Origin of the sequence: Ferrimonas pelagia (assembly GCF_039543565.1) — a bacterium.
Lineage (GTDB): Bacteria > Pseudomonadota > Gammaproteobacteria > Enterobacterales > Shewanellaceae > Ferrimonas > Ferrimonas pelagia.
Window position 1 is genome coordinate 1 of record NZ_BAABJZ010000095.1, and the last position, 57,340, is coordinate 57,340.

Annotated in this window: 54 protein-coding genes (1 of these 54 cut by a window edge); 33 read left to right on the forward strand and 21 right to left on the reverse strand. The window is 57.1% G+C overall.

What is annotated here, in order from left to right; translation table 11 throughout:
- The first annotated feature begins 533 nt into the window (after positions 1 to 533).
- On the forward strand, positions 534 to 1,073 hold the full coding sequence (locus tag ABEA08_RS15810; RefSeq protein WP_345336332.1) for a gamma carbonic anhydrase family protein: 540 nt from the start codon (positions 534 to 536) through the stop codon (positions 1,071 to 1,073).
- Positions 1,074 to 1,077: 4 nt separating this feature from the next.
- Here ABEA08_RS15810 and ABEA08_RS15815 read toward each other — a convergent pair whose 3' ends face one another.
- The gene (locus ABEA08_RS15815) at positions 1,078 to 1,353 is read right to left on the reverse strand and encodes a DUF1488 family protein (protein ID WP_345336333.1); all 276 of its coding nucleotides are present in this window, start codon (positions 1,351 to 1,353) and stop codon (positions 1,078 to 1,080) included.
- A complete protein-coding gene (gene aroE / locus ABEA08_RS15820) occupies positions 1,350 to 2,174 on the reverse strand; it encodes a shikimate dehydrogenase (protein WP_345336334.1) in 825 nt (274 codons plus the stop codon). Before aroE ends, ABEA08_RS15815 begins: the two co-directional genes overlap by 4 nt.
- 25 nt (positions 2,175 to 2,199) lie before the next feature.
- On the opposite strand from aroE, the gene ABEA08_RS15825 reads away from it, so the two are divergent.
- Positions 2,200 to 2,652 carry a group II truncated hemoglobin gene (locus ABEA08_RS15825; protein ID WP_345336336.1) on the forward strand — a complete coding sequence of 151 codons (453 nt, stop codon included), beginning with the start codon at positions 2,200 to 2,202 and terminating at the stop codon, positions 2,650 to 2,652.
- On the opposite strand, the gene hemF is transcribed toward ABEA08_RS15825, so the two are convergent.
- From hemF to ABEA08_RS15860, 7 genes are all read right to left on the reverse strand, one after another.
- Positions 2,649 to 3,563 (reverse strand): oxygen-dependent coproporphyrinogen oxidase, encoded by a 915-nt coding sequence (hemF, locus tag ABEA08_RS15830; RefSeq protein WP_345336337.1) that lies wholly within the window; start codon positions 3,561 to 3,563, stop codon positions 2,649 to 2,651. The two genes, ABEA08_RS15825 and hemF, sit on opposite strands and share 4 nt — an antisense overlap.
- A 27-nt stretch (positions 3,564 to 3,590) precedes the next feature.
- Positions 3,591 to 4,154 (reverse strand): L-threonylcarbamoyladenylate synthase type 1 TsaC, encoded by a 564-nt coding sequence (gene tsaC, locus ABEA08_RS15835; RefSeq protein WP_345336338.1) that lies wholly within the window; start codon positions 4,152 to 4,154, stop codon positions 3,591 to 3,593.
- A 3-nt stretch (positions 4,155 to 4,157) separates the two neighbouring features.
- Positions 4,158 to 4,664, reverse strand: coding sequence for a 5-(carboxyamino)imidazole ribonucleotide mutase (gene purE / locus ABEA08_RS15840; RefSeq protein WP_345336339.1), 507 nt, complete (start codon positions 4,662 to 4,664; stop codon positions 4,158 to 4,160).
- A 51-nt stretch (positions 4,665 to 4,715) separates the two neighbouring features.
- Complete coding sequence (locus tag ABEA08_RS15845) at positions 4,716 to 5,282, reverse strand: DNA topoisomerase family protein (RefSeq protein WP_345336340.1); 567 nt, start codon at positions 5,280 to 5,282, stop codon at positions 4,716 to 4,718.
- 194 nt (positions 5,283 to 5,476) lie between these two features.
- Positions 5,477 to 5,950 (reverse strand): DUF494 family protein, encoded by a 474-nt coding sequence (locus ABEA08_RS15850; RefSeq protein ID WP_345336341.1) that lies wholly within the window; start codon positions 5,948 to 5,950, stop codon positions 5,477 to 5,479.
- 2 nt (positions 5,951 to 5,952) lie between these two features.
- Positions 5,953 to 7,035, reverse strand: coding sequence for a DNA-processing protein DprA (gene dprA, locus ABEA08_RS15855; RefSeq protein WP_345336342.1), 1,083 nt, complete (start codon positions 7,033 to 7,035; stop codon positions 5,953 to 5,955).
- Positions 7,028 to 8,134 carry a LysM peptidoglycan-binding domain-containing protein gene (locus tag ABEA08_RS15860; RefSeq protein ID WP_345336343.1) on the reverse strand — a complete coding sequence of 369 codons (1,107 nt, stop codon included), beginning with the start codon at positions 8,132 to 8,134 and terminating at the stop codon, positions 7,028 to 7,030. The genes dprA and ABEA08_RS15860 overlap by 8 nt, the downstream gene beginning before the upstream one ends.
- 134 nt (positions 8,135 to 8,268) lie before the next feature.
- Here ABEA08_RS15860 and def point away from each other — a divergent pair, with 134 nt between their 5' ends.
- From def to trkA, 4 genes are read left to right on the forward strand one after another with little or no spacing between them, the layout of a single operon-like run.
- Positions 8,269 to 8,781, forward strand: coding sequence for a peptide deformylase (def, locus tag ABEA08_RS15865; RefSeq protein ID WP_345336344.1), 513 nt, complete (start codon positions 8,269 to 8,271; stop codon positions 8,779 to 8,781).
- 9 nt (positions 8,782 to 8,790) lie between these two features.
- Positions 8,791 to 9,735 carry a methionyl-tRNA formyltransferase gene (fmt, locus tag ABEA08_RS15870; protein WP_345336345.1) on the forward strand — a complete coding sequence of 315 codons (945 nt, stop codon included), beginning with the start codon at positions 8,791 to 8,793 and terminating at the stop codon, positions 9,733 to 9,735.
- Positions 9,732 to 11,087 (forward strand): 16S rRNA (cytosine(967)-C(5))-methyltransferase RsmB, encoded by a 1,356-nt coding sequence (gene rsmB, locus ABEA08_RS15875; protein WP_345336346.1) that lies wholly within the window; start codon positions 9,732 to 9,734, stop codon positions 11,085 to 11,087. Before fmt ends, rsmB begins: the two co-directional genes overlap by 4 nt.
- Before the next feature lie 5 nt (positions 11,088 to 11,092).
- Positions 11,093 to 12,493, forward strand: a complete 1,401-nt coding sequence (gene trkA, locus ABEA08_RS15880) for a Trk system potassium transporter TrkA (protein WP_345336347.1) — start codon at positions 11,093 to 11,095, stop codon at positions 12,491 to 12,493.
- Between the two features lie 48 nt (positions 12,494 to 12,541).
- Here trkA and hemG (ABEA08_RS15885) read toward each other — a convergent pair whose 3' ends face one another.
- On the reverse strand, positions 12,542 to 13,084 hold the full coding sequence (gene hemG / locus ABEA08_RS15885) for a menaquinone-dependent protoporphyrinogen IX dehydrogenase (RefSeq protein WP_345336348.1): 543 nt from the start codon (positions 13,082 to 13,084) through the stop codon (positions 12,542 to 12,544).
- 190 nt (positions 13,085 to 13,274) lie between these two features.
- Here hemG (ABEA08_RS15885) and ABEA08_RS15890 point away from each other — a divergent pair, with 190 nt between their 5' ends.
- Complete coding sequence (locus tag ABEA08_RS15890) at positions 13,275 to 13,598, forward strand: ArsR/SmtB family transcription factor (RefSeq protein ID WP_345336349.1); 324 nt, start codon at positions 13,275 to 13,277, stop codon at positions 13,596 to 13,598.
- Here the strand turns inward: ABEA08_RS15890 and hemG (ABEA08_RS15895) are convergent.
- From hemG (ABEA08_RS15895) to pepQ, 4 genes are all read right to left on the reverse strand, one after another.
- On the reverse strand, positions 13,565 to 14,104 hold the full coding sequence (gene hemG / locus ABEA08_RS15895) for a menaquinone-dependent protoporphyrinogen IX dehydrogenase (RefSeq protein WP_345336350.1): 540 nt from the start codon (positions 14,102 to 14,104) through the stop codon (positions 13,565 to 13,567). The two genes, ABEA08_RS15890 and hemG (ABEA08_RS15895), sit on opposite strands and share 34 nt — an antisense overlap.
- Positions 14,105 to 14,116: 12 nt before the next feature.
- Complete coding sequence (locus ABEA08_RS15900; RefSeq protein WP_345336351.1) at positions 14,117 to 15,574, reverse strand: TrkH family potassium uptake protein; 1,458 nt, start codon at positions 15,572 to 15,574, stop codon at positions 14,117 to 14,119.
- A 69-nt stretch (positions 15,575 to 15,643) separates the two neighbouring features.
- A complete protein-coding gene (locus tag ABEA08_RS15905; RefSeq protein WP_345336352.1) occupies positions 15,644 to 16,258 on the reverse strand; it encodes a YigZ family protein in 615 nt (204 codons plus the stop codon).
- A 93-nt stretch (positions 16,259 to 16,351) separates the two neighbouring features.
- Positions 16,352 to 17,662 (reverse strand): Xaa-Pro dipeptidase, encoded by a 1,311-nt coding sequence (gene pepQ, locus ABEA08_RS15910; RefSeq protein ID WP_345336353.1) that lies wholly within the window; start codon positions 17,660 to 17,662, stop codon positions 16,352 to 16,354.
- Positions 17,663 to 17,846: 184 nt separating this feature from the next.
- Between pepQ and fadB the strand changes: the two genes are divergently transcribed.
- Both fadB and fadA read left to right on the forward strand, forming a co-directional pair.
- The gene (fadB, locus tag ABEA08_RS15915) at positions 17,847 to 19,997 is read left to right on the forward strand and encodes a fatty acid oxidation complex subunit alpha FadB (RefSeq protein WP_345336354.1); all 2,151 of its coding nucleotides are present in this window, start codon (positions 17,847 to 17,849) and stop codon (positions 19,995 to 19,997) included.
- Between the two features lie 12 nt (positions 19,998 to 20,009).
- The gene (fadA, locus tag ABEA08_RS15920) at positions 20,010 to 21,173 is read left to right on the forward strand and encodes an acetyl-CoA C-acyltransferase FadA (protein ID WP_345336355.1); all 1,164 of its coding nucleotides are present in this window, start codon (positions 20,010 to 20,012) and stop codon (positions 21,171 to 21,173) included.
- Between the two features lie 73 nt (positions 21,174 to 21,246).
- On the opposite strand, the gene ABEA08_RS15925 is transcribed toward fadA, so the two are convergent.
- Positions 21,247 to 23,127 (reverse strand): methyl-accepting chemotaxis protein, encoded by a 1,881-nt coding sequence (locus tag ABEA08_RS15925; protein WP_345336356.1) that lies wholly within the window; start codon positions 23,125 to 23,127, stop codon positions 21,247 to 21,249.
- 189 nt (positions 23,128 to 23,316) lie between these two features.
- Here ABEA08_RS15925 and tusA point away from each other — a divergent pair, with 189 nt between their 5' ends.
- On the forward strand, positions 23,317 to 23,562 hold the full coding sequence (tusA, locus tag ABEA08_RS15930) for a sulfurtransferase TusA (protein ID WP_345336357.1): 246 nt from the start codon (positions 23,317 to 23,319) through the stop codon (positions 23,560 to 23,562).
- Between the two features lie 116 nt (positions 23,563 to 23,678).
- On the forward strand, positions 23,679 to 26,882 hold the full coding sequence (locus ABEA08_RS15935) for an amidohydrolase family protein (protein WP_345336358.1): 3,204 nt from the start codon (positions 23,679 to 23,681) through the stop codon (positions 26,880 to 26,882).
- A 56-nt stretch (positions 26,883 to 26,938) separates the two neighbouring features.
- Here ABEA08_RS15935 and ABEA08_RS15940 read toward each other — a convergent pair whose 3' ends face one another.
- Entirely contained in the window at positions 26,939 to 27,514 is a 576-nt protein-coding gene (locus ABEA08_RS15940) for a DNA-3-methyladenine glycosylase I (protein WP_345336359.1), read from the reverse strand.
- Positions 27,515 to 27,651: 137 nt separating this feature from the next.
- On the opposite strand from ABEA08_RS15940, the gene glyQ reads away from it, so the two are divergent.
- The 3 genes from glyQ (at position 27,652) to ABEA08_RS15955 (ending at position 32,292) form a co-directional block, all read left to right on the forward strand.
- Positions 27,652 to 28,563, forward strand: a complete 912-nt coding sequence (glyQ, locus tag ABEA08_RS15945) for a glycine--tRNA ligase subunit alpha (RefSeq protein ID WP_345336360.1) — start codon at positions 27,652 to 27,654, stop codon at positions 28,561 to 28,563.
- A gap of 7 nt (positions 28,564 to 28,570) precedes the next feature.
- Positions 28,571 to 30,664: a glycine--tRNA ligase subunit beta gene (gene glyS, locus ABEA08_RS15950; RefSeq protein WP_345336361.1), complete on the forward strand. Its 2,094-nt coding sequence runs from the start codon at positions 28,571 to 28,573 to the stop codon at positions 30,662 to 30,664.
- Between the two features lie 590 nt (positions 30,665 to 31,254).
- Positions 31,255 to 32,292, forward strand: a complete 1,038-nt coding sequence (locus ABEA08_RS15955) for a GMP reductase (protein WP_345336362.1) — start codon at positions 31,255 to 31,257, stop codon at positions 32,290 to 32,292.
- Between the two features lie 322 nt (positions 32,293 to 32,614).
- Here the strand turns inward: ABEA08_RS15955 and gyrB are convergent, their stop codons facing one another.
- The 4 genes from gyrB to dnaA are packed head-to-tail and all read right to left on the reverse strand — an operon-like array spanning position 32,615 to position 38,623.
- Positions 32,615 to 35,032: a DNA topoisomerase (ATP-hydrolyzing) subunit B gene (gene gyrB / locus ABEA08_RS15960; RefSeq protein WP_345336363.1), complete on the reverse strand. Its 2,418-nt coding sequence runs from the start codon at positions 35,030 to 35,032 to the stop codon at positions 32,615 to 32,617.
- 20 nt (positions 35,033 to 35,052) lie between these two features.
- The gene (recF, locus tag ABEA08_RS15965; RefSeq protein ID WP_345336364.1) at positions 35,053 to 36,114 is read right to left on the reverse strand and encodes a DNA replication/repair protein RecF; all 1,062 of its coding nucleotides are present in this window, start codon (positions 36,112 to 36,114) and stop codon (positions 35,053 to 35,055) included.
- Complete coding sequence (gene dnaN / locus ABEA08_RS15970) at positions 36,114 to 37,214, reverse strand: DNA polymerase III subunit beta (protein ID WP_345336365.1); 1,101 nt, start codon at positions 37,212 to 37,214, stop codon at positions 36,114 to 36,116. The genes recF and dnaN overlap by 1 nt, the downstream gene beginning before the upstream one ends.
- A 14-nt stretch (positions 37,215 to 37,228) precedes the next feature.
- On the reverse strand, positions 37,229 to 38,623 hold the full coding sequence (dnaA, locus tag ABEA08_RS15975) for a chromosomal replication initiator protein DnaA (RefSeq protein WP_345336366.1): 1,395 nt from the start codon (positions 38,621 to 38,623) through the stop codon (positions 37,229 to 37,231).
- 447 nt (positions 38,624 to 39,070) lie between these two features.
- Between dnaA and rpmH the strand changes: the two genes are divergently transcribed.
- From rpmH to glmU, 19 genes are all read left to right on the forward strand, one after another.
- Positions 39,071 to 39,205: a 50S ribosomal protein L34 gene (gene rpmH, locus ABEA08_RS15980; protein ID WP_013347301.1), complete on the forward strand. Its 135-nt coding sequence runs from the start codon at positions 39,071 to 39,073 to the stop codon at positions 39,203 to 39,205.
- A gap of 21 nt (positions 39,206 to 39,226) precedes the next feature.
- The gene (gene rnpA, locus ABEA08_RS15985) at positions 39,227 to 39,586 is read left to right on the forward strand and encodes a ribonuclease P protein component (RefSeq protein WP_345336399.1); all 360 of its coding nucleotides are present in this window, start codon (positions 39,227 to 39,229) and stop codon (positions 39,584 to 39,586) included.
- A complete protein-coding gene (gene yidD / locus ABEA08_RS15990; protein ID WP_345336367.1) occupies positions 39,550 to 39,801 on the forward strand; it encodes a membrane protein insertion efficiency factor YidD in 252 nt (83 codons plus the stop codon). The genes rnpA and yidD overlap by 37 nt, the downstream gene beginning before the upstream one ends.
- Positions 39,802 to 39,807: 6 nt before the next feature.
- Positions 39,808 to 41,424 (forward strand): membrane protein insertase YidC, encoded by a 1,617-nt coding sequence (gene yidC / locus ABEA08_RS15995; RefSeq protein ID WP_345336368.1) that lies wholly within the window; start codon positions 39,808 to 39,810, stop codon positions 41,422 to 41,424.
- 119 nt (positions 41,425 to 41,543) lie between these two features.
- Positions 41,544 to 42,911, forward strand: coding sequence for a tRNA uridine-5-carboxymethylaminomethyl(34) synthesis GTPase MnmE (gene mnmE, locus ABEA08_RS16000; protein ID WP_345336369.1), 1,368 nt, complete (start codon positions 41,544 to 41,546; stop codon positions 42,909 to 42,911).
- 96 nt (positions 42,912 to 43,007) lie between these two features.
- The gene (locus ABEA08_RS16005; RefSeq protein WP_345336370.1) at positions 43,008 to 43,442 is read left to right on the forward strand and encodes a flavodoxin domain-containing protein; all 435 of its coding nucleotides are present in this window, start codon (positions 43,008 to 43,010) and stop codon (positions 43,440 to 43,442) included.
- A gap of 432 nt (positions 43,443 to 43,874) precedes the next feature.
- The gene (gene mnmG, locus ABEA08_RS16010; protein WP_345336371.1) at positions 43,875 to 45,764 is read left to right on the forward strand and encodes a tRNA uridine-5-carboxymethylaminomethyl(34) synthesis enzyme MnmG; all 1,890 of its coding nucleotides are present in this window, start codon (positions 43,875 to 43,877) and stop codon (positions 45,762 to 45,764) included.
- Positions 45,765 to 45,852: 88 nt separating this feature from the next.
- Positions 45,853 to 46,473, forward strand: a complete 621-nt coding sequence (rsmG, locus tag ABEA08_RS16015) for a 16S rRNA (guanine(527)-N(7))-methyltransferase RsmG (RefSeq protein WP_345336372.1) — start codon at positions 45,853 to 45,855, stop codon at positions 46,471 to 46,473.
- 19 nt (positions 46,474 to 46,492) lie between these two features.
- Complete coding sequence (locus tag ABEA08_RS16020) at positions 46,493 to 47,287, forward strand: ParA family protein (protein ID WP_345336373.1); 795 nt, start codon at positions 46,493 to 46,495, stop codon at positions 47,285 to 47,287.
- A gap of 16 nt (positions 47,288 to 47,303) precedes the next feature.
- Positions 47,304 to 48,197 carry a ParB/RepB/Spo0J family partition protein gene (locus tag ABEA08_RS16025; protein ID WP_345336374.1) on the forward strand — a complete coding sequence of 298 codons (894 nt, stop codon included), beginning with the start codon at positions 47,304 to 47,306 and terminating at the stop codon, positions 48,195 to 48,197.
- 633 nt (positions 48,198 to 48,830) lie between these two features.
- Positions 48,831 to 49,655, forward strand: a complete 825-nt coding sequence (gene atpB / locus ABEA08_RS16030) for a F0F1 ATP synthase subunit A (RefSeq protein WP_345336375.1) — start codon at positions 48,831 to 48,833, stop codon at positions 49,653 to 49,655.
- 50 nt (positions 49,656 to 49,705) lie between these two features.
- On the forward strand, positions 49,706 to 49,924 hold the full coding sequence (atpE, locus tag ABEA08_RS16035) for a F0F1 ATP synthase subunit C (RefSeq protein ID WP_425557374.1): 219 nt from the start codon (positions 49,706 to 49,708) through the stop codon (positions 49,922 to 49,924).
- 69 nt (positions 49,925 to 49,993) lie between these two features.
- Complete coding sequence (gene atpF, locus ABEA08_RS16040) at positions 49,994 to 50,464, forward strand: F0F1 ATP synthase subunit B (protein WP_345336376.1); 471 nt, start codon at positions 49,994 to 49,996, stop codon at positions 50,462 to 50,464.
- Between the two features lie 18 nt (positions 50,465 to 50,482).
- The gene (gene atpH / locus ABEA08_RS16045; protein ID WP_345336377.1) at positions 50,483 to 51,019 is read left to right on the forward strand and encodes a F0F1 ATP synthase subunit delta; all 537 of its coding nucleotides are present in this window, start codon (positions 50,483 to 50,485) and stop codon (positions 51,017 to 51,019) included.
- A 15-nt stretch (positions 51,020 to 51,034) separates the two neighbouring features.
- Positions 51,035 to 52,576 (forward strand): F0F1 ATP synthase subunit alpha, encoded by a 1,542-nt coding sequence (gene atpA, locus ABEA08_RS16050; RefSeq protein WP_345336378.1) that lies wholly within the window; start codon positions 51,035 to 51,037, stop codon positions 52,574 to 52,576.
- Positions 52,577 to 52,596: 20 nt separating this feature from the next.
- The gene (gene atpG, locus ABEA08_RS16055) at positions 52,597 to 53,460 is read left to right on the forward strand and encodes a F0F1 ATP synthase subunit gamma (protein WP_345336379.1); all 864 of its coding nucleotides are present in this window, start codon (positions 52,597 to 52,599) and stop codon (positions 53,458 to 53,460) included.
- A gap of 33 nt (positions 53,461 to 53,493) precedes the next feature.
- Positions 53,494 to 54,897: a F0F1 ATP synthase subunit beta gene (gene atpD, locus ABEA08_RS16060; protein WP_345336380.1), complete on the forward strand. Its 1,404-nt coding sequence runs from the start codon at positions 53,494 to 53,496 to the stop codon at positions 54,895 to 54,897.
- Positions 54,898 to 54,912: 15 nt separating this feature from the next.
- On the forward strand, positions 54,913 to 55,341 hold the full coding sequence (locus ABEA08_RS16065) for a F0F1 ATP synthase subunit epsilon (protein WP_345336381.1): 429 nt from the start codon (positions 54,913 to 54,915) through the stop codon (positions 55,339 to 55,341).
- Positions 55,342 to 55,484: 143 nt separating this feature from the next.
- Positions 55,485 to 56,846: a bifunctional UDP-N-acetylglucosamine diphosphorylase/glucosamine-1-phosphate N-acetyltransferase GlmU gene (glmU, locus tag ABEA08_RS16070; RefSeq protein ID WP_345336382.1), complete on the forward strand. Its 1,362-nt coding sequence runs from the start codon at positions 55,485 to 55,487 to the stop codon at positions 56,844 to 56,846.
- 60 nt (positions 56,847 to 56,906) lie between these two features.
- Here glmU and ABEA08_RS16075 read toward each other — a convergent pair whose 3' ends face one another.
- Positions 56,907 to 57,340, reverse strand: partial view of a hypothetical protein gene (locus ABEA08_RS16075; RefSeq protein ID WP_345336383.1) — the 3' portion only. Its footprint extends 316 nt past the window's final position; only the last 434 of its 750 coding nucleotides appear in the window; the start codon falls outside the window, past its right edge; the stop codon is at positions 56,907 to 56,909.

Below are 57,340 nucleotides of genomic sequence, written 5' to 3' on the forward strand. Positions count from 1 at the left end.
ATTAAAGATTTGATTTTAAGTCCGAAGACTTACTCAATGAATACTGAATAAAACGTGTGTTCACTCAATAGGCATTAAGAAATGATGATTTCTCAATCCTGCGTGAGTGCCCACACAGATTGTCTGATAAATTGTTAAAGAGCACTTAAGTCATGCTGACTTAAGGTTCGCTTCGTTGCCGAAGCAGGAGGCGTATATTACGCTGTTCTCCGTGGCCGTCAAGTCAGTTTTGAAACTTTCTTACCGGCGAAAACTTTAAGTTTTGAGCCTTTCGGCTGTTTCCCTAAAGCGGAGCGCCATTTTAGTTAGTTAAGTGGTTAAGTCAAGGACTCTTCTACTAAGTTAACTGATTGGCTGCTGCCTCATTAACCAGGGCGCTATAAGCGTTTGCCGCTTACCCCGTTAACGTGGAGGCGCATTATAGGCAGTTCTCTCAAGAGCACAAGCCCCTAATTGACCCTTACGAGCCGAACGCTCATTATAACAGCAATTTCGACCTGCAACGGTCATCTTCGTTTAAAAAGGAAACAACCATGGCGCTCAAGGCCTATCAACACACCAGCCCAATCCTAGGAACCCGCGTCTTTGTTGAACAGAGTGCCGTGCTGTACGGAGATATTACTCTGGGTGACGATGCCAGTATCTGGCCCTTGGTGGCAGCCCGTGGCGACGTCAACCATATCCGCATTGGTGCCCGCAGCAATATTCAAGATGGCTCGGTGCTGCATGTCACCCGAACCAGCGCCGCCGATCCCGTTGGTCACCCATTGCTGATCGGTGAGGACGTCACGGTGGGACATAAGGTCATGCTGCATGGCTGCAAGATCGGTGATCGCGTGTTAGTCGGCATGGGCGCCATCGTCCTAGACGGCGCCGTTATCGAGGATGATGTGATGATCGGCGCAGGTGCGCTGGTTGCCCCGGGCAAGACATTGGAATCCGGCTATCTCTATATAGGAAGCCCGGCCAAGCAGGTTCGCAAACTCACTGACGATGAGTGTGCCTTTTTAACAGCCTCAGCCGACAACTACGTCCGGCTAAAGGATGAATACCTCGCCCAACTCGAAAGCTAAGCGATTAGATCGCCGGATGCCCAAGCCAGATCCGACCTTGGGCATCAAAGGCTTCATCCTCGATAAGGCTTTCCGCCTCCTCTTCCAAGTCAAACCTCAGTTGTTCAAACGCAACACTGGCCGATTCGGGATCCGGGATCGGCCGCGACCAACGCCGGCCTAGTTGTGCCAAGGTTATAAAGCAAGGCACTCGCTGACCGGCCAGGATGGCATCAAACCGAAACCATTGCTGCTGCCAGTCCAGTTCGATCTGTTCGTTAAATAGGATCTGCTGGTTCATAGGGTGCCCCCCATTTGCTCCGCCAACTCCTCTAATACTGGCACGACTTCTGGCTTGACGCCTCGCCACAAGGAAAAGCTCTCTGCCGCCTGTGCAACCAACATGCCCAACCCCGCCAGATGATGTTTCCCCCCTTGGGCCTGACCCCACCGCTGGAAGGGCGTCGCTTCTTTGCCATAGGCCATATCGTAGGTTGAGCCCTCGTGGCTAAGCCGAACGCCCTCCATGGCTGGCAATGCGCCGGACAATGATGCGGATGTGCCATTGATGATCAGATCATACTCGCCGCTCATCTCGTCCAAGCCACACCCCGACACCACCCCCAACTCGGCGAAGTCTCGCGCCAATGCGACGGCCTTATCGGCCGTGCGATTGGCGATCACAACACGGCGGGGTGAACAGGCAAAGATGGGGTGCAGCACACCGCGAACGGCACCACCGGCCCCCAGGATCAATACACGGGCACCTTCGATGGTGATCCCCGACCGATGCAGATCGGCCACCAACCCCTGACCGTCGGTGTTGTCACCGAGCAACCCACCATCGGCTTGCCAATAAAGGGTATTCACCGCGCCGGCACAACGAGCGCGCTCGGTCAGTCGATCACACAAAGCAAACGCCTGCTCCTTAAAGGGCAGCGTCACGTTCGCACCACAGCCCCCCGCTTGACGAAACGCCACCACCGCATCGGCAAAGCCATCTTCGGCTGCTAGGATGGCGCGGTACTCTAGCGTCTGTTGCGTCTGCCGAGCAAAGCGTTGATGAATAAAAGGGGACTTGCTGTGGTGGATGGGGTTACCGAATACCGCGTATTGATCCATGACTGTCGTGATCTAAGGAGTGGAGATGCTGTCCGTTATACGTCGAGCGTTCGAAAAGAAGCAAGCGCAAAGCGCTTATGAGCAGATCGGGGGCGAACAAGCCCTACGCGCACTCAGTCAGCGCTTCTATCAACTGATGGATTGCAAAGCCGAATACCGGGCACTGCGAGCCCTTCATCCTGACGACCTTTCTGGCAGCGAAGAGAAGTTATTCGAGTTCTTCAGTGGCTGGCTCGGCGGGCCGCCGCTGTTTGAGCAAAAATACGGCCATCCCATGCTGCGCGCCAGACACCTGCCGTTTCGGATCGACAAGCATCAGCGCAACCTTTGGCTGCATTGCATGAAGCGGGCCATGGCAGATGAGATCGCACATCGGCAGGCGCGCCAAGCCATGTTCAAAGCCTTGGTCTCTTTAGCCGATCACATGCGCAATGTGGAAGGGGGCTGCCCCATCAGTGCGCCCAACGATAACGCTTAAGCGAGCTCGGTTAGCCAGTCCCGTGGGGTTAAGTATTGCGCCAGACGCCCTTCGGCGCTGTCCGGCTCGGGCTGATACTGATATTGCCAACGAACCAAGGGCGGCATCGACATCAAGATGGACTCGGTGCGGCCGCCGGACTGTAGGCCAAACAAAGTGCCACGATCGTAGACCAGGTTAAACTCCACGTAGCGGCCTCGCCGATACAGCTGAAATTGGCGTTCCCGCTCACCATAGGGGTGAGACTGGCGGCGCTCAACGATGGGCAGATAGGCCTCCAAGAAGCCGTTTCCGACCGCCTGCATATAGGCAAAACTCTGCTCAAAGCCGGACGCATTCAGATCATCAAAGAACAAGCCGCCAACGCCGCGGGTTTCTTCCCGATGCTTTAGATAGAAATACTCGTCACACCAACGCTTGTGCTCGGCATAGCGCTGCTCACCAAACGGCTGACACAGGGCTTGCGCCACCTGGTGCCAATGCTTCACATCGTCATCAAAAGGATAATAAGGCGTGAGATCAAACCCGCCACCAAACCACCAAACCGACGCCTCTCCCGGCTTTTCGGCGATGAAAAAACGGACATTGGCATGGGTGGTGGGGACGAAGGGGTTGTTAGGATGGATCACCAGGGACACGCCCATGGCTTCGAAACTGCGACCGGCCAGTTCGGGCCGGTGTGCCGTGGCAGACGCTGGCATCTGTGCGCCCATGACATGGGAGAAGTTCACCCCGGCCTGTTCGAAGATCTGGCCGCCGCTGAGCACCCGGCTCTCTCCGCCACCGCCCTCTTGCCGCTGCCATGCATCGGCAACAAACCGAGCCTCACCCTCGCAGCGCTCTAACGCTCGACAGATGGTGTCTTGCAATCCCAGCAAGAATTGGCGCACTTCCTCTTTCTTCACGGGCATGGATCCTTCCTCGTGCGGGTCTCGCAATTAGGCGCGGAGTATGGCTCCGCTTTTGGCATCGCGAATGGTCGAAGGTGAGGCATTGCCGCCCACTTCTCCGATCACAACACCTTGAATATGCTTGCCAAGATCAATCAGCACCTGCTCACCCTGACGGGCGGGCTCTTCACCACTGAGATTGGCACTGGTGGAGACTAACGCGCCACCAAACGCGCAGCACAGATCAGACACCACGGGGTGGGCCGAGATCCGCACAGCGATCGAATCAAATTGGCCGGTTAACCAACGGGGCGTACCGGCCTTTGCCGGCATCACCCAGGTCACCGGCCCGGGCCAGCTGGCCAGCACCTGCTGACGCTGGGCGTCAGACAGGGCTGCATCATCCACAAAGGGGAGAAGCTGGCCATAGCTGGCTGCCACCAAGATCAGCCCCTTATCGACAGGGCGTTGCTTGATGGCCAACAGTTGCCGAACTGCCGCTTCGTTGTGGGGATCACACCCCAAACCAAACACGGCTTCGGTGGGGTACGCAAGGACCCCACCGAGCTGCAATGCTTTGCCCGCTTGGGCAACGGTCAGTCGGCAACTCATCGCTTACTGAGCCAACTTGGCCTGCAACGCCGCGTCTTTGGCCTGAACGGCTTCCGCGCTCTTGGCACGCTCCAGCTTGACCTGCTCGGCCAGCGCATCGCTGCCCACGCCCAGGATCTGAGCCGCCAGATAACCGGCGTTCTTGGCACCGGCTTTACCGATGGCAACCGTCGCCACAGGCACGCCGCCCGGCATCATCACGGTAGACAGCAGAGCATCGTGGCCTTGCAACGGGCCATTATCGATCGGCACACCGATCACTGGACGGGTGGTAATACCCGCAACCGCACCCGCTAGGTGAGCGGCCAAACCGGCAGCACAGATAAACACCTTACAGCCGCGCGCTTCCGCGTCCGTCACATAGGCGTGGGTTGCAGCTGGCGTACGGTGGGCGGAGGTCACTTTGGCTTCAAACGGGATCTCGAAAGACTTCAAGGTGTCCAGAGTGGTTTGCATGATAGGCAGATCAGAGTCAGAGCCCATCAATACCGCAACAAATGGAGTGGTCATAGTAGGGTTTTCCTTTTATCAAAAGACAGAGGTTATTGTTATAGGGCGCGATTATACCGGTTCCGATTGGTATTTGCAGAGCCTCTGCGGGCAGCTTAATACCTTTTTACCGCGCACTTTTTTTTCCACCAGCACAGCCCAGCCACAATCCGGGCAAGGCTCATCAATAGGCTGCTGATTTAGTAGATATTTACACTTTGGGTAATGACTGCAGGCATGGAACTTTTTGCCAAATCGATTGGTGCGCTCGACCAACTCGCCTTGCTGACACTGGGGACAGCGGATCGGCGCATGGGTCGGCGCAGGCGCATCCTTGGCAATGTAATCGCACGCCGGGTAGCCACTACAGCCGATATAGAAGCCGTAACGTCCGGATTTCAATGCCAAAGGACGACCGCATTGCGGGCACGCCGTCTCCTCCAGCAACTCATCCTCAGTGATGCTTTTCTCTACCAAAGGCCGATGGTACTCGCACGTTGGGTAGCTTTGGCATCCCAAAAACGGGCCATGTTTGCCATGGCGAACCATCAGTTCGCTGCCGCACTGGGGGCAGATCCCATACTCACGCTCGAGCGCGTGCTCATGGGTACGAAACAATTGGTGATCGATCTTGGACATGGGTCGCTACCTGTCAGCGCGGGAACCACGCCGATATTATCAAAAGTTGAAGGGTCAATTCATGTGCCGGGCACACGGCATGATTGTATACAAATCATGCCGGCAACGGGCAGAAACCGTCGAAGAGTCTGAGCCGGGCCCAAACGGGACGATCAAAAAAGGCGCCGTCTGGCGCCTTTAGTCAAATAAGCCACTCAATGCAGCAGGCCATCGGGCTGTTCGAAGATAAGATCTTCCATCTGATGATAGGCATCATCATTGCCGGGCACATTGAATAACACCATCAACACCACCCACTTAAGATCATCCAGACTCAACAACTCACCATCCAGCTCCATCACCCGATCGATCACCATCTCACGGGTGGTGTCATCCAGCACGTTGATCTGCTCCAAAAACAGCAAGAACCCACGGCTTTCGGTGTCGATCCGCTCCAACTCCCGGGAGTTGAAGATCCGCATGCTGCCAGCCTGCTTCGTCACCAGGTACGGGTGCAGATCCGAATTCTGCAGCTCCGCCAGCTTTTCAATCCATATCAGGGCCTTGCCGATCTCATCCGAGCGAAAACCTGCGCGACTCAACTCGTCAGTCAGCTCTTCGCGGTCGAACAGAAGTTCGACGTCGCTCTGTACATAGGTTTCAAATAAGTACATTAAGATATCGAACATAACTAGCCTCCCCTAAGCCTCACATAGCCACCAGGTACCGCAGCGATCCGCCCGTCCAGCTCCAGCTCAGTCAACTGTTCAAGTACCTCACCAACAGTCAACCCACAAGCCTGAACTAGGCAATCTACCGGTGTGATCTCATATCCCACCCTATCCAACAGAGCCGGATCTGGCAAATCAGTGTTGGTGAGCGCGGCGCGCTTCGATGCCGGCTCACGCCATTGCGGCAACAGCTCCTCTAAGATATCGACCGGCCGAGTCGCCAATTTGGCACCCTGCTGGATCAACCAATGACAGCCACTGCGGCGGGGATCGTCCACGCTGCCCGGAACCGCAAACACCTCCCGTCCCTGCTCCGCCGCCAAACGCGCGGTGATCAATGAACCGCTCTTGAGTCCCGCCTCCAGCACGATCACGCCGTAACTGAGGCCACTGACGATGCGATTTCGTTGCGGAAATTGATGGGCTCGCACCGGCTGCACCGGCCAATACTCGGAGATCAGTGCGCCGTTTTGACGGATCCGATCCGCCAGCGCACGATGCCGCTTGGGATAGCAATGAGACAAACCGCAACCCTGCACCGCCAAGGTCTGCCCCTGGGTTAATGCCCCCTCATGACAAGCGCCGTCTATTCCTACCGCCAGGCCGGAGATCACCACAACCCCCGCCTCCGCTAGCTCGGCCGACCAACTGCGGGCCAGCGCCAAGCTATTGAGCGCGGCGTTACGGCTGCCCACCATGGCCACCGCCGGCTGACTCAATACCGCGTCCTGCCCCTCAACAAACAACACCAAGGGGGGATCGGCGATCGCTTTCAGTGGCAGCGGGTATCGCGGATCGGCCAAGGTGACAATATGGCGATCCGGCGCCGACTCTTGCCAGCTTAAAGCCTGCTCCAACATCGCCGGATCCGGTGTCAGCAATTGTTGGCACTGTTTCGGCGTCCAGCCAGGCAGGCTGTCCTGCTCGGCTCGCTGCCAGATCGCCTCCAATGGCAGTGCCTCTAACAGCGCAAGTTTGCCCATCCGGCCGATCCCCGCACGCAGGCTCGCCAGCGCCAGATAGCGGCTCAGCGCATCAGTCACGGCTTGAGCCGAACAACATAGGTTGTGGCTGGAGCACTTTATCCGCCAGCCGAACCGGTCGGCGGCCATTGACGATCAAGCCATAGCTCACCTTGTCGTAGGTTTTGAACAGCATCAACTCACCGCGATACACCTCCGGTAAGCGGATCACCCGGCCGTCCGCCAACAACGCCATCACCTCATCGTAGGCACGACGATCCGCCGGTTCGCGGAATTCCACGGCCAATCCGCTGCCGGTTTCCACCACCTCGGTCCCCGGCTGATGTACCGCAAAAACCTGTCCCGCCCGTGCACCGTCGTCGTGGCCCTTATTGATGATAGCCACCTGCAACGGGCCAACCTCCCGAGCCTGCGCCTCCGCGGCGATCACCCGTCCACTCAAAGACGCCGGCGCCGGGTGGGGCTGAAAGCTGGCCGACAGCAAGGTGTTCTCGCTGATCGGCATCAAGCGTTGACCCGGTTTGATCTCCTGACGCGAGGTGTGGATCAACAGTCGCGAGATCTCTCCGCTTTCCACCACTTGGCCAACGGCCGCCAGCTCCGCCTCCTGACCCAAAAAGTGGTCCCCCTCAACGTCATAGAAACGCTGACCTGGATTGTAGATCCCGTAGCGCGCCCCAAGCGGCAGTGCCTGATCGACAAACACCACATCCTGCTCGGCGTAGATCACCGCCTCCCGCTCGCCCCCCATCAAGACCGGCGCCTGCGCCAGATCCTCCGGACTCAAAACCGCATGAAAATTGAGGTAGGGCTCGATCACCGACAAAGGCACCGCAGGGATCGCATCCCGTTTCGGGGTGATCTGCGCCGCAGGCGACAAGCGCTTGCTCGCCTTACGCACCAGCCGTGGCTGGCCATCGAGAAAGACCAAGGTCAACCGATCACCCGGGTAGATCAGATGGGGATTGGCGATCTGTGGATTGGCCCCCCACAGAGTCGGCCAACGCCAAGGATCATCGAGAAACAGCGCCGAGATATCCCATAGGGTATCGCCCCTCTTCACCACATAGCTTTGCGGGTGGCCCGGCTTAAGCGTCAGGGTTTGCGCCCACCCGGATAAACTCACACACAATGCCAATAAAAAGACCAGAATCTTCATGCCCCATCCTTGTTGGTCCAAGCCTTTCGCAGCCTTTCTGTCATTGCTGCAGGCAACGAGTTAAAATTAGCGGATCACACCCTGACTCTAGTCGAGTTAGGGCCAATATTTTTTACTTTGGAATGAGATCTGCAATGGCCATCAGAGAAGTGCTCCGATTCCCCGATGAGCGTTTACGTACCGTCGCTCAACCCGTAACTGACTTTGACGCCGAGCTGCAACAGCTGATCGACGACATGTTCGACACCATGTACGAAGAGCGAGGGATCGGCCTGGCCGCCACGCAAATCGATCAACACCTGCAGCTGATCGTCATGGATCTGTCTGAAGACAAGTCGCAACCACGAGTGTTTATCAATCCTAAGGTACTGGAACAAGATGGACATTTCATCAACGAAGAGGGCTGTCTGTCGGTACCGGGGATCTACGCCAAGGTCGAACGCGCCGAGCAGATCAAGGTCGAAGCGCTGGATCGCCATGGCGAGCGCTATACCCTCGACGCCGACGAACTGCTGGCCATCTGTGTTCAACATGAAATGGACCACCTCAAAGGCAAGCTGTTCGTGGACTACCTGTCGCCACTGAAGCGCCAGCGCATCAAGCAAAAGCTGGAAAAAGCCGCCCGTCTCGATGCCAAACAGGCCTAGGAGCCAGACTTGTCCTCATTAAAGATCGTATTTGCCGGTACGCCGGAGTTTGCCGCCGATCACCTGCAGGCCCTGCTGGATTCAAGCCATCAGGTGGTTGCCGTTTACACCCAGCCGGACCGTCCGGCCGGTCGTGGTAAGAAGCTGACCGCCGGCCCGGTCAAGCAGTTGGCCCTGCAGCACGAACTGCCGGTGCTCCAGCCGAAAAGCTTACGCAGCGAAGAGGCCCAACAGGAACTGGCGGCCATCGACTTCGATATCATGGTGGTGGTGGCTTACGGCCTGATCCTGCCCAAGGCGGTATTGGATCTGCCCAAGCACGGCTGCATCAACGTCCATGGCAGCCTGTTGCCACGCTGGCGCGGCGCCGCTCCGATCCAGCGTTCCATCTGGGCTGGCGATACGGACACCGGCGTCACCATCATGCAGATGGATGTTGGTCTGGATACCGGGGCGATGCTGCACAAGATCAGCTGCCCGATCGAGGACAGTGACACCTCCGCCAGCCTGTACGCCAAGCTGGCCAAGCTGGGCCCGCAAGGCCTGGTGGAAGCGCTGGGGCCGATCGCCGATGGCACGGCAGTAGCCGAAGTGCAAGACGACACCCTGGCCAATTACGCCGAGAAGCTGTCAAAAGAGGAAGCCGCGGTCGATTGGGGCAAGAGTGCTGTCGCCCTGTGGCGCGAAGTGCGCGCCTTTAATCCATGGCCGGTCAGTCACTTCCAGTGCGCTGACCAAACCATCAAGCTGTGGCAGGTTGAGGTACTGGACGAGCGCACCGACGCAGCACCGGGCACCGTCGTTCGCGCCGATAAACAGGGGATCGCCGTTGCGACCGGCGACGGCCTGCTGCTGCTGAGCTTGATCCAACTGCCCGGCAAGAAAGCGATGGCGGCCAGCGATGTGCTCAACGCCCGCAAAGAATGGTTTGAAGTGGGCAGTGTACTGGCATGAATCGACGTCCTAACAGCAACAACCGCAGCCGCAATCAAGGCCGCCCCCAGCCCCGCAACCTGCGCGCCGATGCCGCCACGGTGATCATTGCGGTGATCGATCAGGGCCAATCCATGGGCCAAGCATTGCCCAAGGCCCAAGCTGGCTATGCCGACGGCCGAGACAAGGGCCTGCTGGCTGAGATCTGCTACGGCGTCATGCGCCAACTGCCACAGCTCGACACCCAGCTGCGACGCCAGCTGAGTCAGCCCCTCAACGGTAAAAAGCGCATTCTGCATGGGCTGCTGTTGGCTGGGCTATACCAGCTCAAGCACACCCGTGTACCCGCCCACGCCGTGGTCGCCGAGTCCGTCAATGCCTGTCTGGCGCTGCGCGCTCCAGGGATGAAGGGATTGATCAACGGCGTGCTGCGCAATATGGAGCGCGAGCTCGATACCCTAATAGACGAACAGTTCGAGGCGGAGCCGGTGAAAACCCTGCACCCGGGCTGGCTGCTCAAGCGTCTGCAAGCCGCTTATCCGCAGCAATGGCAAGAGATCGTTGACGCCAACAACGCTCAGCCGCCGCTGTGGCTGCGCAACAACCGCAGCGTTCAGACCCGTGAGCAAGCCATCGCGCGCTTGGATGAGGCCGGTGTCGATGCCCGTCCCATGGGCGATGGCGATGCCATCCTGCTGGATACCCCGTGCGACGTCACCGCCCTGCCAGGCTTTATGGACGGCGATCTGTCGGTGCAGGATCTCAGTGCCCAAATGAGTGCGCACCTGATCCAATCCCAGCCCGGCGATCGGGTACTGGACGTCTGCGCCGCGCCCGGTGGCAAAACCTGCCACATGCTGGAGCATCAACCGCAGATCAGCGAGATGGTGGCGGTGGATCTGGAAGCCAAGCGACTGGAGCGGGTTCAGCAGAACCTGGATCGGATCGGCCTGCAGGCCACCCTGCACTGCGGGGATGCCAGCCATCCTTATCAGTGGTGGGACAAGCAGCAGTTCGATCGTATCCTGCTGGATGCGCCCTGCTCCGCCACTGGCGTGATCCGTCGTAATCCGGACAGCAAATGGCTGCGCCGCGACGCCGACATCGCCAAACTGGCTGAAGTGCAAAGCGATATCCTGCAGGCGATCTGGCCGCTGCTCAAGCCAGGTGGCACCCTTGTGTACGCCACCTGCTCGGTGCTGCCAGAGGAAAATGCCGAACAGATCAAGGCGTTCCTTCAGCAAACCCCGGATGCTATGCTCTCACCCATTCATCAACAGGACGTGAGTGAGCGGCCTGGCCTGCAACTGCTACCGCAGGCCGATGGCGGGGACGGTTTTTACTACGCCCGCCTGAGCAAAGCCGACTCGTAAATGGCATGAAGATCATCATCCTTGGCGCAGGCCAGGTCGGCGGCACGCTGGCCGAAAACCTGGTCGGCGAAAACAACGACATCACCGTGGTCGACAACGATCCGCAGGCGCTCAGCGCACTGCAGGACAAACTCGATCTGCGGGTGATCAACGGCCACGCCGGCCACCCGCACGTGCTACGGGATGCCGGCGCGGAAGACGCCGACATGTTGATCGCCGTCACCAACTCCGATGACACCAACATGGTGGCGTGCCACCTGGCCTACACCCTGTTTGGTACCCCAACCAAGATCGCCCGCATTCGCAGCGCCGCCTATCTGAACAAGAAAGACCTGCTGTTTCAGACCGGCGGGGCCGATCCCGATGCCCGCGGCCGCTTCTTTATCGATGAGCTGATCGCCCCGGAGCAATTGGTCACCCGCTATATCCACCGCTTGGTGGAATACCCCGGCGCCCTACAGGTGCTGGAGTTTGCCGGCGGCAAGGCCAGCTTGGTTGCGGTTAAGGCTTATTACGGTGGCTCCTTGGTGGGCAGCGCGCTCTCTGCGCTGAAAGAGCATATGCCCAATATTGATACCCGGGTGGCTGCGATCTTCCGCCAAGGCCGCCCCATCATGCCGCGGGGCACCACGGTGATCGAGGCGGACGACGAGGTCTTCTTCGTCGCCGACTCCAAGCACATCCGCGCCGTGATGAGTGAGATGCAGAAGCTGGAGTCCAGCTATCGCACCATCATGATCGCCGGCGGGGGCAACATCGGCATGGGGCTCGCCCGAGCGCTGGAATCGTTTCACGAGGTCAAGCTGATCGAGCGGGATCGCACCCGCGCCGCCCGCCTGTCGGAGTATCTGGAGGACACCACGGTGTTTCACGGCGACGCCTCCGATCATGAACTGCTCAATGAAGAGCAGATCGATCAGGCCGATGTGTTTATCGCCGTGACCAACGACGATGAAGCCAACATCATGTCGGCGCTGCTGGCCAAGCGGATGGGCGCCAAGAAGGTGATGGTCTTGATCCAGCGTGAGGCCTATGTCGATCTGGTTCAGGACGCCAATATCGACATCGCGATCTCGCCGCAACAAGCCACCATCTCCGCCCTGCTAACCCACGTGCGTCAAGGTGACATTAACAACGTCTACTCACTGCGACGTGGCGCGGCGGAAGCGATCGAGGCGGTGGCGCACGGCGATCCCAACACCTCCAAGGTGGTGGGTCGCCAGATCCAGGAGATCAAGCTGCCGCCCGGCACCACCATCGGCGCCATTGTCCGTAAAGACGAGGTGATGATGGCGCACGACAAAACGGTGATCGAGCAAGATGATCACGTCATCCTGTTTCTGGTGGATAAGAAACACATCCGCGAGGTGGAAAAGCTGTTCCAACCCTCCGCGCTGTTTTTCTGATCGTGACAGACTAAAACGCCGGCATCTGCCGGCGTTCTCTTTTCCCCTTTAGGCCTTCGCCATCTCATCGATGGCCAGCGCAAACGCCTGCACCTCATTCCAATCGGTGTAATCAATAACCGTATCGGGCGCGGTCGGCCCCTTGGTCATCTTCATGATGAACTTGATCGACAAGCTGTCCCAGAAGCCCCAGTTGGGGTAATCCACCTTGCCGGCAAACACCTTGAGCAACTGCGGACGCCAGGGCGACTTGGCAATAAACTTCTGCATATAGCGATTGCCTTCCACCGTTGCCTTCTCGGGCTTACGGGCCACCACGGACAAGCAGAAAAACGCATTGTGGCGTGCTTCCAGTTGCGGCCGATGCTGATCGATAAAGGCCCAGACCGAGTCATCAAAGTTGCCATAGAGTACCGGCGCGCCGATCACGACCGTGTGGTACTTATCCCAATCGATCCCCTCGTGTTTGGCTTCCACCACATCCATCATGTCGCACTCTGTGCCCTGCGCCTCGATGGCGGACATCAAGGTGCGGGTCACTCGGGCGGTGTGGCCACGGCGACTCATGTAGACGATCAAAACCCCTGGCATTGTGCCTCCTGCATAAACTTCGATTAACCTTCGAGCAGCATGCGACAATACTGCATAACGTACCAGTATCAATATCACAAACAGTCCGAGCGGCGGCAGTCGACCCGATAAAACGGGATCTGGATCCAGAGGTTAACAACGGCGCGTTTTGATCTTAATATAAGAGGGAACTAATTTACTTTGGGGTTTTATGGAATCGCTCGATATCGAACAAATGGCCGGTAACGCCGACAGCGCCGCCCGACTGCTGAAAAGCATCGCCAATCCCCATCGCCTCATGCTGTTGTGTCTGCTGCTCAAGCAAGAGATGACCGTCTCCGAACTGAACGCCATGGTGCCACTCAGCCAATCGGCGTTATCGCAGCACCTGGCAGTGCTGCGCAAAGAGGGCATGGTCACCACCCGCAAGGAGTCGTTGCAGGTGTGGTATCGACTGGCGAGCCCAGAGGTGGAGGCGATCCTGGCCACCCTGTACGGGATCTACTGCGCGCCGCCGTCCAACCCCGCCACCTGATCGGCAAACAGCTCGACCCGGCCCCAGTCGGTAAACTCCTGAACCGTACTGAGCGCGGTTGGCCCTTTGGTTAGCCACATGATAAAGCGAATGATGTGGCGATCACGCCAGCCATAAGCCGGGTAATTCAGCACCCCGGCAAACACGCCTATCCGATCCGGCCGCCAAGCGGTTTTGCGGTGAAACAATCGAATATAGGGACTGCCATCCGGCGTGTCTTTGCCCGGCTTGCGGGCCACCAGATTGACGCTAAAAAACGCCGTCCGCTTCTGCGCCAACACATCCTGATGGCGGGCGATAAAATCAAACAGCGCCGGCCGGTATTTGCCATAGCGGATCGAAGCGCCGATCACCACCTTATCAAATGAGGCCAATGGCAGCGCACAGCGCTCCAACTCCACCAACTGGACCTGATGCTCCAAGGCCTCCAATCGCGCCCGGATCCGCTCTGCGATCCGTTTAGTTTGGCCATCGACCGTCGAATACAGCACCAGCGTCCGTTGCATGGGTTGTCGCTCCTAGCTTTTCCAAAATGTCGGGGTAAACAGCACCAACAGGGTGAAGATCTCCAGTCGGCCAAACAGCATGCCCAGCACCAGGATCCACTTGGCCGGAGCATTGATCTCGCCGTAATGCGAGGCCACCTCGCCCAAGCCTGGGCCCAAGTTATTGAGCGACGCCGCCGTCGCCGAAAAGGCGGTGATGTCATCCAGCCCTGTGGCTAAGAGGGCGACCATGATCAGCGCAAACACTAAGGTGTAAGCGGCAAAGAAACCCCACACCGCATCAATCACCCGATCCGACACCGCCTTATTGTTGAGCCGAATGGAGAACAGCGCGCGCGGATGGATCAATCGCTTAAGCTCACGCATCCCCTGCAGCGACAGCAGGGTGATCCGCACCACCTTGATCCCGCCGCCCGTTGAGCCGGCGCAGCCACCGATAAAGCTGGAGAAGATCAGCAGTATCGGCAAGAACAGCGGCCAGGTCGCGAAGCTTTCGGTGGCAAAACCCGCCGTGGTCGACATCGAGACCGCCTGGAAGACCGCCTTATCCAGCGCCACCTCCGGCGAGTCATACAACTGATGGCTCATCAGCACCAGGAACACCACCAACACCAAGCTTAACTGGATCAGCAGGAACATCCGCACCTCGGCATCGCGCCAGTAGGACGCAAGATGGATCCCGCGCCGGCTAAAGGCGGTAAAGTGCAGACTAAAATTGACCGCCGACAACAGTAAAAACACCACGGCGATCAGGTTGATGGTGGCGCTATCAAAGTGCCCCATGCTGGCGTCATAACTGGAAAAACCGCCAATGGCGATGGTGGAAAAGGCGTGGCCAATGGCATCGAAGCTGTCCATGCCCGCGAGGTAATACGCCCCGGCACAAGCCAGTGTCATGGTGAGATAGATGTACCACAACGCCTTCGCCGTTTCGGCGATCCTGGGCGTCATCTTATTGTCTTTGACCGGGCCCGGCGTTTCACAGCGATACAGCTGCATGCCCCCCACGCCCAGCATCGGCAACACCGCCACCGCCAAGACAATGATCCCCATGCCGCCAAGCCACTGCAGCAGATGACGATAGAACAGGATGGCCTTGGGCAGATCATCCAATCCGGTGATCACCGTCGCGCCCGTGGTGGTCAACGCCGAAAAGGACTCAAACATGGCGTCGGTGAAACTGAGATCGGGCCGCTCCGACAGAATAAAGGGAATGGCCCCGATCGATCCCAGCACCGTCCAAAACAGCACCACCACCAAGAAGCCCTCGCGGGTTCTCAACTCAGCCTTGGCGCGCCGATTGGGATACCAAAACACCAGCCCCAGCAACAGACTCAGGCCGAAGGCCTGCATAAACGCCGTCCCCCCGCCATCCTTATACAGAAAGGCGATCAAGGCTGGCGGCAACATGGTGGCACTGAAAACAGCCACCAGCATGCCAATAATGCGGATTATCGTGCGGTATTCCATGGAGACACTTTTGGGGAATTTGCCGCTAGCATACTCCAACCGTGCCAGCGTGTTAATTGACGCGGTCGATCAGTCGGGCTTCAGCATCAAGCGACCCCGACTGCCGTCCGCCAGTGCGCGGGCAAATTCAGCCTGTGTCGTACTGGGCAAAGCCAGCTTCAGTTGGATCTGGCCGCCATATTGCTGATCGAGGATCTCGCCCCCATGCCGCTCCGTTAAATGGGTGATCAATGGCATGTCGCCATAGTCGCACAGCAAACTGGCCTGCATCATCGGCACAAACGGGGTGGTCTCCAGCGCCTCCAGCGCCATCTTGACCCCGCCGGCATAAGCCCGCACCAAACCGCCCACCCCAAGCTTGATCCCACCAGAGTATCGCACCACCACCGCCGCCAACTGACCCACGCCGCTGCCCAGCACCACATTCAGCATCGGTCGCCCCGCCGAGCCCGCCGGCTCACCGTCATCCGAGGCGCCAATATCACGGGTACAGCCGGGTCGCCCGGCGGCAAACGCCAGACAGTGGTGCCGCGCTTCCGGATGCACCTGCCGCATTCGGGCGTGATACGCCCGCGCCTCAGCCCCCACGCTGACCCGCTCGATCCGGGTAATAAACCGACTGCGTTTGATGATCTCCTCAACCTCAACCGGACCGGCGGGCACATCAAAACGGGCTTGGCTCATGCTTTCAAACTCTCTTGGTCGCAAAGGGCCGCAACAACGCCGGCCAGGGAGCTCCCGCTTCTACAGGATCCCCCCGTCGCTTTCAAGCCAGCGTCAATCATCCCACCGCTGGCACCGCGTCAGATCGTCGATACCCTCGGCCAGCACCACCACACCGTCTTCGATGCGGATCCCACCATAGGGTCGCAACCAATCGATCTGCTCAGGCAGCAGCATCGCCTGCGCCGACGCAGGCAGCGCTTTGAGCAGGCTATCGATGACATACAAGCCCGGCTCGATGGTCAAAACCATGCCCGCCTCAAGCATACGGGTACAGCGCAGGGTGACACCGGCCGGAGGCGCCACATGGGTGCCGCTCTCATCGTCCATAAAACCGGCGACGTCATGCACCTGCAAACCGATGGGATGGCCCAGACCATGCGGGAAAAAGGCCTGGGTGATCCCACTGGCGATCAACGCCTCAACGCTACCTTGAGCCAAACGGAACTGCAGCAGCAACTCTGCCACCCGCTGGTGCATCTGGAGATGCAACTCGGTATAGCGGATCCCCGGCCGGATCTGGGCCTTGATCGCCTGCTGTTGTTGATCCATCGCCGCCACCAACTCAGCAAAGCCGCCGTTCGGCTCAAACGCATAGGTGCGGGTGATGTCCGCGGCATAGCCATGGAAGCCAGCACCGGCGTCGATCAAAAAGCTGCGACTCTGGGCCGGCGCCCGGCGCCCGAGCTGGGTGTAATGCAATATCGCCGCATGCTCGTTCAATGCGACGATATTGCCGTAAGGCACGTCGTTCTCACCGTGCAGACTGGCACTGAGGTAAGCCTGCTGGATGGCAAATTCACTCTCCCCTGCCAAAAACGCCTGCTTCGCCGCAACATGCCCCAGCGTCGCCAGTCGATTCGCTTCGCGCAAACAGGCGATCTCATAATCGCTCTTTATACTGCGACCAAAATGAAGCGCGTCGATCAGCCCTTTCGGGTTGGTCTCTCCTACGCTTAATGCAGCGGCCCGCTCTGGATGGGCGCCAATGTAGCTGTAGCCGGCAGGGATCAACTCCGCCAACTGCTCCAGCCGCTCATACACCACAAGCTCAACCTGCTCGGTCCAGAACGCGTTCGGCACCGGCGGCACCTTGTGCCAGAAATCCACCGGGCGGTAGAACAACAGGGTCGGTTTTTCCCCCGGCTTCACGATAAGGAAACAATGGGGTGTATCTACTAATGGCACCCAATGTTTGAAATGAGGATTCACTTTAAAGGGGTAATCCAGATCATCGAGGAAGATCGGTAACGCCTGACCCGAGTCGATCACCAAGCCAGGACACTGGTGCTGAACCAGCAGCCGATCGGTGCGTTGACGCAGGGTGTGTATGTGCTGTGCATATAGGGGGGCTAAGCGTTCCATGGCTTCCTCAATGATGGCAGTGCATCGGCGCAGTGTATCACTGCGCCAAGAGTGGGGTCATCACACCGATGTTAAACAAGCGTTTAAAAAATGGGTTGCATTTTAATGTGCGCCAAATCACACTTGCTCACAATGCCAGCACGCCATCATGGAAACACGGACGTGGTAAATTAAGGAAGCCAACATGATTTATCAGAGCAATGCGCTTTACGTTGATTGGCTGGAGCCTGGGATCGCCGAATTACGATTCGACGCCGCCGGCTCCGTCAATAAGTTTGATCGAGCCACCCTTGCCGAATTCGACCAAGCGCTGGATGCCCTTGGCCAGCAAGCGGATCTACAAGGTGTCGTCGTCACCAGCGGCAAATCTGCCTTTATTGTCGGCGCCGACATCACTGAATTTACCGCGCTGTTTGCCGAGCCCCAATCCGTCCTCGAGCAATGGCTGATCGACGCCAATAAGGTCTTCAATAAAATGGAAGATCTGCCCGTGCCTACGGTGGCTGCGATCCGCGGTTTTGCCCTAGGCGGCGGCTGCGAAGCCATTTTGGCCTGTGATCTGCGCGTGGCCGATCAGACCGCGCGGATCGGACTGCCGGAAGTGGGCTTGGGGATCCTGCCCGGATTTGGCGGCACCGTCCGTCTGCCTCGATTGATCGGCGCAGACAATGCGTTGGAATGGATGACCACCGGCCGGCCCCAACGCCCCGACGCCGCACTGAAGATCGGCGCCATTGATGCGCTGATCCACGACGATCTGAATGCAGCCGCCCTGATCTTGGTAAAACGCGCCCTCAACGGAGAGATCGACTGGCAGGCACGCCGCGCCAAGAAACAAGCGCCATTGGGGCTGAGCAAGATCGAAGCCGCCATGGCCTTCACCAGCGCCAAAGGCATGGTCGCCATGAAGGCCGGTCCGCATTATCCGGCTCCCCACACCATGGTGAAGCTGGTCGAACAAGCCGCCGGACTGGGTCGCACCGAGGCTCTGAAAGCGGAGCACGCCGCCTTCCTGTCGCTGGCAACCACCGAGCAGGCCAGCGCCATGGTCGGCAACTTCCTCAGCGACCAATACGTCAAAGGCCTGGCCAAGCAAGCCGCCAAAGCCGGTACGCCGGTTGCGTCCGCGGCGGTACTGGGCGCCGGGATCATGGGCGGTGGCATCGCCTACCAGTCCGCCAGCAAAGGCGTCCCAGTGGTAATGAAGGACATCGCCCAGCCCGCACTGGAATTAGGCTTGAACGAAGCCGCTAAGCTGTTAACCGCCCAGCTCAATCGCGGCCGGCTCAAGCCAGCGGCGATGGCCAAGGTGCTCAATAACATAGTACCGAGCTTAGACAACAACGCCGTCGCCCATGCGGATGTGGTGGTCGAAGCCGTGGTGGAAAACCCAAAAGTGAAAGGGATGGTGCTGGCCGAGATCGAAGCTGTCGTGCGCGACGACGCCGTGCTGACCTCCAACACCTCAACCATCTCCATCGATTCGCTGGCCAGCCACCTGCAGCGCCCTCAACAGTTCTGCGGCATGCACTTCTTTAACCCGGTGCATAAGATGCCTCTGGTTGAGGTGATCCGCGGCGAGCACACCTCCGATGAAACCGTCGCCAAGGTGGTGGCCTACGCCGCCCAGATCGGCAAAACCCCGATCGTGGTCAATGACTGCCCGGGCTTCTTCGTCAACCGAGTGCTGTTCCCCTATTTTGCCGGCTTCAGCCTGATGCTGCAGGAGGGGATCGACTTCCAGTTGATCGACAAAGTCATGAGCAAGCAGTTTGGTTGGCCCATGGGCCCGGCCTATCTGCTCGATGTGGTCGGTATCGATACCGCTCACCACTGCCTCGATGTGATGGCCGCAGGCTTCCCTGAGCGCATGGGAAAACTGGACAAGGATCCGGTCGATCTGATGTTCCAGGCCGATCGCTACGGCCAGAAAAACAGCAAGGGCTTCTTCAGTTACGCCCCCGATCGCAAAGGCAAGCCGAAGAAATCCGTTGATGCCGAGGCACTGGCTCTGCTGGAGCAAGCCTATGGCCCGGCGCAACCGCTTGATCCAGAAAGTATCATTGCCCGCACCATGGTACCGATGATCAATGAAACCGTGCGCTGCCTAGAAGAGGGGATCATCGCGACCCCGGCAGAGGCCGACATGGCACTGATGTACGGCCTGGGCTTCCCGCCATTCCGCGGCGGTGTCTTCCGTTACCTCGATACCATCGGCCTGGATCGCTTCGTGGCCATGGCCGACAGCTACGCTCACCTCGGTCCCCTGTATCAGATCACCGATAACCTTCGCGCCATGGCCCAGAGTGGCGAGCGCTTCTATCAAGGACAGTAAGGAGTCGTCATCATGAACCAGGCAGTCATTGTTGATTGTATCCGCACCCCCATGGGGCGCTCCAAAGCCGGGGTCTTCCGCCATGTGCGCTCAGAATCCCTTTCCGCCCATCTGATGCAGCAGTTGTTGGTGCGTAATCCCCAACTGGATCCAACCGAGCTCGAGGACGTGATCTGGGGCTGTGTGCAGCAAACCCTAGAGCAGGGCTTTAACGTGGGCCGCAATGCCGCGCTACTGGCGGGCCTGCCCAAGTCCGTCGGTGCCGTAACCGTTAACCGCTTATGCGGCTCATCGATGCAAGCCATCCACGACGCCACCCGCGCCATCATGGTGGGCGACGGCGATGCCTTTATCGTCGGTGGCGTCGAGCACATGGGCCATGTGCCGATGAACCACGGCTTGGATTTCCACCCGGGACTGGCGCACAACGTCGCCAAGGCCGCAGGAATGATGGGCCTCACCGCCGAGATGCTGGGCAAAATGCACGGGATCAGCCGCGAGCAGCAGGACGCGTTCGCCGTCCGCTCCCATCAACGCGCCCACGCAGCGTCCATTGAAGGCCGGTTTGAGGCGGAGATCGCGCCACTGGAAGGGCACGATCCCAGCGGTAACCTGATCAAGGTGACCCACGATGAGGTGATCCGCCCAGAAACCAGCCTGGAAAGTCTGGCTGGCCTGCGTCCGGTGTTTGACCCGGTCAATGGCACCGTCACCGCCGGTACCTCCTCGGCTCTGTCCGATGGCGCCGCCGCCATGCTGATCATGAGTGAAGCCAAAGCCAAGGCGCTGGGCCTGCCCATTCGTGCCCGTATTAGGTCGATGGCCGTGGCCGGCTGTGATCCCTCTATCATGGGTTACGGCCCGGTGCCCGCCACCCAGAAAGCGCTGAAGCGTGCCGGCTTAAGCGTGGCCGATCTGGACGTCATCGAGCTTAATGAGGCCTTTGCCGCCCAATCCCTGCCCTGCGTAAAGGATCTCGGTTTGACCGAGGTGGTCGAGGACAAGGTGAACCTCAACGGCGGGGCCATCGCTTTGGGCCACCCGCTGGGCTGCTCCGGCGCGCGGATCAGCACCACGCTGATCAACCTGATGGAATCCAAAGATGCCACCTTAGGCCTGGCCACCATGTGCATCGGCCTGGGCCAGGGGATCGCGACCGTGTTTGAGCGGGTGTAAGCGCGACTGCCCGCTCTCACGATATCCATAAAAAAGGGCCAGCAAATGCTGGCCCTTTTGTCGTTGGATCCCGTTATTCGGTACGGAAACGGCCGACCACCTGCGCCAAATGCTCGGCGTCACCATGAATGATCTCGGTTGCGGCACGGCTGTCCTGCCCCAAGGCCAACATCTGATCAGCAACCTGCTTGATCTGGACGGTGTTGTCTCGCACGTTGGCGGATACCGTGCGCTGCTCCTCTGACGCGGCCGCGATCTCATAGGTGCGGCGGGCCACTCCGTTGATCGCCTCGGTGATCTGAGCAAAATAGGCAGCCGTTTCCTGCGCCTGACACACGCTGTGCTCGGCATTTGTACTACTGCTCGCCATGGCACGCACCGCCTGCTCAGACTGCTCTTGGAGCTGGCCGATCATGGCACGGATCTCCTCCGTGGACGCATGGGTGCGCTGGCTCAACACCCGCACCTCGTCCGCCACCACGGCAAAACCGCGACCCTGCTCGCCGGCGCGCGCCGCTTCAATGGCGGCATTGAGCGCCAGTAGATTGGTTTGATCCGCCAAGTTCTCAATCGTCGCCAAGATCTGGCCGATCCCCTGGGTATCCTGCGCCAATTGCGAGATGATCTCGGTCGCGCCTGCCAGCTCTTGCACCAACGATTGGGTCGCCTCATGGTTGCGACTCATGGTCTGTTGACCCTGAATACACGCAAGCTCACTTTGCTGCACCGCCAGCTTGGTTTGCTCGGCGTTCTCGGCAACCTCCGCCGCCGCCACATCCATCTGTGCAATGGCACTGGCGATCTGTTCAACCTGAGTGTGTTGCTGCACCAGCACCTGCTGACTGCGACTCGATAGCGCACTGGACTGCTGTGCCTTGTCAGCCATCTCACCGGTCCCTTGGCCGATCTGCTGAACGATCTGCTGCAATTGCGCGATAAAGCGATTGAGGTTCTGCACCACCAAACCGATCTCATCCTGCTGCCGCACCGTAAGCCGCTGCGTCAGATCGCCGTGACCATCGGCCAATTGACCGATCGCCCGCTGCAACCATCTCAGCGGACGCACCAAGCGTACCGCCCGCCACCAGGAAAAGAGGCCGGCGCCGATCAACAACAGCAAGGTGGTCCACACTAGGCCCCGTCGCGCCTCGGCCACGGCAGCAAAGGCATCCCGCTGTTCAATAAACAGCAGCAAGGTCCAGTTTGGCCCCTCGATCGGCACGGCCAGCATCAACTGAGTCTCGCCTTGATGCTCAATAGAGGCTAATTGCTGGCTGGCGCGCTGCTGCTGCAGCCATTGGGCCGTCAGCCGCGGCTCCAACTGGGCTACCGGCTGCCCCGCCAGCGCGGGATCACGATACGCCACAATGTGGTTATCGCTATCCAGCAACAGAGCGCCGCCTCGATACGCCAGCTGCACGTTTAGAACCTCGCTGATAATGTCATTGACCGTGATATCGGCCGCCAGCACTCCTTGATGCACGCCCGCAAACGCCTGCGCGATGCTGATCACCATATCACCGTCGATGTCCTGATACGGCTGGGTGTAGATCAAACCGGAAGCCGCACTGGCATTTTGATACCAAGGCCGCGTGCGCGGATCGTAATCAATCGGCCAAGATTCCGTCTTGTCGCCATAGGCGATGCTGCCATCGACAAAACCGGCGTACACCGACAGGAAATCCCCGGCTCGCTTGGTCAGCAGCAGCTCTCGCTCCGCCTTATCCTCACCGGCGATGGGGGCAAGATTGGCCTGAAGCAGGCGCTCGCGCCCTTGTAACCAATGATCGATCCCCGCCTGTGTCGCGCGTGCCGTCGCATGCATTTGCTGGGCAATACTGTCGCTGATCTCCCGCTCCAGTCGCCGATCGCTCAACCAGCCCTGCACCGAGCTGGTAAAGATCACCAGACCAGCAAAAGAGAGCACCAATCTAGACTTTAAGGATAAGATCATGTTTTTCTCGTTGTTATTAAGCCTTGCCAGATGGGCGCTATGCTAACGGATCGCCAATGCGAAGCGGCTAGCGTTTACCAAGGTCTTACAACAAAGTGGCGGTCGATCACGCTTCCGGTTGCCCAAGACTTGCACCCATCTACCAGCGGCGTATGATACCGCGCGTATTTTTTAACCAGCGAGACCGTTATGACCGAGCTATTTGCCACTGCACAACACCAATTGGACGCCATGGGGCTCCGCTGCCCAGAGCCAGTGATGATGGTGCGAAAAACCGTGCGTAAGATGGACGCCGGTGAGACCTTACTGGTGACTGCGGACGATCCCTCCACCACCCGGGATATTCCCAGCTTTTGCCGCTTTATGGATCACGAACTGCTCGCCAGCGACATCGATAGCGCACCCTATCGCTACCTGATCCGCAAAGGCAACTGATCCCAAACCACTTTACAGTCGCAAACACATTCCCCTAGACCCGGCCTTTGAGCCCCCGCCCCCTGTTGTTACACTCGATTTGCACTCGAACAACATCGATAACAACAGGGACCGTCATGTTCAAGCCAACCACTCTCGCCCTGGCACTGGCTGCCAGTGGCTTGCTGAGCGCGCCACTGCAGGCCGACAGCGCAAGCGATCAAACCTCAGATCCGCAATGGCAGGTTGACCAACCCGCCAACGCCCCATTGCAAACCATCCAAATTGACGTGCAGCAAGGCACCTGGATGAACGTCGACATCAGCCCCGATGGCAAAACCCTGGTGTTTGATCTGCTCGGCGATATCTACACCATGCCCCTCTCTGGCGGCGAAGCCACGCCGCTGGTGCAAGGGATCGCCTGGCACATGCAGCCTCGCTTCAGCCCCGACGGCAAACGCATCGCCTTCACCTCGGATAGGGACGGCGGCGACAACCTGTGGATCGTCAATGCCGACGGCAGCGACGCGCAGGCGGTCACCAGTGAAGACTTCCGCCTGCTCAACAGTCCAGCCTGGAGCCCGGATGGTGATTATCTGGTCGGCCGCAAACACTATACCGCCCGCCGCAGCTTAGGCGCCGGTGAAGTCTGGATGTACCACCTCGGCGGTGGCGAAGGCGTGAAGCTGACCGCGCGGGAGAATGACCAGAAAGATCTGGGCGAGCCCGCCTTTTCCCCCGATGGCCGTTACCTCTACTTCTCGCAAGATGCGACGCCGGGCAAGACCTTCCACTATTCCAAGGACTCGGTCAAAGGGATCTACAAGATCAAGCGCTACGACCGCCACAGCGGTGAGATCGACGTGCTGCTGGAGGGCAGTGGCGGTGCCATTCGCCCCACCCCAAGCCCAGATGGCAAAACTCTGGCCTACATCGCCCGCGATGGGTTCCAAAGCGCGCTGTATCTGTACGACCTCACTTCCGGTGAGACCCGCAAGGTATACGACCAACTCGACCGCGACATGCAGGAAACCTGGGCCATCCATGGGGTTTACCCCACCCTAGCCTGGACCCCGGACAACACACACCTGGTGTTCTGGGCTGGCGGCCAGATCCACAAGCTGGACGTCGATCAAGGCAGCAGCGAGGTGATCCCCTTCCACGTCAAAGCCGACAAGCAGATCCAACCCGCCGTGCGCTTCGCTCAGGATCTGGATCAAGACCAGTTCCAGGTGAAAATGCTGCGACAGATGTCGGTCTCGCCCAACGGCAAGCAACTGGTGTTCGAAGCGCTCGGTAAGATCTGGCTGCAAAGCCTGCCCGATGGCAAGCCAAAACGTTTAACCAAGCAAGACAGCAGCTTTGAGCTGTTCCCTGCGTGGTCACGAGATGGCAAGCAACTCGCGTACGTCAGCTGGGATGATCAAGCGCAAGGCAAGGTGGTTCTACGGGATCTACGCCGCAAGCGTGAACGCATACTCACCACCGAGCCCGGCAAGTACGTCGAGCCTGCGTTTTCGCCGGACGGCGATACCTTGGTATTTCGCAAGAGCAAGGGCTACTACATCACCCCACGCAGCTGGAACCGAGAACCTGGGATCTATTCGGTCGATCTGACCAACAAGAAAGCCGAGCCGAAGCGGATCAGCAAGCGCGGCAACCGGCCCCACTTTGGGGCAGACAATGACCGCGTCTATTTTACCAGCAGCGAAGCGGGCAAACCGGCGCTGGTCAGCGTCGGCATTCACGGCTTTGAGGAGCGGGTGCACTTCACTTCGGATCACGCCACCGAGTTTCACGTCGCCCCCAACGGCAAGCATCTGGCCTTTGCCGAACGCTTTAAGGTGTTTGTCACCCCCTTGGCGCATCATGGCGAAATCCTGAAGATAGGACCCAATGGCGGCGGTCTGCCAGTCAAACAGCTGTCGCAGCGGGCGGGCGAGCAGATCAGCTGGACCAATGACAGCGCGAGTCTGTACTGGAACCTGGGACCGGATCTGTACCAAGTCACGCTCGAACGCCTGTTTGAACCCGGTGCTGAGCTGGAGGTTGACGCCCAGGTGCGCTCCATCGGCCTAACGGGCGACGCCGAGGTTCCACGTGGAACCATTGCCTTTGTCGGCGGCCAGGTGCTCACCATGGACGGCGATCAGGTGCTGAGCGAGGCCACCGTGATCGTAGAAGGCAACAAGATCGTCGCGGTCGGCACCGATCTCGAGATCCCGAAAGGCGCGCAGGTGATCGAGATCCACGGTAAAACCCTGATGCCGGGGATCTTTGATGCCCACGCCCATGGCAGCCAAGGTCAGGATGAGATCATCCCGCAGCAGAACTGGATCAACTACGCTGGCTTAGCGCTGGGGGTCACCAGCATCCACGATCCCTCTAACGACACCACCGAGGTGTTCGCCGCCAGCGAGCTGCAAAAAGCGGGTGAGATCGTTGCTCCGCGGATCTTCTCCACCGGCACCATTTTGTACGGCGCAGACGGACCCGGTTACACCGCCCACATCGACTCGCTGGAAGACGCCAAGTTCCACCTGTCCCGCCTCAAGGCGGTCGGTGCCTTCAGTGTGAAGAGCTACAACCAACCCCGCCGCAATCAACGCCAACAGGTGATCGCCGCCGCGCGTGAGCTGGAGATGATGGTGGTGCCAGAGGGCGGCTCGCTGCTGCAACACAATCTGAGCATGATCGCCGATGGCCACACCGGCATCGAGCACAGCCTGCCTGCGGCCAACCTGTATGACGACATCAAGCAGTTCTGGTCTCAGACTGAGGTGGGTTACACCCCAACCTTGGTGGTCGCCTATGGTGGCATTTGGGGCGAAAACTACTGGTACGACAAAACCGAGGTGTGGAACCACCCGCGCCTTTCCGCCTATGTGCCCAAGGATATCCTGCGCAGCCGTGCCATGCGCCGCCCCACCGCGCCGGATGAACACTACAACCACTTCAATGTCGCCCGGGGCGCCAAGGAGGTCGGGGATCTCGGCGTGAGAAGCATGATCGGTGCCCATGGTCAGCGTGAGGGGCTCGGTGCGCACTGGGAGATCTGGATGTTTGCCCAAGGCGGCATGAGCAATCTGGAGGCGCTGAAAACCGCCACCCTGAACCCAGCCATTCACTTCGGCATGGAGCATCAACTCGGCTCCATCAGCGCGGGCAAGCTGGCGGATCTGATCGTGATCGATGGCAACCCATTGGCCGATATTCGCGACTCCGATAAGGTGCAATACACCATGGTCAATGGCCGCCTGTTTGACGCCAAAACCATGGATCGCATCGACGGCAAAGGCCAGCAACGACAAGCCTTCTTCTTCGAAAGCGTGAAGTTGTAAACATTTTGTGAGCAACCACTCACTCTCACAAAAACGCCTGCAATCGCAGGCGTTTTTTATTCTTCTAGCAAGCAGGCCTGATAGCTGGGGCACTGCACCAGATGATCGTTGACCATCCCCACCGCCTGCATAAAGGCGTAACAGATGGTGCTGCCAACAAAGTTAAAGCCGGCTTTTTTCAGCGCCTTGCTCATGGCGTCAGACTCGGCGCTGGTGGCAGGCACCTCACTCATAGCCTGCCGCTGATTGACAATGGGCTGGCCACCGACGAAGCCCCAAAGGTACTGGGAGAAATCGACGCCGTTGGCCTCCATTGCCAAATACGCACGGGCGTTTTTGATGATCGAGTTTACCTTCAGCCGGTTGCGGACAATGCCGGGATCTTGCAACAGCGCTTCCACTTTCGCCTCGTCATACAAGGCGATCTTGTAGGGATCGAACCCATCAAAAGCCGCTCGATAATTTTCGGTTTTGCGTAGGATGATCAGCCAAGACAGTCCCGCCTGCTGGCCATCCAGACACAACTTTTCAAACAGTTCGCGCTTATCAAAAACCGGTCGACCCCACTGCTCATCGTGATACGCCACATACAGCGGATCCGTCCCGCACCAACTGCACCGTTCTGCTTCCATGACCAACTCCCCCAATTGACCCCCCTTTCAGCGAATATCCAACGCACATCGTTAAAATTTAACCTACATTCGCCGATCGGCACAGGGTATAATCAGCCCCATTTATCCAATTCCACACCGCATTCAGGTGAGATCCCATGCATAAGTATGACACCAAGACCTTTCAGGGCCTGATCATGGCTCTGCAGGACTACTGGGCCCAGCAAGGCTGTGCCGTAGTTCAGCCGCTGGACATGGAAGTCGGCGCCGGTACTTCCCACCCGCTGACCTGTCTGCGCGCCATCGGCCCAGAGCCGTTTGCCGCTGCCTACGTCCAACCGTCCCGTCGCCCGACTGATGGCCGTTACGGTGAAAACCCGAACCGCCTGCAGCACTATTACCAGTATCAGGTGATGATGAAGCCGGCGCCGGACAACATCCAGGAGCTGTATCTGGGCTCACTGAAAGCCATTGGTATGGATCCGGAAGTCCACGACATCCGTTTCGTCGAAGACAACTGGGAGAATCCGACTCTGGGTGCCTGGGGTCTGGGCTGGGAAGTCTGGCTGGATGGCATGGAAGTGACCCAGTTCACCTACTTCCAGCAGGTTGGTGGCCTTGAGTGCCGCCCGGTAACCGGCGAGATCACCTATGGTCTTGAGCGTCTGGCCATGTACGTTCAGGGCGTCGACAACGTCTACGATCTGATCTGGGCCGACGGCCCGTTTGGCACCATCACCTACGGGGATGTGTTCCTGCAAAACGAGATCGAGCAGTCGACCTACAACTTCGAACACGCCGATGTGGATGCACTGTTCTTCCAGTTCGACCAGTCCGAAAAAGAGTGTCAGAAATTGCTGGCACTGGAAAAGCCACTGCCACTGCCCGCTTACGAGCGCGTACTGGATGCCGGCCACGCCTTTAACATGCTGGATGCCCGCAAGGCCATCTCCGTGACTGAGCGTCAACGCTACATCCTGCGCATTCGCACCCTGTCTAAAGCGGTTGCTGAAGCGTACTACGCCTCCCGTGAAGCCCTGGGCTTCCCAATGTGCAAACCAAAGCAGTGAGGGCACGATGACACAACACACTTTTTTAGTTGAGATCGGCACCGAAGAGCTGCCACCAAAATCTCTGCGCACCTTGGCGGAATCCTTTGCCGCTAACCTGATCGCCAACCTGGACAAGGCCGAAGTGCCGCACGGAAAAATGGAGTGGTTCGCCTCGCCACGCCGCCTGGCGATCAAAATCGCCGATATGGCGACCAGCCAGCCGGATAAGATCGTTGAGAAACGTGGCCCGGCCATCGCCTCCGCGTTTGACGCCGACGGCAACCCGACCAAAGCCGCCCAAGGCTGGGCCCGCGGCAACGGCATTACTGTTGAGCAGGCCGGTCGCATGAAGACCGACAAAGGCGAATGGCTGCTGCACAAAGCGGAAGTTAAAGGTCAGCCGGTCCAAGGCCTGCTGCCAGACTTGGTGGCTCAGGCACTGGCTAAACTGCCTATCCCTAAGCCAATGCGCTGGGGCTCATCCGACATCCAGTTTATCCGCCCGGTGAAAACCGTGACCCTGTTGCTGGGCAACGAGTCCATCGACGCCACCATTCTGGGTAAAGAAAGCAGCACCACCATTCAGGGCCACCGCTTTATGGGTGAGCAGTTCCTGAACATTGAGTCTGCCGATCAGTACCCTCAGCTGCTGCTGGACGGTAATTACGTACTGGCGGATTACGAAGCCCGTAAAGCGCAGATCACAGAAGGTATTGCTGCAGCTGCAGCGGCCATCGGTGGCAACGCCGACATGGACGATGAGCTGCTGGAGGAGGTGACTTCGCTGGTTGAATGGCCAGTGGTGCTGACCGCATCCTTTGAGCCGGAGTTCTTGAAGGTACCGGCCGAAGCGTTGGTGTACACCATGAAGGGCGATCAAAAGTACTTCCCGGTATACGACAACGACGGCAAGCTGATGCCGAAGTTCATCTTCGTCTCCAACATCGAATCGAAAGATCCAGCTGTAGTGATCGACGGGAACGAGAAAGTGGTACGCCCACGTCTGGCCGATGCCGAGTTCTTCTTCAATACCGATAAGAAGCAGAAACTGGAAGCTCAGCTGCCGCGTCTGGAGTCCGTGCTGTTCCAGAAGCAACTGGGTACCCTCAAAGACAAGACCGACCGGATCCAAGGCATGGCAGAGCATGTCGCTGGCTTGATCGGCGCCGATCAAGCCCACGCTGCCCGTGCCGGCTTGCTGTCCAAGTGTGACTTGATGACCGACATGGTGTTCGAATTTACCGACACCCAAGGCATTATGGGCATGCACTACGCCCGCCACGATGGCGAAGCGGAAGCCGTTGCCATCGCGCTGAACGAGCAGTACCAGCCTCGCTACGCCGGTGACGATCTGCCGGGCTCCGGTGTGGCCCAGGCACTGGCCATCGCTGATAAGATGGATTCCCTAGTAGGGATCTTCGGCATTGGTCAGCCACCAAAAGCCGATCGCGACCCGTTTGCCCTGCGCCGCGCTGCCATCGGCGTGCTGCGTATCGCGGTAGAGAAGAAGCTGCCACTGGATCTATTCGATCTGGCCGCCTACAGCTACAGCCTGTTCGCCGAACAAGGCAAGCTGGAGAACGATCCCAAGCAGGCCGTGAAGGTGTGCGATCAGGTCGTTGACTTTATGCTGGCCCGCTTCCGTGCCTGGTATCAAGAAGAAGGCTTCCCGGTTGACGTGATCCAGGCTGTTCTGGCAGTACGCCCGACCCGTCCTGTTGATTTCGATCAGCGCGTCAAAGCGGTACAACACTTCCGTAGCCTGGACGCCGCAGAGGCCCTGGCCGCCGCCAACAAGCGGGTCGGCAATATCTTGGCCAAGGTCGAAGGCGAGATCGCTGACAACGTCAACGGCGAGCTGCTGCAGGAAAGTGCCGAAAAAGTACTGGCTGCGAAGATCGCCGAAGTAGCGGCTGAGATCACGCCATTGTACGCCGCGGGTGAATACCAGCAGGGTTTGACCAAGTTGGCCGAGCTGCGTGAAGGCGTCGATACCTTCTTCGATGAAGTGATGGTGAATGCGGATGATCTCGCGCTGCGAGCGAACCGTCAGGCGCTGCTCAAGCAACTGCGTGGATTGTTTATGCAGGTAGGGGATATCTCGTTGCTGCAGCAATAAGCGGCTCGACAGCTCTTCAACCAAATGCCCCGAGGCCACCGCAAGGTGGCCTTTTTTGTGTCTACCACAGACTGCACCAACAACCCCGCCTGCGCGTCGCGATAGCCAGAAAGCAACAAGGTGGTTCCGGATAGACTAACACGACCAATCCATGTCCCGAGGGTATGGCTTCTGGGTGTGAGTTGGTCTCGATACGCCGCACAGAGCATAACGAGTAAAGTCGCTGCAAACGGCATGAAGCAAGTGGTGTGTTGTCGGCAAAGACGTCGAACGCCGGGGCGGCGAAAGAGAAGAAGACAAAGAAGCAGCCCGGTCACGAAACGGCGACAGAAGCGCAGTAGATAAGGGGGCATCAAGCGCAAGATGTTCAGGGTAGAATAACGCGGGCATCACTTCCTGCGTGTTTTTTTATTGTCCTTTTCAGAGGAATGGGCGTTCTAACGAAAAAGATTGGCCAACGGAAGTTTCTCCCTATAATGCCCAAAACCGGTGCGCACGCTTTTTTATGGCGGGTTCGTGCTGGTCTGAAATCATTCCTACCAGTCTCATCCCGTCGCTTTGAATTTCTCCAGAAGTAACCGGGATAGACCATGCATATCGAATCTGACATCAAATTAGGCTTTAAAGACGTTCTGTTTCGCCCTAAGCGTTCTACGCTAAAGAGCCGTTCTGAAGTCGATCTCCGTCGCACGTTCCAGTTTAAGCACGCCGAAGGCGACTGGACTGGCGTCCCTGTCATTGCCGCCAACATGGATACCGTCGGTACTTTTGAGATCGCCGCAGCGCTGGCCGAGCACGAGATGCTGACCGCCATCCACAAGCATTACAGCATCGAGCAGTGGGGCGAGTTCCTGGCCAGCCAGGACGAAAGGATCTACCAGCACATCATGGTTTCCACCGGCACTTCTGAGCGCGAATTTGGCAAACTGTGCACCTTGCTCAACGACTTCCCACAGCTGCGTTTTATCTGCATCGATGTGGCCAACGGCTACCAGCAGGCCTTCGTCGACTACGTCGCTAAGGTCCGCGCCACCTTCCCGTCCAAGGTGATCGTCGCGGGTAACGTCGTAACCGGCGAGATGGCTGAAGAGCTGATCCTGTGTGGCGCCGATATCGTTAAAGTGGGCATTGGTCCTGGCTCCGTTTGTACCACCCGTGTGAAGACCGGTGTCGGCTATCCTCAGCTGTCCGCCATCATTGAGTGTGCCGATGCGGCCCACGGTCTGGGCGGTCAGATCATCGGCGACGGCGGCTGCAGCTGTGCCGGTGACGTATCCAAGGCCTTTGGTGGCGGGGCTGACTTCGTAATGTTGGGCGGCATGCTGGCCGGTCACGACGAGTCCGGCGGCGAGCGCGTAGAGCAGGACGGCAAAACCTTCGTTGCCTTCTACGGCATGAGCTCTGACACCGCGATGAACAAGCACAACGGTGGCGTTGCTAAATACCGCGCTTCTGAAGGCAAGACCGTAATGCTGCCTTACCGTGGCCCGGTTGAAAACACCGTACAGGATATCCTGGGTGGCGTGCGCTCCACCTGTACCTATGTGGGTGCAACCAAGCTAAAAGAGCTGACCAAGCGGACCACCTTTATCCGCGTAAACGAGCAAGAAAACCGCGTCTACAGCTGATAGACGAGCTTAAGAAGAAAGGCGCAGACCCATAGGGCTGCGCCTTTTTTGTTTCACGTGAAACATTCAATTGCTGCTGATAGTGGATAGCGGATAGCGGATAGCGGATAGCGGATAGCGGATAGCGGATAGCGGATAGCGGATAGCGGATAGCGGATAGCGGATAGCGGATAGCGGATAGCGGATAGCGGATAGCGGATAGCGGATAGCACATGTTCCACGTGAAACATGCCGGTGGATCGCCGATGTATTCAGGTCGTCCCGAAGAGAGGATGAAAAAAGGGCAGCCCTGTGGCTGCCCTTCTTCTAGCTTGGCCTTAGATCAAACGTCTAGGTTTGCCACCGCCAGCGCGTTGCGCTCGATAAACTCACGGCGAGGCTCGACTTGATCACCCATCAGGGTATTGAACAATTGATCCGCGCCGATCGCATCCTCAATGGTGACCTGCAGCATGCGGCGAGTTTCCGGATCCATCGTGGTTTCCCACAATTGGTCTGGGTTCATCTCACCCAGCCCTTTATAGCGCTGGATGTACAGGCCTCGCTTGGACTCCTTGATCAGCCACTCAAGCGCCTGCTCAAAGTTGGTCACCGACAAGCGACGCTCACCACGACGAATGTAAGCGCCCTCTTCCAGCAGATCAGCCAAGGCACCAAACAGCGCAACGATCTTGGCATAATCGCTCGAATGGAAGAAGTCGTAGGTCAGGACATAATCCGACTCAACACCATGCTGACGCAGGATCAGCTTAGGCAGCCACATGCCGCGCTCGCTCTCCTCCTCCAGCTCCCAGCGATAGCTGGCACCTTCGAGATCCAGCTCATTCAGGCTGTCCACCAGACCTTCGGTCCATTGGGTCATCGACGCCTTATCTTTCAATTCGGCTTCGGTGATCGCCGTGGTGTACACCAGTTGCTTCAACAAGCTGATAGGGAAGCGACGGCTTTGACGTTCTACCACCTGCTCCACATCGCGGAACTGATACACCAAACGCTCCAGCTGCTCACCACCGATCCCCGGCGCTTCTGCATTAACGTGCAGTGCCGCATTGTCTAGGGCCAAAGTTGTCAGGTACTCGGTCAGAGCGGGTTCATCCTTGATGTAGCGCTCCTGCTTGCCCTTCTTCACCTTGTACAGAGGTGGCTGTGCAATGTAGATAAAGCCACGCTCGATCAACTCAGCCATCTGGCGATAGAAGAAGGTCAACAGCAAGGTCCTAATGTGGGAGCCGTCGACATCCGCATCGGTCATGATGATGATGTTGTGGTAGCGGGTCTTCTCCGGATCGTACTCATCTCGGCCGATGCCACAGCCCAACGCCGTGATAAGCGTGGCCACTTCCTGGGAAGAGAGCATCTTATCGAAGCGGGCTTTCTCAACGTTTAGGATCTTACCCTTCAGTGGCAAGATCGCCTGATTCTTACGGTTCCGCCCCTGCTTGGCGGAGCCGCCCGCAGAATCACCCTCCACAATGTAGAGTTCGGATTTACCTGGGTCTTTTTCCTGACAATCCGCCAACTTGCCCGGCAGACCGGCCAGATCCAACGCGCCCTTACGGCGGGTCATCTCACGCGCTTTACGCGCCGCTTCACGAGCACGGGCCGCATCGATGATCTTGTTCACCACGACTTTGGCTTCGCTTGGGTTTTCCAGCAGATACTCTGCCAGCTTCTCACCCATCGCCTGCTCAACCGCGGTTTTTACCTCGGAGGAGACCAGCTTATCTTTGGTCTGAGAGGAGAACTTAGGATCCGGTACCTTGACCGAGATCACCGCCGTCAGGCCCTCACGCGCATCATCGCCGGAAGCCGAAGTCTTGGCTTTCTTGCTGTAGCCCTCTTTTTCCATATAGGTATTGAGGGTACGCGTCAATGAAGCCCGGAAGCCCGCTAAGTGGGTACCGCCATCGCGCTGAGGGATGTTGTTGGTAAAGCAGTAGATGTTTTCTTGGAATCCATCGTTCCACTGCATCGCGATCTCAACCGCAGTGCCATCTTCCCGCTCAGTATTGAAGTAGAAGATGTTCGGGTTGATCGCCGTTTTGTTGGTATTAAGGAACTCAACGAAGGCCTGGATCCCACCCTCGTAGCAGAAGTGCTCTTCCTTACCATCACGCTCATCCACCAAACGGATCGACACGCCCGAGTTCAGGAAGGACAGCTCACGAACCCGCTTGGCCAGGATATCGTAATGGAAGGTCACATCGGAGAAGATGGTAGGACTTGGCCAAAAACGGATATCCGTCCCGGTTCTATCGGTATCCCCAACCACCTTCATCGGTGCTTCTGGCTCACCCAAGTGATAGGTTTGCTCGTGAACATGGCCTTGACGTCGAACGGTCAGCTCCAGCTTATCGGACAAGGCGTTAACCACAGACACACCCACACCGTGCAGGCCGCCGGAAACCTTGTAGGAGTTGTCATCGAACTTACCACCGGCGTGCAGCACGGTCATGATCACCTGCGCGGCGGAGACACCCTCTTCTTCATGGATGTCTACCGGAACACCTCGGCCATCATCCTTAACTGACAGTGAGCCATCGGTATGGATGGTGATCACGATGTCATTACAGTGACCGGCCAAGGCTTCATCGATGGAGTTATCCACCACCTCGAACACCATGTGGTGCAGACCGGTGCCATCATCGGTATCACCGATGTACATACCCGGACGCTTACGTACTGCGTCGAGGCCTTTAAGGACCTTAATACTCGAGGAATCGTAGCTGTTTTCTGCCATTCGCCTGTCTCTGATTAATCTTACTGTTCCGTTATCCGACCCTGTTCCACGTGGAACGTCTTGTCCCAGGGCACCATCGCCAGCTGCGCCGGCTCAATGGCCGAGACAAACACCTGGCTGCCGGTTTTCTGTAATTGCTGCAACAACAAGGTGCGTCGATCCTTATCCAGTTCCGACGCCAAATCGTCCACTAAGTAGAGACAACCCCTATGCTGTTGCTGCCCAAGCACCTGACCTTGTGCGATCTTCAACGCACAAACCAGCAACTTGAGCTGACCGCGGGACAGATTGTCCTGCGCTGGCAATTTTTCTACCCTGAGACGCAGATCCGCCTTATGGGGACCTGAGACCGTATAACCCAATTGAATATCCCGCTCTAAGCCTTGGCTTAGTAGCAACTCCAAGGGCGTTCTTGCATCCCATCCTTGACTAAAACTGACCCGGATCGGCACATCGGGTAAAAACTGACTTATTATACCCTCCAACGCGCCATTTAACGAATTTACCCAATCACTTCGCAGTCGGGTTAGCCAGTCTCCATAGTGCGCCATCTGGCTGTCCCAGACGGCGATCTGACGCTGTGGCGCCTTCTGTTTCAGCAATTGGTTTCGTTGCTTGAGCAGGCGTCGATACCGACTCCAAACGCCGATAAATTGAGGATCGGCATGGAAGGCGCCCCAATCGATAAACTCTCGCCGCGCCTTTGGGCCATCGAGCAGCAATGCAAAGCTTTCCGGACTGATCAGCTGCAGTGGCAGCCGGGCCGCCAGATCGGAAATACGCTGAGGGCGCTCGCCGTTGATCCGCACATCGTTGTCGCCGTCTCGCTGACGCTGGATCCCCAGTCGATCGCCCTCGCTTAGACGGGTAAACAAGGTAAATTGCGGCTGCTCATACTGGATCACGCGTTGGGCCAGATGCGTCCGAAACGATCGGCCCAGACTCAGATACCAGATCGCCTCAAGCACACTGGTTTTGCCGCTGCCGTTGTCGCCGTAGATCAAATTGAGACCGGCAGCGGGCTCTAGGCTGGCGGTCTCAATATTTCGAAAGTGATGTATTTGAAGGCGTGAAAGGGCCATTACAACCGCATCGGCATCACCACATAGAGTGATTCGTCGTTCTCGCCATTCTCAAACAGGGCGCTGCTGTTGGGGCCTCCCAGCGTCAGCTTAACCGAATCCTGTTTGAGTGCGTTGAGCACGTCCAGAACATAAGAGACGTTGAAACCGATCTCCAGATCCTGGTAGCCATACTCGATATCCAGCACCTCTTCGGCCTCTTCCTGCTCTGGGTTGTTCGCAGTGATAGTGAGCTTGTTGTTTTCCAGCAACAAACGAACACCACGGAACTTCTCATTCGACAGGATGGACGCACGAGCAAAGGCCTGTTTGAGCAGATCACGCTGGGCGATCACCACCTTGTCACCATCCTTAGGCAAGACTCGACGGTAATCCGGGAAGCGGCCATCCACCAACTTAGAGGTGAAGATCGCGTCTTTGGTAACCGCCCGGATGCTGGAGTCACCAATGCACAGGGTGATCTCGGCCGCCTCATCTTCGAATAAGCGGGCCAACTCCACCACCCCTTTGCGCGGTACGATCACCTGCTTTTCTGGCAATGTGGCCTCAATGCTACGACGACTGACCGCCAAGCGATGGCCATCGGTCGATACCGTCCGCAGCACATTGCCCTCGGTCTCAAACAACATGCCATTGAGGTAATAACGGACATCCTGGTGCGCCATGGAGAATTGGGTCGATTCGATCAGCGATTTGAGCACACCCTGAGGCAAAGTGAACTGCAACTCCCCCTGCCAATCCCCCAGATCGGGAAACTCTTCGGCCGGCAGCGTCGCCAGCGAGAAGCGGCTGCGACCACAACGGATCAACAAGCGATTTTCCTGCTGCTCAATGCGGATCAGATCACCGTCCGGCAGACTCTTACAGATATCCAGAAACTTGCGCGCCGGCACAGTGGTACGCCCAGGGCGGATCTCCCCTTCCAGTGCGACCTGGCCGATCAGCTCGACCTCCAGATCGGTACCGGTGATCTTGAGCAGATCGCCACTGACATCCAACAGCACATTGGCCAGGATCGGCAGATTGTGACGGCGTTCAACCGCACCGGACACCAGTTGTAACGGCTTAAACAGCGCGTCCCGGGTAATAGTAAATAGCATTGGGTCTCACCCTATCAGGAAGACAAAGTTCGGATCAGGTTGGCGTAGTCTTCTTTGATGTCATGGCTCTCTTCACGCAGCTGCTCGATCTTGCGACACGCATGCAGCACCGTGGTGTGATCACGCCCACCAAAGGCATCACCGATCTCCGGCAAGCTGTGGTTGGTCAACTCTTTCGCCAGCGCCATGGCCACCTGTCGAGGTCTCGCCACAGAGCGTGAACGACGCTTCGAGAGCAGATCTGCCACCTTGATCTTGTAATATTCAGCAACGGTTTTCTGAATATTATCAATCGTAACCAGCTTTTCCTGCAGCGCCAAGAGATCCCGTAACGCTTCGCGAACAAAATCGATGGTGATTGGACGGCCGGTGAAGTTGGCGTTAGCCATCACCCGGTTCAATGCCCCCTCAAGCTCCCGCACATTCGAGCGCAATCGCTTGGCGATAAAGAAGGCCACCTCATCCGGCAGATGAATGTTGCTCTCTTGTGCCTTACGCATCAGGATCGCCACTCGGGTTTCCAGCTCCGGCGGCTCGATCGCCACGGTCAAACCCCAACCAAAGCGAGACTTTAGCCGATCCTCCACCCCATCGATCTCTTTCGGATAGCGATCCGAGGTCAAGATGATCTGGTGATTGCCTTCAAGCAACGCATTAAAGGTGTGGAAAAACTCTTCCTGGGATCGATCCTTATTGGCAAAGAACTGAATGTCATCGATCAACAATGCATCCACACTGCGGTAGTAGCGCTTAAACTCGGCGATCGCGTTGTTCTGCAGGGCTTTCACCATGTCCTGAACAAAACGCTCGGAGTGCATGTACACCACTTTCGCATTGGGTTTGTTCTTGCGGATCCCATTGCCCACCGCATGCAGCAAGTGGGTCTTGCCCAAACCGGTTCCGCCATATAGAAACAGCGGGTTATAGGCACCACCTGGGTTATCAGCTACCTGAGTCGCCGCCGCACGCGCCAACTGGTTTGATTTACCTTCGACGAAGTTATCAAACTGATAATTAAGATTAATATTGGTTCTCGGGCCGCTGGCGCTGGGCGGAGCGGCGGCCGGAGCCGGCTCAGGCCGTTGAAACGAAGCCTGCGGCGGGGCAACGCTCCCGTGTTGGGGACGCGTCGATTCGCCCATGGCCACCTTAGGCCGGGCTTCCGGCTTACTGCCGATATCAAATTGCAGAGTCGGGGCCTGATCGCCCAACTCCTGATGAAGAAACATCGTGATCTGATTGAGATACTTGTCGCGAACCCAATCCAGCACAAAGCGATTTGGCGCATACAAAACCAGCGTATCGCCGATCAACTCTGACTGCAGCGGCCGGATCCACATACTGAACTGTTGTGCCGGCAACTCCTCTTGGAGCGACGCTACACAGCGCTGCCAAATCGGTACACTCACCGCGATCTTCCCCAAACAAATAAACACTCAAGGGGCCTGATTTTACTCTTGTTGCAGCCCGATCACCATAGCTCCACGCAGGTTATCCCCAGATCCGATCCAAGATCGTTCAATCCGATCGGATCGCAGGATCAAATGGATCGGTTTCGGCAAACGCTGATGCCACAAGGGCTGGAAAGCGATCGAAGAGATCTTTATAATCGGCGCAGCCGGATCCGATCGCGATCCGGCTGTCCATATCTAGTGGTAGATCCACAGTTTTATCCACAAGAACTGGGAAAATTCGCCGCTAGAATAAAAACACTGCAATTTAGATTGACGGTGGTGGTCGTTTTTTATTAAAATTCGGCCTCTTTTTGAACCGCCATGCTGTCGACCAAGCTCTGCTTGTGGCGATACTGGCGTCTAAAGTTAATCTGTACAGTTAACTGAATACGGTAAAAAGCTATGAAACGTACTTTTCAACCGAGCGTACTGAAGCGTAAGCGTAACCACGGTTTCCGTGCCCGCATGGCCACTAAAAACGGTCGTCAGGTACTGGCTCGTCGTCGCGCCAAAGGCCGCGCTCGCCTGTCTGCATAATTCATTATGCATAGCGCCTCTCTGGTGCGATACACCTTCAGCCGGGAGTTACGTCTGCTAACTCCTGGCGATTTCAAACCCGTCTTCGCAAACCCTGTAAGGGCTGCCTCTCCCCAGTTGACTCTGCTGGCCATACCTAATGGTCACGATCACCCTCGCCTCGGCTTAACGGTCGCCAAAAAACACGTCAAAAAAGCCTGTCGTCGAAACCGCATCAAGCGTGTTGTTCGTGATAGCTTCCGCCTGCAGCAACACCAATTGCCTGCGGTCGATATCGTGGTGATCGCGAAAAAAGGGGTCGATGAGCTGGATAATGCCGCCTTACATAAGCTGACTGAAAAACTATGGCGCAAACTTTCTCGCCGCTGCAACGAGTCCTGATAGGATTGGTTCGCGGCTATCAACGGTGGATCAGCCCTATGTTGCTGCCTCGCTGTCGATTTACGCCAAGTTGCTCACAGTATGCCGTGGAAGCACTTTCCGCTCACGGCGCGATTTATGGGTGTTGGTTAGCCATCGCACGCATACTAAAATGTCACCCTTTGCACCCGGGTGGCCACGATCCGGTCCCCAAAGCCAAACAAGGCAGAGACTGATAACTTATGGAATCACAACGCAATTTAATCCTGGTCGGATTGTTGTTTGTTAGCTACATGATGTGGCAAGCATGGCAAACTGATCAGAATCCACCGGTCGACACCCGCCCGGTCGCCAGCCTGGACGCCACTAGTGCCGACGTACCTCAGTCCAGCCAATCAGGTGAAGTACCGTCACAGGCCACCAGCGCCAACGCCAGCCTGATCAGTGTCCGCACTGACACCCTGGATCTGATGATCAACACCGTCGGTGGTGACATCATCCAAGCTGCCCTGCCTAACTATAAGGTAGAGCAAGGGGGTGAAGAGGCCCTGACCATTCTGGACAACACCCCAGCGCATAGCTACATCGCCCAAAGTGGCTTGATTGGCGCCCAAGGACCGGACAGCCAGCAGCGTCCTGTTTTTGCTGCCAGTGCAGAGCAATTTGAGCTGGCTGCCGGCCAAGACACACTGGTCGTTCCGCTGAGCTTCACCGACGCCAACGGCATCGAATTTGAAAAGCGCTTCACCTTTACCCGCGGCCATTATGATGTCCGGGTCGAGTACGTGATCAACAACACCAGCGGCCAAAACGCGCAGGTGCAGTTGTTTACTCAGCTCAAGCAAACCACAGGGAAAAAAGAAGGCAGCATGTTTATGCCGACTTACCGTGGTTCCGCCTACAGCACCGCTGACAGCCGCTATGAAAAATACAGCTTCGACAAGATCGGCAAGAACAACCTGACCGTTCTGACCGAAGGTGGCTGGATCGCCATGCTGGAGCACTACTTTGTGTCCGCTTGGGTGCCCGCCGCCGACGAGCGCAACGAGCTGTACACCCGCATGGTCAATGGCAACGAAGCCATTATCGGCGCGAAGCAGGCCAGCCACATCATCGCACCGGACAACACCAAGACCATTGGTGCGACATTCTATGTCGGCCCGAAAGATCAGGAAGCGCTGTCGGCCTTATCCCCGACCCTCAACCTGACCGTCGATTACGGTTGGTTATGGTTCCTAGCCCAGCCACTGAACGCGGTATTGATGTTCCTGCAGTCCATGGTTGGCAACTGGGGTATCGCCATCATCCTGATGACCCTGCTGATCCGTGGCTTTATGTACCCGCTGACCAAAGCGCAGTACACCTCCATGGCCAAGATGCGCAAACTGCAGCCGAAGCTGGCTGACATGAAAGAGCGCTTCGGCGACGATCGTCAGCGCATGAGCCAAGCGATGATGGAGTTGTATAAGAAAGAGAAAGTGAACCCGATGGGTGGCTGTCTGCCCCTGCTGGTTCAGTTCCCATTCTTCATTGCGTTCTACTGGGTATTGCTGGAATCGGTCGATCTGCGTCACGCGCCGTTCTTCGGCTGGATCACTGACTTGTCGCAAAAAGACCCGTACTTCATCCTGCCGCTGTTGATGGGTGCCTCCATGTTCGCCATGCAGAAGATGCAGCCGACCATGGCCACCATGGATCCGATGCAGCAGAAGATCATGCAGTACATGCCGGTGATGTTCACCTTCTTCTTCCTTTTCTTCCCATCCGGTCTGGTTCTGTACTGGCTGGTGGGTAACCTGGTGTCGATCGCCCAACAGGTGATCATCTATCGCCAGTTGGATGCACAAGGTCTGAAATGATCCTTGATTGATCGCAAGAGGCGGCCTTCGGGCCGCCTTTTTTATGGGTGAATGTACCCACCGCTCTGCCATCTGTGACGGAAGCGGTTACACTTGGCAAAAAATCCTTCGAGATAATTATGACCGATCACAACGACACCATTGTGGCCCAGGCCACCGCGCCCGGACGGGGCGGCGTTGGCATCGTCCGCGTCTCCGGCCCACTGGCCGAGCAGATCGCCACGGCAATGCTCGGCCGAGTGCCGAAAACCCGCTATGCGGAATACCTGCCTTTTAAGGATGATCAAGGCGAGGTGCTGGATCAGGGGATCGCCCTGATGTTTAAGGCCCCCCACTCGTTCACTGGCGAAGATGTACTGGAGCTCCAGGGTCACGGCGGCCCGTTCGTGATCGACATGCTGATCCGCCAGATCCTGACCCACCCCGGCGTACGCACTGCGCGTCCCGGTGAGTTTTCCGAGCGCGCCTTTCTCAACGATAAGATGGATCTGACCCAGGCTGAGGCCATTGCTGATCTGATCGAAGCCAGCTCTGAGCAAGCCGTCCGCAGTGCCATGCACTCACTGCAGGGGGACTTCTCGGCCAAGATCCACGACTTGGTGGAGCAGTTAACCCGACTGCGGATCTACGTCGAGGCCGCCATTGACTTCCCGGAAGAGGAGATCGATTTTCTTGCCGACGGCCGCATCGCTGCCGATCTCTGCGGGGTTAAAGCGCATCTGGATGCCGTGCAGCGCAGCGCCCAGCAAGGGGCCCTGATCCGTGAAGGCATGAAGGTGGTGATCGCCGGCCGTCCCAATGCCGGTAAATCCAGCCTGCTTAACGCCCTGGCTGGCCGTGAGTCCGCCATCGTCACCGACATCGCCGGTACCACCCGCGATGTCCTGCGCGAACACATTCACATCGACGGCATGCCGCTGCATATCATCGATACCGCAGGCTTACGTGAGGCCTCCGATGAGGTGGAGCGGATCGGCATCGAGCGCGCCTGGAGCGAGATCGAACAAGCCGATCGCGTCCTACTGATGGTCGATGGCACCGATACCGACGCCACCGCTCCCGAAGCGATCTGGCCGGAGTTCATTCACCGTCTGCCCGAGGGGATGGGCTTATCCATCATCCGCAACAAGGCCGATCTCACCGGTGAAGCGCTCGGCGAAAGCGAACGCGATGCCCTCCCCCTGTTCCGCCTATCGGCACGAACCGGCGAAGGCGTCGACGCCCTCAAGGCGCATCTCAAAGACTGTATGGGCTATCAGGGCACGGCGGAAGGCGGCTTCATCGCCCGCCAGCGCCACCTACAAGCCCTCGCACTGGCAGCGCAGCACCTTGAGCAAGGCGAAGAGCAACTGTTGATCTTCCACGCCGGTGAATTACTGGCAGAAGAGCTCCGCTTGGCCCAACATGCCCTGGCCGAGATCACCGGCGAATTCAGCTCGGACGATCTGTTGGGCCGGATCTTCTCCTCATTCTGCATTGGCAAGTAACCCCCGACTTTCCATATAAAAGCCCGCTGTCTGCGGGCTTTTTTGTCTTCCAAGCCCCTATAATCGGGCCATCAAACAGCCTTTCAGGAACACCATATGAAGATCGCACTGATCATAGGAACCACCATGGGCGGCGCCGAAGCGGTCGCCGATGAACTGCTACCCGTGCTGGAAAATGCCGGTCACGAGGTGATCTACTGCCTCGATCCACAGGCGGAGATCTTGCTCTCTTGTCCCCTCTGGCTGGTCGTGACCTCCACCCACGGTGCCGGCGAATTGCCGGAAAATCTGGTTAAAACCCACCAATGGCTAGCCACACAGCCAAGCCTAAACGGGATCCAGTACGCGTTATGCGGGATCGGTGATTCCAGTTACGACACCTTCTGCGGCGCACTCGATCTGCTGGAAATGCCATTGCGATCCAACGGCGCGATCGCCTTTGTGGATAAGATCCGGATCGATGTACAACATATGGATCTCCCTGAAGATCAAGCACTAAGCTGGCTGGAAAGCTGGATCCAAAGGATCTAGATCGACCGTTCGATCGCAGTTTGATCACAGGATCATTGCAGATACCCACAGTTTTGGCTTTTGATCACAGGCTCATGTGCATAAACTTGGATCTAACTGTGGTTAACCTGGATATTATTCAGAGTGTGATCTTTTTTACGATCGCCCCTGTGCATAAGATCCCGATCTATCCACCGGCTCCGATCCTTTTGATCGGCAATAGATCACAGCTTGCGATCGCACTTAAAGCACTGATAAATGAGGTGAAAATAGGCTTACCCACAAAGATCGCCTCCAGTAATAGATAAAACAACAAAGGATCTTTAAAAAGATCTTTTAATACTTAAAGATCTAAAGCTCTAGGATTGGTTAATTAGTAATCTTTCTAACAGAGGAAAGCGGTGATAGAATGCAGCGCTTTTTCGATCCACCACCGTTCGGGGTAAATGACCTATGCAGGCACAAGAACATTTTGACGTCATCGTTGTAGGCGGCGGCCATGCGGGCACCGAAGCGGCTCTGGCCAGCGCCAGGACCGGTTCTAAAACCCTATTGCTCACCCATAACCTAGACACTCTAGGGCAGATGTCCTGTAATCCAGCGATCGGTGGGATCGGCAAAGGCCACCTGGTGAAAGAGATCGATGCCTTAGGTGGCGCAATGGCGCTGGCCACTGATCAAGCCGGGATCCAATTTCGCACCCTGAACGCGTCGAAAGGCCCCGCCGTTCGCGCCACACGAGCGCAAGCGGATCGTGCCCTGTACCGCAATGCGATCCAGCAGATCCTTTTTGCTCAAAAGGATCTGCAGATCTTCCAGCAAGGCGTAAACGATCTGATCCTAGATCAAGATCGGATCGCCGGGGTGATCACCGATGCTGGGATCCGCTTTAGCGCCACAACCGTGGTGTTGACGGTCGGTACCTTCCTCGACGGTAAGATCCACATCGGTATGGAAAACTACGGTGGCGGCCGGATCGGCGATACCAATGCGGTTGCATTGGCACAGCGTCTACGTGAAATGCCATTTCGCATGGATCGACTCAAAACCGGTACACCGGCACGGCTGGATGCACGCTCATTGAACTTCTCGGTCATGCAAGAGCAAGCCGGGGACAACCCGACGCCGTTGATGTCCTACATCGGCGAGCGCAGCATGCAACCGCAACAGATCTCCTGTTACATCACCCACACCAACGAGCGAACCCACGATATTATTCGCTCCGGCTTAGCCCGCAGTCCGCTGTACACCGGCGTTATTGATGGTATCGGTCCACGCTACTGCCCATCGGTGGAAGATAAGATCATGCGGTTTGCCGATAAGAATTCGCATCAGATCTTTGTTGAGCCTGAGGGTCTTAACAGCATTGAGATCTATCCCAATGGGATCTCAACCTCATTGCCCTACGATGTGCAGATCGCCATGGTGCATTCGATCCCCGGGTTTGAACAGGCGCGGATCCTGCGTCCTGGCTATGCCATCGAGTACGATTACTTCGATCCGCGCGATCTCAAAGCCTCGCTGGAGAGCAAGTTCATCGATGGTTTGTTCTTTGCGGGTCAGATCAATGGCACCACCGGCTACGAAGAAGCCGGGGCGCAAGGCTTGCTTGCCGGCCTCAATGCGGCGCGCCAGTGCCGTGGTGACGACGCTTGGGCTCCGCGTCGTGACGAAGCCTATCTGGGCGTGCTGGTCGACGACCTGTCGACGCTGGGGACGCAGGAACCGTATCGCATGTTCACCTCGCGCGCGGAGTATCGTTTGCTGCTGCGCGAAGACAATGCGGATCTGCGCTTGACCGAGAAAGGCCGTGAGATGGGCTTGGTGGACGACGACCGCTGGGCCAAATTCAGCGAGAAGCTGGAATCCATCGAGCAAGAGCGTCAGCGCATGCGCAGCACCTGGGTGCAAAAAGACAGCGCTGAGGCCGAGTTGCTCAACCCGCAGCTGAAATCACCGCTGGCTCGTGAGGCCAACCTGGAAGATCTGATCCGCCGACCGGAGATGAGCTATGGCCAGTTGATGGCGGTTGAGTCGCTGGGACCGGCGCTGGAAGATCCCCGCGCTGCTGAGCAGGTGGAGATCCAGATCAAATACGCCGGTTACATCGAGCGCCAGAAGGACGAGATCGAAAAAGCCCGTCGCCATGAGACCACCCTGCTGCCATTGGAGTTGGATTACAGCCTGGTCAAAGGACTCTCCAATGAGGTGATGGCCAAATTGGTCGAGCATAAACCGGAAACCATCGGCAGTGCGTCGCGGATCTCCGGTGTGACCCCAGCCGCCATCTCCCTGCTGCTGGTCTATCTGAAAAAACAGGGTCTGCTGCGCAAAAGCGCCTGATCTTCTCCATCGATCCGCCAGCGGGGCTTTTCTTGCTCCGTTGGCGGCCTCATAATGCCCTATTGACTTCATAACGAGGACAGCTGTTGTGCTCGCTCAACGCTTACAAACCCTGATCAACCAATCCGAACTGACCATCTCCGCTGAACAACAAGCGCAATTGATCGAGTTGGTGGGTTTATTGGATAAGTGGAATAAGGCGTACAACCTCACTTCGGTGCGTGATCCGAAGGAGATGTTGGTGCGTCATATCATGGACAGTATTGTGGTTGGCCCTCAGTTAGAGGGCCAACGTTTTATTGACGTCGGTACCGGCCCTGGCCTACCCGGCCTGCCTTTGGCCATTTGCAATCCGGACAAAGAGTTTGTATTGCTGGACAGCCTGGGCAAGCGGATCCGTTTTATTCGTACCGTGATCCATAAGCTGGGGCTGACCAATGTCACCGCCGTAGAGAGTCGGGTCGAGGCGTATCAGCCTGAACCGGGTTTTGATGGGGTTTTGAGTCGCGCTTTCGCCTCATTGCAGGATATGCTGAGCTGGTGCCATCATCTGCCGGCGGCGGATGGTCGCTTTTACGCCTTGAAAGGCGTATTGGATCCCGCTGAGCTGGAGCAGATCCCCGCAGGTTTGCAGCTCGATCATACCGTTGAGCTGCAGGTTCCTGGCTTGGATGCACAGCGTCACCTGGTGATCGTCAAAGCCCAATAACCGGTTGTGGAGAGAGTTTGTGGCCAAAATCATAGCGATTGCCAATCAGAAAGGCGGCGTCGGTAAAACCACCACCAGCATCAATCTGGCGGCGTCCATGGCTGCGACGCGTCGTCGCGTGTTGTTGATCGATCTCGATCCGCAAGGCAATGCCACCATGGGCAGTGGGGTTGATAAATACGCTGTCGAGCGGACCGCGTACGATCTGTTGGTGGATCAGTGCCCCGCCGCCGAGGTGATCGAAACCGACACCTCGGGCAAATTCCATCTGGTGGCCGCCAATGGCGATGTCACCGCAGCTGAGATCAAGCTGATGGAGGTATTTGCCCGAGAGGTTCGTCTGCGCAATGCGCTGGAGCCGGTGCGGGATCAATACGATTATATCTTCATCGATTGCCCACCGTCCTTGAACCTCTTGACGGTCAACGCCCTGGCGGCAGCCGATGCGGTCGTGATCCCGATGCAGTGTGAGTATTACGCACTGGAAGGCTTGACCGCATTGATGGACACCATCGGCCAACTGGCGCAGCTGGTGAATCCCAAGCTGGAGATCGAAGGGATCTTGCGCACCATGTACGATCCGCGCAACCGATTGGCCAATGACGTTTCGGATCAACTTAAGCAGCATTTTGCTGATAAAGTGTACCGAACCGTGATCCCGCGTAATGTGCGGCTGGCCGAAGCGCCCAGTTTTGGTGCGCCCGCCATGTATTACGACAAAAGCAGTGCCGGCGCGAAAGCCTATCTGGCGTTAGCCGGAGAGATGTTGCGTCGACAGGAGTCGGCCCAGATCACCTCGCTTGAAACCGAATAAGATTAAGAGGAATTCGATGTCTGCGAAGAAACGAGGACTGGGTAAAGGGCTGGACGCCCTGCTCGGTGGCAGCCAATCCGTCGCCCAAGCGGCTCAGCCCAATGAAACGCAAACCCCTGAGTCGGGCTTGGCTCAGTTACCCGTCACCAGTCTGCGCCCCGGGCAATATCAGCCTCGCCGTGACATGTCGCATGAGGCACTGGAGGAGCTGGCCGCCTCCATTCGCGCGCAAGGGGTGATCCAGCCGATTGTGGTGCGGCAACTCGCCGGGGATCGCTATGAGATCATTGCCGGGGAGCGCCGCTGGCGCGCATCGCAGATGGCGGGGCTCAACACCGTCCCATGTTTGCTTAAGAACGTGGATGATAACGCCGCCGTGGCCATCGCCTTGATCGAAAACATCCAGCGCGAAGATCTCAACGCCATGGAGGAGGCGATCGCACTCAAGCGACTCACCGACGAATTTGAGTTAACCCACGTTCAGGTGGCCGAAGCGGTGGGCAAATCGCGCACCACGGTGACCAACCTGCTCCGCCTCAATAACCTCAATGACGAGGTGAAGACCCTGCTTGAGCACGGCGATCTGGAGATGGGGCACGCTCGGGCTTTGCTGGCCTTGAGCGGTGATGAACAAACCTTGATCGCCCGTCAGGTCGTGGCCAAGGGGCTCACTGTGCGGGATACGGAAAGGTTGATCCAAAAGGTTCAGACTCCACCAGCACCGAAGCTAAGCGCCCTGCCCGATCCGGATATTAGCCGCTTGGCGGAGCGGTTAACTCAGCGTTTGGGCGCAGAGGTGGCGATCAATCACGGCAGGAAAGGCAAAGGCAAGCTGGTGATCAGCTATCAGGATCTGGATCAGCTGGATGGGATCTTGGTCAAAATAGCGCCAGACACAGAAATAAATTAATTCGGGCCCCCAGGGCCCTTTTTTTCGTTTTTTTACTACATGTACGCATGTAAATGCCGCTATATCCGTGTACTTTTTGGTCTATCCCAACCTAGATCTCATTCTGTTTCATTCTGAAATTGCGCACATCTCAAAAAGGCAGCGTTCTGTGCGTCGTTGGGCGCTTTGGCAGCGATTGCTTGGTTGCATCAGGCGGTTAAGCCGGTATACTTTCGCTTGATTTTTGCGGGCGTTGGCACTTTTAACGGTCGACACCTACAAAATGCACGGAGCACATGACCCTATTTGGCTGAGCCGTGTGCTTGCCAAAGGAACTGGCGGTTTTCCGACTTTCTTGTCCTCTGGTTGTCACTTTGTCGATGACTGGGGTAGGCTACGTGCACCGGTATTGGGTGTACCTGTTCTGCTGCATAAAACAGCAAATATGTTTCACCTAAACTCCGGATTTATATCGATTTCACAGTTGTAGTTAGCAATGACTGCAGCAGCGGCTGGAACGGGGTTTCGTCCGCGTGAGTTCGATAAAGCTGATGCTAACCATGGTGCGATCCAACGATGTGACATGTATGCATCGCTAGGGCCGCACATTGGGCAGCAACTTTGTTTTTTCAACAAAAACAAATGAGATGAATAATGGCTGCTACTCCAAAGGAATACATCCAGCATCACCTGACGAATCTGCAGGCTTGTGCAACCGATACCGGTATCGGTTGGAACTACGCCTGTAAGGACGCCGGGTTCTGGACTTGGCATGTCGATTCATTGCTGTTCTCGGTTGGCCTGGGCGTCCTCTTCTTGTGGCTGTTCCGCTCCGTTGCGAAGAAAGCGACTACCGGTGTTCCCGGTAAGTTGCAATGCTTTGTGGAAATGGTGGTGGAATTTGTGGATAGCTCCGTTAAGGAGGCCTTCCACGGTCGCAATAAACTCGTTGCTCCGCTGGCTCTAACCATCTTCGTCTGGGTATTCCTGATGAACCTGATGGATTTGATCCCAGTGGATTTCATCCCCGAACTGATTATGCGTACCACAGGTGCGGAGTACTTCAAGATCGTTCCTACGACGGACTTGAACATTACCGCAGCGATGGCGATTGGCGTCTTGCTGATCGTGATTGGCACCAGTATTCGTGTGAAAGGGCTGAAAGGGTTTACTAAGGAGTTGACCCTCCATCCGTTCAACCACCCAGTAATGATCCCCTTCAACTTTGTCCTCGAGACGGTCACCTTGTTTGCGAAGCCAGTATCTCTGTCGCTTCGTCTGTTCGGTAACCTCTACGCGGGTGAATTGATCTTTATCCTCATCGCCATTGTGTACAGCGGCGGTGTGGTGATTGGGTCCTTGGGCGTGGTATTGCACCTTTTGTGGGCAATCTTCCACATCCTGGTGATCCTGCTACAGGCCTTCATCTTTATGATGCTGACGATCGTGTATCTCAGCATGGCAAGTGAAGACCACTAAGACACTGTTTTATTAATTGTTAGTTCAAGCTTAATTATCTGGAGACATTCATGGAAACCACCTATTTCGCTGTTGCTTTTCTGATCGGCATCTGTGCTCTGAGTACTGCTATCGGTTTTGGCCTGTTGGGCGGTAAATTCCTGGAAGCCTGTGCCCGTCAGCCTGAAATGGCGCCGACTCTGCAAACCAAGATGTTCATCATCGCTGGTCTGCTGGATGCCGTACCGATGATCGGTGTGGGTATCGGCATGTACATGCTGTTCGCATAAGGCACCCGGTCCACTGAGATGGGCTTTGCAACCGCAAAGCTTGAATTGGATTAAAAAGGAGATGCCGTTGTGAGTATCAACGCGACCTTAATCGGTCAGCTTATCGCCTTTATCCTCTTCGTCTGGTTCTGCATGAAGTTTGTATGGCCGCCATTAATGGCTGCCATTGAAGAACGACAGAAGACGATTGCCGATGGCTTGGCCAGCGCAGACCGCGCCAGCAAAGATTTGGATCTGGCGCAGCAAAACGCGGCTGAAAAAATCAAACAAGCGAAAGAGCAAGCGTCGGAAATCGTCGAGCAGGCCAACAAACGTGGCGTTGGGATTGTCGAGGAAGCTAAGGCGGAAGCCGAAGTGGTCCGCGCCAAGATCATCGCCCAAGGCGAAGCTGAGATCGAAGCTGAACGAAACCGTGCACGGGATGATCTGCGCGCCCAAGTTGCTGTGTTAGCAGTAGCGGGTGCAGAGAAGATCCTTGAGCGTACCATTGATGCCGACGCGCATAGCGACATCGTCGACAAGCTGGCTGCAGAGCTGTAAGCATAGGGAGAGGGCTAAATGTCTGAACTGACCACTGTTGCTCGCCCTTACGCCAAAGCCGCTTTCGATTTTGCCGTTGAGAAGCAAGCGGTTGATAACTGGGCACAGATGCTGGGATTCCTGGCGGAAATTGCGGTAAATGACACCGTAGTGGAACTGATGTCCGGTCAACTGCAAGCGGAGCAGCTGGCTGAGATCTTTATCAAGATCGGTGGCGAGCAGCTCGACGAGCATGGCCAGAACCTGGTGAAGGTGATGGCAGAAAATGGACGCCTGGTGACGCTACCAGCCGTTGCGACCCAATTCGCGCAGATGCGCGATGAGTGGCAGAAGGTGATCTCCGCAGACGTGGTGTCTGCGGTAGCACTGACTGAAGAGCAACAGGCGAAAATTGTAGCGTCTTTGGAACAGCGTTTTGCACCACGTAAAGTGGCGCTGAACTGTAGCGTAAACCCGGAGCTGATCGCCGGTGTCACCATTACTTGTGGTGATACGGTTATCGACGGGTCGGTTCGGGGCAAGCTAAGCCGCCTGACCGATAAGCTGCAATCCTAATTAGGGGATTTGAGCATGCAACTGAATTCCACTGAAATCAGTGAACTGATCAAGAGCCGTATTGAGCAGTTCAATGTTGTCAGTGAAGCTCGAAACGAAGGCACCATCGTTTCTGTAAGCGATGGTATCGTCCGCATCCACGGCCTAGCCGATGTGATGCAGGGCGAGATGATCGAGCTTCCTGGTAATCGATTTGCCATTGCACTGAACCTGGAGCGTGACTCCGTGGGTGCAGTTGTAATGGGCCCTTACGCCGATCTGGCGGAAGGCGCAAAAGTTAAGTCCACCGGTCGTATTCTGGAAGTTCCAGTTGGCCGTGGTCTGTTGGGTCGTGTGGTTAACACCCTGGGTGAGCCCATCGACGGTAAAGGACCCATCGAAAACGATGGTTTCTCCCCTGTTGAAGTGATCGCCCCTGGCGTAATTGAGCGTGAAGGTGTTTCCCAGCCGGTTCAGACTGGCTATAAGTCTGTCGATGCCATGATCCCAATCGGCCGTGGTCAGCGTGAGCTGATCATTGGTGACCGTGAAACCGGTAAATCGGCTCTGGCACTGGATGCGATCATCAACCAGCGCGACTCTGGTATTAAGAGCGTCTACGTGGCGATTGGTCAGAAAGCCTCTACCGTAGCGAACGTTGTACGTAAGCTGGAAGAGCATGACGCACTGAAGAACACCATCGTGGTTGTGGCCTCCGCTTCTGAAGCGGCTGCGCTGCAGTACCTGGCGCCGTACTCCGGTTGCTCCATGGGTGAATACTTCCGTGACCGTGGTGAAGACGCGCTGATCGTTTACGATGATCTGTCCAAGCAGGCGGTTGCCTACCGTCAGATCTCGTTGCTGCTGCGTCGTCCACCGGGCCGTGAAGCCTACCCAGGTGACGTTTTCTATCTCCACTCCCGTCTGCTGGAGCGCGCCTCTCGTGTGAACGCGGCGTACGTAGAGAAGTTCACCAACGGCGAAGTGAAAGGCCAGACCGGTTCTTTGACCGCACTGCCGATCATCGAAACCCAAGCGGGTGACGTGTCAGCCTTCGTACCGACCAACGTAATTTCCATTACCGATGGTCAGATCTTCTTGGAAACCGACATGTTTAACGCCGGCCTGCGTCCTGCGGTAAACCCAGGGATCTCCGTATCCCGTGTTGGTGGCGCAGCCCAGACTAAGATCATCAAGAAGCTGTCCGGTGGTATCCGTACCGCACTGTCTCAGTACCGTGAACTGGCGGCTTTCGCCCAGTTCTCATCCGATCTGGATGATGCTACCCGTGCCCAGTTGGAGCATGGTGAGCGCGTTACCGAACTGATGAAGCAGAATCAATACGCACCGATGAGCGTAGCCGATCAGGCTGTCTCCATCTTTGCAGCGGATAAGGGCTTCTTGAAGTCCATCCCGGTTGCCAAGGTCGGCGCGTTTGAAGCCGCTCTGCTGTCCTACATGAGCAGCGAACAGGCCGAACTGATGAAGCAGATCAACGAGACTGGAGACTACAACTCCGACATCGAAGGTCAGCTCAAAGCAGCTTTGGATCAGTTCGTAGCGACTCAAACCTGGTAACAGGTAAAGGAGAGTAAGAGATGGCTGGTGCTAAAGAGATCCGTTCCAAGATCGGCAGTGTGAAAAACACTCAGAAGATCACTTCTGCCATGGAGATGGTGGCCGCATCCAAGATGCGTCGTGCGCAAGAGCGCATGAATGCCAGTCGTCCCTATGCAGACAGCATGCGCAAGGTGATCGGTCACATGGCGCAGGGTTCTCTCGAATACAAGCATCCTTACATGGTCGAACGCGAGGCTAAGAAGGTTGGATACATCGTTGTATCCACCGATCGTGGCCTGTGTGGCGGTTTGAACATCAACCTGTTTAAGCAGGTGATGCTCTCCGCCACAGATTGGAAAGCCAAAGGGGTTGAGGTGCAGTACGCTGCCGTCGGCTCTAAGGCTTGCCAGTTCTTCCAAAACTTTGGCAATGAAATGGTCGCTCAGGCGTCCGGACTCGGCGATGAGCCAAGCCTGGCCGACTTGATCGGCTCCGTCAAAGTGATGTTGGATGCCTACGATGAGGGCAAGCTGGATCGTCTGTACGTGGTGTACAACAAGTTCGTCAACACCATGAAACAGGATCCGGTGATCGATCAGCTGCTGCCGTTACCCAAAGCCGAAACGGCCGACAAAACCCACTGCTGGGACTATGTGTATGAGCCGGACGATCCAAAGCCTCTGCTGAAGCAGATCTTGGTTCGTTACGTCGAGTCCGTGGTGTATCAGGGGGTGGTCGAAAATGTGGCGTCCGAGCAGGCCGCGCGTATGGTTGCGATGAAAGCCGCAACCGATAACGCAGGTGATCTGATCGACGATCTGCAACTGGTGTACAACAAGGCTCGTCAGGCTGCAATTACGCAGGAACTGGGTGAGATTTGTGCCGGTGCCGCAGCGGTTTAAGGCAACGGTTAAGACAGAATCAGAGGATTAATCATGAGCACAGGTACAGTTGTACAGGTGATCGGTGCGGTCGTTGATGTGGAGTTTCCACAAGACGCCGTACCACAGATCTACGACGCGCTGAACATCGACAACGATGGTCAGAAGCTGGTGCTGGAAGTTCAGCAGCAGTTGGGCGGCGGCGTGGTTCGTACCATCGCAATGGGTGCGTCAGAAGGTCTGCGTCGTGGGTTGGTTGCCACCAACACCGGCAGCGGCATCAAGGTTCCAGTAGGTACCGCGACCCTGGGTCGCATCATGAACGTACTGGGCGACCCCATCGATGAGTGTGGCGAAATTGGTGAAGACGAGCAGTGGGTTATCCACCGCGAAGCGCCAAGCTATGAAGAGCAATCTTCCGCGACCGAATTGTTGGAAACCGGCGTAAAGGTTATTGACCTGGTTTGTCCGTTCGCTAAGGGCGGTAAGATCGGTCTGTTCGGTGGCGCAGGTGTGGGTAAGACCGTCAACATGATGGAGCTTATCAACAACATCGCTAAGGCACACTCGGGCCTGTCCGTGTTTGCCGGTGTGGGTGAGCGTACCCGTGAAGGTAACGATTTCTACTACGAGATGGCGGAGTCCGGTGTTGTAAACCTGGATGACAAAGCCCAATCGAAAGTAGCGATGGTTTACGGCCAGATGAATGAGCCACCAGGCAACCGTCTGCGTGTTGCTCTGACCGGCCTGACCATGGCCGAGAAGTTCCGTGACGAAGGTCGTGACGTACTGTTGTTCGTGGACAACATCTACCGTTACACCTTGGCCGGTACTGAGGTATCTGCACTGTTGGGCCGTATGCCTTCAGCGGTAGGTTACCAGCCGACTCTGGCGGAAGAGATGGGTGTCTTGCAGGAGCGTATTACCTCCACCAAGAAAGGCTCCATTACTTCTGTTCAGGCGGTATACGTACCTGCGGATGACTTGACCGATCCATCGCCAGCGACCACCTTCGCTCACTTGGATGCGAAAGTTGTACTGAGCCGTGATATTGCGGCCCGGGGGATCTACCCGGCGATCGATCCACTGGATTCCAGCTCTCGTCAGCTGGATCCACTGGTGATCGGTCAGGAGCACTACGACGTGGCTCGTGGCGTTCAGACCGTTCTGCAGCGCTACAAAGAGCTGAAGGACATCATTGCGATCCTGGGTATGGATGAGCTGTCTGAAGAGGACAAGCAAACCGTAACCCGCGCCCGTAAGATCGAACGCTTCCTGTCTCAGCCATTCTTCGTTGCGGAAGTCTTTACCGGTTCACCGGGTAAGTACGTTTCCCTGAAGGACACCATCCGTGGCTTCGCCGGCATTCTGTCCGGTGAGTACGATCACCTGCCAGAGCAGGCGTTCTACATGGTCGGTACCATCGAAGAAGCGGTTGAAAAGGCCAAGAACGTTTAATCTTTCCGGGAGGAAGTGATGGCTATGACTGTTCACTTGGATGTCGTCAGCGCGCAGGAGAAGATGTTCTCCGGCTTAGTGGAATCTCTGCGGATCACCGGCGCCGAAGGCGAGCTGGGTATTCTGCCGGGGCACGTGCCACTGCTGACTGCCATCAAGCCCGGTATGGTTCGCATCGTTAAACAGCACGGTAAGGCTGAGACAATCTATCTGTCTGGCGGGATCCTAGAGGTTCAACCGGATGGCGTTACCGTGATGGCTGACGTGGCCATTCGTGCGGAAGATCTGGACGCGGAAGCGGCCCGAGAAGCCAAGCGTGCGGCGCAAGAGCGTATCGCTAACGCGGGCGTGGACTTCGATTATGATGCCGCCGCCATTGAGCTTGAAAAAGCCCTGGCGCAGCTGCGCGTTATCGAAACCATCCGTAAAGGTCTGGGCAAGTAACTCTGCCTTGTTGAAAAAAGCACTGCTTCGGCGGTGCTTTTTTTATGCCTAATGGTCAGTGATAGGGCCAACGGGGCGATCTCCCACAGCATTTCATCTTCACTTCGCTATAATGGCCCGCAGAAAAAATCAGGAATAACCGCATGAAACTGGAAACCGTGATCCTGGCAGCCGGGATGGGCACTCGCATGAAGTCGACGTTGCCAAAAGTGCTGCACCCTATTGCTGGTAAGCCCATGGTGCAACACGTCATCGATGCGACTGCGCCACTGGCGCCGGCCCGCACTCACCTGGTGTACGGTCACGGCGCCGAGCAACTGCAAGCGGCTCTGGGCCATAACAGTGTCGAGTGGGCGCTGCAGGCTGAGCAGCTGGGCACCGGCCATGCGGTGGATATGGCGTCCGGCAACTGGGATGACGATAGCCAGGTGTTGGTGCTGTACGGCGATGTGCCGTTGATCCAGACCGACACCCTCAAGCGCTTGCTGGCAGTGCAGCCGGAAAACGGCATCGGTCTGCTGACCGTGACGTTGGACAACCCGACCGGTTACGGCCGCATCGTGCGAGAGAATGGCAAGGTGACCGCCATTGTCGAGCAGAAGGACGCCAATGCCGAGCAGCTGGCCATCACAGAGGTGAACACCGGCATTCTGGTGGCGCCAGGTAAGGCGCTGAAGCAGTGGTTGGCCAACCTGTCCAACGACAACGCGCAGGGCGAGTATTACCTGACCGACGTGATCGCCATGGCGGCTGCGGCGGGTGGGGTGGAAACTGCCCAGCCGGACACCGCCATCGAGGTGGAAGGCGCCAACAACCGGCTGCAGTTGTCCGCGCTGGAGCGGGCTTATCAGGCGCGCGCGGCAGAGCAGTTGATGTTGTCCGGTGTGACCCTGATCGATCCGGCCCGTTTCGATCTGCGCGGCACATTGACCAACGGCAACGACATCGTCATCGATGTGAATGTGATCATCGAAGGCACTGTCACCATCGAAGACGATGTGCAGATCGGCGCAGGTTGTCTGCTGAAGGACTGCCACATCGGCAAAGGCGCGGTGCTAAAGCCTTACACCATCGTTGAGAACGCCACCGTCGGTGAGATCTGCAGTGCCGGTCCGTTCGCGCGCATGCGCCCGGGGGCCGAGTTGGTGCACGACAGCCACATCGGCAACTTCGTTGAGATGAAGAAGGCGCGTTTGGGTAAGGGCTCCAAGGCCAATCACCTGGCCTACATCGGCGATGCGCAGGTGGGTGAGAAGGTCAATATCGGTGCCGGTACCATCACCTGCAACTACGATGGGGCGAATAAGCACCTGACGGTCATTGAAGATGAGGTGTTTGTCGGCTCCGATACCCAGCTGGTGGCTCCGGTGACCGTGGGCAAAGGGGCGACCATTGCCGCTGGCTCGACCATCACCAAAGACGTCGGCGAAGGTGAGTTGGTGTTGACCCGCACCAAACAACGTCACATCAGTGGCTGGCAGCGTCCGGTGAAGATAAAGAAGTAAGCCGTTTATGAGCGCAGATAAAGGGAAAGCCACCGGCTTTCCCTTTGTCGTTTTTGCGCCCTAATGGGCGTGATCGTGATCGTGATCCTTGTGCTGTGCGCCCAGAGACTCACCCTGGGCGTTATAGAAACCACTGGCACCATGCTGGAGAAAGCCCTGATTGATCATCTGGGCAAGGAAGGGATCGTTTTCCATATCGCCGACATCGGCATAGTCCACGGTGGGATACTGCTGGAGCTGCGACAGTTCATTGTCGACGGCAACACGATCGTGTTGATGCGACTTCAGCTGATACTGCCAGAACTCTGAGCCGTGCTGCAGGCGATAAGATACCAGCAACTGGGAATGTGGTGCCCACTCCAGCTCCGCCTGGCTGTTACCCGTTTGCCAATGAAAGCGTTGGCGTCGGTTGCAGCCCTGACCTGAGTCACTGAGCAGGGTCATGGCATCACGCTGAGCGCCGGTTATTAACTGACGCTTCTCCTGCCACAGCT

Bases quoted from the DNA above. Each gene is read 5' to 3' on its own strand.
- yidC (WP_345336368.1), top strand. From the start codon at position 39,808: ATGGAATCACAACGCAATTTAATCCTGGTCGGATTGTTGTTTGTTAGC.
- ABEA08_RS15905 (WP_345336352.1), bottom strand. From the start codon at position 16,258: ATGAGCCAAGCCCGTTTTGATGTGCCCGCCGGTCCGGTTGAGGTTGAG.
- ABEA08_RS15850 (WP_345336341.1), bottom strand. From the start codon at position 5,950: ATGTTCGATATCTTAATGTACTTATTTGAAACCTATGTACAGAGCGAC.
- aroE (WP_345336334.1), bottom strand. From the start codon at position 2,174: ATGGATCAATACGCGGTATTCGGTAACCCCATCCACCACAGCAAGTCC.
- atpD (WP_345336380.1), top strand. From the start codon at position 53,494: ATGAGCACAGGTACAGTTGTACAGGTGATCGGTGCGGTCGTTGATGTG.
- atpE (WP_425557374.1), top strand. From the start codon at position 49,706: ATGGAAACCACCTATTTCGCTGTTGCTTTTCTGATCGGCATCTGTGCT.
- glmU (WP_345336382.1), top strand. From the start codon at position 55,485: ATGAAACTGGAAACCGTGATCCTGGCAGCCGGGATGGGCACTCGCATG.
- dnaN (WP_345336365.1), bottom strand. From the start codon at position 37,214: ATGCTATTTACTATTACCCGGGACGCGCTGTTTAAGCCGTTACAACTG.
- glyS (WP_345336361.1), top strand. From the start codon at position 28,571: ATGACACAACACACTTTTTTAGTTGAGATCGGCACCGAAGAGCTGCCA.
- mnmE (WP_345336369.1), top strand. From the start codon at position 41,544: ATGACCGATCACAACGACACCATTGTGGCCCAGGCCACCGCGCCCGGA.
- ABEA08_RS15925 (WP_345336356.1), bottom strand. From the start codon at position 23,127: ATGATCTTATCCTTAAAGTCTAGATTGGTGCTCTCTTTTGCTGGTCTG.
- ABEA08_RS15815 (WP_345336333.1), bottom strand. From the start codon at position 1,353: ATGAACCAGCAGATCCTATTTAACGAACAGATCGAACTGGACTGGCAG.
- rsmB (WP_345336346.1), top strand. From the start codon at position 9,732: ATGAATCGACGTCCTAACAGCAACAACCGCAGCCGCAATCAAGGCCGC.
- tusA (WP_345336357.1), top strand. From the start codon at position 23,317: ATGACCGAGCTATTTGCCACTGCACAACACCAATTGGACGCCATGGGG.
- hemG (WP_345336350.1), bottom strand. From the start codon at position 14,104: ATGCAACGGACGCTGGTGCTGTATTCGACGGTCGATGGCCAAACTAAA.
- ABEA08_RS16025 (WP_345336374.1), top strand. From the start codon at position 47,304: ATGTCTGCGAAGAAACGAGGACTGGGTAAAGGGCTGGACGCCCTGCTC.
- recF (WP_345336364.1), bottom strand. From the start codon at position 36,114: ATGGCCCTTTCACGCCTTCAAATACATCACTTTCGAAATATTGAGACC.
- ABEA08_RS15825 (WP_345336336.1), top strand. From the start codon at position 2,200: ATGCTGTCCGTTATACGTCGAGCGTTCGAAAAGAAGCAAGCGCAAAGC.
- gyrB (WP_345336363.1), bottom strand. From the start codon at position 35,032: ATGGCAGAAAACAGCTACGATTCCTCGAGTATTAAGGTCCTTAAAGGC.
- atpH (WP_345336377.1), top strand. From the start codon at position 50,483: ATGTCTGAACTGACCACTGTTGCTCGCCCTTACGCCAAAGCCGCTTTC.
- pepQ (WP_345336353.1), bottom strand. From the start codon at position 17,662: ATGGAACGCTTAGCCCCCCTATATGCACAGCACATACACACCCTGCGT.
- fadA (WP_345336355.1), top strand. From the start codon at position 20,010: ATGAACCAGGCAGTCATTGTTGATTGTATCCGCACCCCCATGGGGCGC.
- ABEA08_RS15810 (WP_345336332.1), top strand. From the start codon at position 534: ATGGCGCTCAAGGCCTATCAACACACCAGCCCAATCCTAGGAACCCGC.
- rpmH (WP_013347301.1), top strand. From the start codon at position 39,071: ATGAAACGTACTTTTCAACCGAGCGTACTGAAGCGTAAGCGTAACCAC.
- fadB (WP_345336354.1), top strand. From the start codon at position 17,847: ATGATTTATCAGAGCAATGCGCTTTACGTTGATTGGCTGGAGCCTGGG.
- ABEA08_RS15955 (WP_345336362.1), top strand. From the start codon at position 31,255: ATGCATATCGAATCTGACATCAAATTAGGCTTTAAAGACGTTCTGTTT.
- ABEA08_RS16005 (WP_345336370.1), top strand. From the start codon at position 43,008: ATGAAGATCGCACTGATCATAGGAACCACCATGGGCGGCGCCGAAGCG.
- hemF (WP_345336337.1), bottom strand. From the start codon at position 3,563: ATGCCCGTGAAGAAAGAGGAAGTGCGCCAATTCTTGCTGGGATTGCAA.
- def (WP_345336344.1), top strand. From the start codon at position 8,269: ATGGCCATCAGAGAAGTGCTCCGATTCCCCGATGAGCGTTTACGTACC.
- atpG (WP_345336379.1), top strand. From the start codon at position 52,597: ATGGCTGGTGCTAAAGAGATCCGTTCCAAGATCGGCAGTGTGAAAAAC.
- purE (WP_345336339.1), bottom strand. From the start codon at position 4,664: ATGACCACTCCATTTGTTGCGGTATTGATGGGCTCTGACTCTGATCTG.
- ABEA08_RS15940 (WP_345336359.1), bottom strand. From the start codon at position 27,514: ATGGAAGCAGAACGGTGCAGTTGGTGCGGGACGGATCCGCTGTATGTG.
- mnmG (WP_345336371.1), top strand. From the start codon at position 43,875: ATGCAGGCACAAGAACATTTTGACGTCATCGTTGTAGGCGGCGGCCAT.
- atpA (WP_345336378.1), top strand. From the start codon at position 51,035: ATGCAACTGAATTCCACTGAAATCAGTGAACTGATCAAGAGCCGTATT.
- trkA (WP_345336347.1), top strand. From the start codon at position 11,093: ATGAAGATCATCATCCTTGGCGCAGGCCAGGTCGGCGGCACGCTGGCC.
- glyQ (WP_345336360.1), top strand. From the start codon at position 27,652: ATGCATAAGTATGACACCAAGACCTTTCAGGGCCTGATCATGGCTCTG.
- yidD (WP_345336367.1), top strand. From the start codon at position 39,550: ATGGCGCAAACTTTCTCGCCGCTGCAACGAGTCCTGATAGGATTGGTT.
- hemG (WP_345336348.1), bottom strand. From the start codon at position 13,084: ATGCCAGGGGTTTTGATCGTCTACATGAGTCGCCGTGGCCACACCGCC.
- ABEA08_RS15935 (WP_345336358.1), top strand. From the start codon at position 23,679: ATGTTCAAGCCAACCACTCTCGCCCTGGCACTGGCTGCCAGTGGCTTG.
- ABEA08_RS15900 (WP_345336351.1), bottom strand. From the start codon at position 15,574: ATGGAATACCGCACGATAATCCGCATTATTGGCATGCTGGTGGCTGTT.
- ABEA08_RS15845 (WP_345336340.1), bottom strand. From the start codon at position 5,282: ATGTCCAAGATCGATCACCAATTGTTTCGTACCCATGAGCACGCGCTC.
- atpB (WP_345336375.1), top strand. From the start codon at position 48,831: ATGGCTGCTACTCCAAAGGAATACATCCAGCATCACCTGACGAATCTG.
- ABEA08_RS15890 (WP_345336349.1), top strand. From the start codon at position 13,275: ATGGAATCGCTCGATATCGAACAAATGGCCGGTAACGCCGACAGCGCC.
- tsaC (WP_345336338.1), bottom strand. From the start codon at position 4,154: ATGAGTTGCCGACTGACCGTTGCCCAAGCGGGCAAAGCATTGCAGCTC.
- ABEA08_RS15860 (WP_345336343.1), bottom strand. From the start codon at position 8,134: ATGAAGATTCTGGTCTTTTTATTGGCATTGTGTGTGAGTTTATCCGGG.